The following is a 57671-nucleotide window of genomic DNA, read 5'->3' on the forward strand; positions in this document are numbered from 1 at the left end:
CAAAGTTTGCGACAGATCCATGACACTTCATCCGTGAACATAGTCTACGTTCTCGGCAATGCGGGAACCATCCACACAGGACCGTCGCTAAAACTACAATCGCTGCGATGCAGCGTTCTCTAAAGAAAGCCGACGTTGGTCACGAGCAATGTGCGGCTCCACTAGGTGGAAGTGAATGAGTGCTTTAATAGGGACATTCTTTCGACAGAAACACATTTGACGCGAAGAAAGTGGATTTTGACCTGACAAACACTGTTTTGTTTTCCGACACCCCTTCCCGTAGATGTGGTGATGCATTCAGCAGGAAGTGAGCCGACCAATGCATAACATCATTGCACGAAGAAACTTCGCCGCCGCAGTAGCCGAAGAGGCGGGCGCGCTTGCGCTAGAGTATTTTGCTGCCAGAGACACCTTGGTCATTGATCAAAAGGGCGCGCAGGACTGGGTCAGCGAGGCGGATCGCAACGTCGAAACCTTCATTCGTCAAAGGATTATGAACTCTTTTCCCGATGATGGGATTTATGGCGAAGAACACGCCGAAAAAGCTGGCTCCAGCGGTTTTGACTGGGTGATCGATCCGATTGATGGGACAACGAACTTCGTCAATGGCATTCCTGCCTGGACGATTGTCTTAGCGGGCGTTTCGGACAGTCAGACGCAGGTCGGTGTGATTTTCGAGCCAAACGTTGGTGAAACTTACGTGGCGGTCCGAGGCGAAGGTGCCACTTTGAATGGGCACGCCATGCAGGTTGCCTCAAGCGTGGAATTGGCAAGTGGAACCGTCTCAATTGGCTATTCGAACCGGGTCGAAGCATCAAAGGTCGTTCCGGTGATTGCGGCCCTTATCGAACGTGGCGCTCTCTATCATCGCAATGCAAGCGGTGCGCTTTCGCTGGCCTATGTCGCGGCGGGACGTCTTTTGGGGTACATTGAAGAGCACATGAACGCCTGGGATTGCCTCGCCGGTCAGTTGATGATTGCCGAAGCAGGTGGCGAGATCGAGGATCAAGACGCCGACGGGATGATCCGGGACGGTGGTCGCGTGATCGCTGGTACGCCAGCTGTGTTCGAGACGTTGAAAATGATCTGCGACGACGTTTGGAACGAATGACGTCTTTCAGGCAATCGGGCGCCACCCGAATTCAGGTTGAAGAGATTTAATATCCGCGCGCCAGAAGTGGCCCTGCCCAAGTTGATCAAACCGCCGGTCAATTTCCTTCCCTGCCAGATGGCACCAAAGCAGCGTTCCGACCGCGCCGTGGGTTACAATGGCCAGGTCTCTTCCGTCGTGGTTTTTGACGATTGACAGGACTGTTCGAACGATACGCAATTGCGCAGCATAGGCTGTTTCCCAGCCACGGAAACTGGAATTGGGTGCACCGAAGAAGGTGTCAGCGGCGGCCTCGAATATCGAGGGAAGAAGGAATCCGGTGGTGCTTCGGTCGTTCTCTCCCAGTCCAGGCTCGGATTTCACGACCAACCCCAAAGGCTTTGCAAGGATAGCCGCTGTCTCGGACGCTTTTCGCTCGGTGCTGGACCATATATCTGTCACGCACGACATGGTCTGACTTTGTGCGAATGTGTCGGCTCGGGCGCGGCCAATTTCACTCAAACCCCATTCGGTGATCGGTGTCTCTGGTTCGACGACGACCTCCGGGTGAGAGACGACTAAAAGCTTACCCACGTCACCCTTCCGGCAACAGAACGGGGCCACGTTCGGCAAAAGACATTTTGACTTCCGAGCCGATTTCCAGCGGTTCGTCCACGTCGTCCTGCACAGCAAATATCTGCCCGAAGGCACCGGCCAGAGTGTACTCCATCCGCACGCCAACATAGGTCGCCTTGGCAACTTTGGCCGGGATGCCCATGTCAGATCCAATCAATATCCGTGACGGGCGCACGGCCAGCGTTGCTGGTCCTGGCGCTAGACCACGTGAGGGGAGCGTGTGTTGAAAGCCCTCGATTTCGATCGTGGCTAAATCGCCTTCAACAGAAAGGATTGTGCAATCGATCAGGTTGGCCTCACCAATGAAGTCGGCCACGAACCGGTCAACCGGCGCATCATAGAGTTTACGCGGCGTGCCGATCTGAGCGATGGCAGCGTTGCGCATGACGACAATCTCGTCTGAAACGGCAAGGGCTTCTTCCTGATCGTGTGTCACATAGACGACGGTCAAACCGAGGTCTTGCTGAATGGCACGGATATCTTCGCGCACTTGGCGACGCAGTTTCGCGTCGAGGTTTGAGAGGGGTTCGTCAAAGAGCAAAACCTGTGGCTCCAAAACCAATGCACGAGCGACGGCAACGCGCTGTTGCTGCCCACCGGAAAGTTCGCTTGGCAAGCGGTTGTCGAAACCTTTCAGGCCAACCAAGTTTAACCCATGCAGCGCGCGCGTTCGGGACTCGCGCCTGTCGAAGCCGGAAAAGGTCAACCCATACATGACGTTCTCTAGCACGCTCATATGAGGAAAAAGCGCGTAGGATTGGAATACCATCGACACGTCACGGTCGGTAGCAGGTAATTTGGTCACGTCTCGGTCGCCGATCAGAATTCGGCCCGAAGTCGCCATTTCCAATCCTGCGATCATGCGTAACGTCGTCGTTTTACCGCAGCCTGAGGGCCCCAAAAGCGTCACCAGTTTGCCCGCTTGGACGTGCAGATCGATGCCATCAACAGCCACAACATCCTTGCCGAACACTTTCGAAACACCGTCGAAACGAACAGGCGCGGCCTTACTTGCTATAGTCGTTTCGGTCATGTCGTTTTCTCTGCTCCGAGTTGTGTACGTCGCCCGATCTGAACACGTCCTACGAGGATTTGTAACATCCCGACGGCTGCCAACATCACGAAGATCAGCGTTGTGGAGTACGCGATTGCAAGACCGTAATCGTTGTTCTCGACCCGACCGATAATATAGCTGGTGGCCATGTCATACTCGGCGGAAACAAGGAATATCACCGCCGAAATCGCCGTCATTGCCCGGACAAAACTATAGACCAACGCAGCAAGGATGGCCGGCCGCAAAAGCGGGAGGATCACACGCCTGAATGTCTGCCACGAGTTCGCACCAAGCGTTAGCGAGGACTCGTCGAGGGATTTGTCCAATTGCGACATCGACGCGATACCCGCGCGAACCCCAACCGGCATATTGCGGAAGATAAAGCTGACGACCAAGATAACGCCTGTGCCGGTGATCTCGATCGGGGGCACATTGAATGCCAGGATATAGCTAACGCCAATAACCGTGCCGGGAATAGCGAAAGATAGCATCGTTCCGAATTCAAACGCATTCTTGCCCGCGAAACTTTGCCGTGTCAGCAGATAGGCCGTGACCAAACCCACGGCGGCCGTCAGCGGCGCGGCTATTGCGGCAATAGTGATCGTGGTCCAGAAACTGTCCCATGCGGCTCCGGTCCAGCGAATGCCCTCTTCCTCGAAGCGGACCGAAAAGGCAGTGACGTAGTGCTTGAACGTCAGCGAGTTATCGACGCCCCACAGTTCGACCACACTTCCGTAGATGATCATGCCATAAACCACGGCAGTGAAAATCGCCCAGGCAATTGCGATGCCCAGAACCGGTATGGCAAGGCCGCGCGGCATCAAAGGGTGCACGCCCGCATCGCCTTTACCGGAAACGGTGGTATAGCTCTTTTTTCCCAACCACGCGCGCTGTGCATAGAACGCAGAAAGTGTGAAGAACAAGAGCACCATGGCCAGAACAGCAGCCCGGCCCTGATCATACTGCGCGCCGACGATGGCAAAAAATATCTCGGTCGACAGCACATCAAAATTCCCGCCCAGGACAAGTGGATTGCCAAAATCGGCCATGGATTCGATGAACCCCAGCAGAAAGGCATTGGCCAGGCCGGGGCGCATCAATGGCAGAGACACAGTTTTGAAGGTTTGCCAACGATTAGCCCGAAGGGTTTGGGCGGCCTCTTCCATCGAAGGCGACACCCCTTCGACTACCCCGATCAAGACCAGAAAGGCGATTGGCGTAAATGCCAGCGTCTGAGCGATCAGCACCCCGGGCATGCCGTATAGCCAGCGCGTCGGCTGCACGCCAAAGATCTCGGCAACAAATCTGGTGACCGACCCGGAAAGCCCAAACAGTAGGATCAGTGCCAGACCAATCACGAAAGGCGGTGTGATAATCGGCAAGACCGTCAGCGCGCGCATCCCGCGTTTAAAGCGGAATCCCGACCGTGTGACGACAAGCGCGAAACAAAGGCCAAGCACGGTCGTGATGAAACCCACAAGAATTGCAAGAAACAGAGAGTTCCACGCGGCACCGCATTTGGCACCGGCAAAACAACCCAAGCCCCAAAGTCGGTCATCAAAGAACTTCGAGGCAAAAACCGAAACTGAATAGGCACCATCTTCAGTAACGAAGGCGGCAAACAACATCTTCGCAATTGGAAAGAAGACGAAAACTGTAACAATGGTGATGACGCCACCAATTGCGCTGACGACGAAAACGTCGCCATTGATGGCGCCGCGCGCCGCAATACCCTGAGTTAAAAGGAACAGGAACGCTGTGGCGCAGATCATCGCGCCGTATCCCATGCCGAACTGGCGGATCTTCGGTTCTCCAAACAGCGCCTTCATCCAGTCGAAATTGAACCCGCGAATGCCAATTGAGAACCCTTGCGCAATCAGCCAGCCAAAACCCAAGGCACCAGCCAAAATCAGGATGCGCGCGTATTGCGGATCGGACTTCGGTTTGCCGAGTACCAACAAAGGCAACGCAAGCGGGACCAAAAGCGGCGTAAGCCAAAGCTTTTCACCTTGTCCGACCAGAAAAGCGGCGGGCGCATAATCTTCATCGAACGGATATCCATCGACCAGCCATACGAATGACCAAATGCCATCCTCTACCATGAACCATGGCAGCAGGCAGAAACCAATCCACCCGGCAACAATCCAGAAGATTAGAACCGGGTGGTTCGTTTTTGACTTGGTTTCAGTCACTTACTGAGGCAGCACAGAGACCTCTTCGTCCCACTTCTGCAAAAGACGCTTGCGTTCATCTGACGAGCCATACTTTTTGAAGTCATAGTCGATCAGCTTGATCTGGCTCATGTCAGGTGCGCTTTCAGAGGTTTCCGCATTTTTGTTGGACGGAACCTGGAAGGCGTTAACCTCAAGCGCAAGGTTCTGGGCCTCGGGGCTGAGCGCCCAGTCATAGAACTTTTTGGCCTCTTCTTCATTTCGAGCGCCGTCAATGATCGACATCGAGCCGATCTCATAGCCTGTGCCTTCGCATGGGGCCACGACCTTGACCGGAAAACCTGATACGGCCTGCTTGACCGCATCATGCATGAAGACGATACCGATGGTGTTCTCACCCCGGCCGGCGGCCTTGATTGGGGCTGAACCCGACTTGGTGTATTGGTTGATGTTCGAATGTAGGCCCTTCATGAACTCAAAGCCGTCGTCTTCGCCAAATATCTGAACCATCGAGGCAAGCGTCGTATAAGCGGTGCCCGAGGAATTCGGGTTCGCCATTTGCACGTGCCCTTTATATTCGGGCTTCAGCAAGTCTTTCCAACATGCGGGCTCAGGCAAGCTGTTCGCGGCCAGGAGGTCGGAGTTGTAGCCGTAGCCGAGTGCGCCTGAATAAATTCCGATGGTTTTGTTACCTGCACTTTCAGCCTGCGAGATCGCCCAGTCGTGAAGCTGGTCACGCATCGGCGACACGTATTCCATCGTCAAGCCTTCTTCGGCCGCTTGCAAATGGGGATCACCGGTACCGCCCCACCATACATCGCCTTTAGGGTTAGAACTTTCCGCGCGAATTTGTGCAAACGTCTCGCCCGACGACTTGCGGGTCATATTGACGTCTATGCCGGTGGCATCCTCGAAACTGCGCGCCATGAGTTGACACCAATCTTCCTGTGCCGAGCAGTAAAACGTCAGCTTCTCAGCTTGGGCCGCACTTACCGAAGCCGCAAATGCTATCAGCGATCCCGCCAGCGTTGTCGTCAGATTTTTCAATTTCTTTCCTCCCCTATGTGTCGTGCCGAAATTCCCAGCGCGATACTCGTCAATTCGTCGTTAGAGGCGGTCGCTCAAAGTCGCTAGTGGATCTAATTGCGTTGGCCAAATCAATATCCGACCAGCCTCCCAATGACAGAAACAATCTCAACACCGTACTGTTAGTTCTGCAAGGAAATTCCACGAGTACCATTTTTCTTGCGCCGCCAGCTTTTTAATCACCAAGCCAGTTTACAGCACCAAGTAAGAAGATCGGGAGTGTATTTTGATGCCGCATTGTTTAGATTGCCCTTTGCCGAAGCGACCTTTCTCTCCTATGTAGAGCAATCATCGTATTGCGAATTTAAGGTCTGGTTTTCGCCTGCAATCTGAGTTCCCGCGCGGCTGCTGCGAACTTCCGCTCTCCGCCCTTTCTGTAAAAATTTTCAATGTACTGCCACCTCTGTAGACCTGACATGGTGTCTCGCCACTGGACGAACTCCATAGTGCCCAATCTAGTAGTTCAACCAATAGACGGTCGAACGTCCACCTGCCTCAGAACGTTTCAAAACACCTGCAGCTTGCATTGAGTGTAGATCTCTGGTCGCAGTGGCCGTTGATGCACCGCTGATCTTGCGGAATGCCTTGGCACCAATGCCAAGATCGACACGTGACGGACCATGTTCAAACAGCTTACGCAGGACAAACTCCTGGCGTTCGTTGAGCTTTGTTGCAAATCGCAGAAAGAAGCGATTGCGCCGCAAGATGAATTTCGCTTCTTCCCGGGCAGAACCTGCCGCGTCTTCCAATGTTTGCAAAAACCAGATGACGAATTCGGTTGCGTCGATAGCCCCCCTGCCCTCTTTCCGGCCAGCCTGTAGCGCGTGATAATACGCTTTCTTGTCCCGCTCGACCTGACGTGAAAACGAAAAGGACAATGCTCTGCGTTGTGCAAATACAAATTCAATTAACGCTCTGCCAATTCGTCCATTCCCATCAGAGAATGGGTGGATCGATTCAAACCACAGATGCGCCAGCGCAGCTTTGATGGGCACCGGTGTACCCTGATTCTGCGCCAACCAAGTCAGAAAGACAGTCATTTCCTGATCAAGCCGCTCGGGTGGCGGCGCTTTATATAATACGTCATTGGTACCTGCGACCGCAGAGCGGACGATCTCGAGATCAAAGCGTCGCCATCGGCCCAGATCTTCCACTTCGATGCCAAAGAAAAGCAATCGGTGCCAGTCGAACAGTATGTCAGCACTGAGTGGTGCCGCCGTAGATCTCGCGGCCGCCATCAACTCTGCAACTGCATCGGATCGGCGCGCTATGGCGTGCCTGTCACGGTGTCTTAGCGACGCAACAATTGATGCCTGGATTTCTGTGGCATCTAAGGGCACGCCTTCGATGCCAAATGATGACATAACTTCCTGGGCGATCTGCGACAGATGAAACTCTGCCCTGTCATCATTCGGAAGGCCATCAATAAGGCCCGTCATTTCACCAACTATTTGAGAAGATGTTGCCAGGTAAGGCTCCACCCGCTCATGGTCATAACTGAAAATGGGCCAGTACTTGGATTGCCAAACTTGCGTCATGACGAATTTAATACACTTATTCCAATCATTTTTCTACCTGATTTGATCTGATTAAAAAGTTAAATCAAATCAAACGACGCTAGGGTATGTTCCGCGAGCCGTGGCCGGTCCACTTCAGGACCAAAAGGCCGCGGGGTTGAAAGTACTCAGGCCGCCCTGCGGATCTGCAGAAGGGATAGTGTTTGGCCAACGCTCGACGGTATCTCCGGTCCCCGAAAACGCGTTCCGTTGTGAATAAAACCTTGCATGCCCGTATGTTTGATATGGCCGCCCTTAACATACAGCTTGTGCCGCATGTATTCCTCGGGGCGGTCTTATTCTGCCGTTTCAAAGCGCAGGCTGCGTACGTCGGGGTCAACTCGGCTATAAGCAGCCAACAGACGCCCGGACCACTTCTGTGGGATGTGTTGCAAACTTTTGACTGTTGACGCTCATGAGTGCTTCGGATGAATGGCTATCGAAATTTTGAAGTCGAAAGTCCGTTGATGATCTCTTTCAAAGGCGCGCAATATCCGAAGGATGTTATCCTGTTCGCAGTGTTTTTCTATGTTCGGTACGGCGTGTCATATCGCGATCTAAAAGAGATCATGCATGAGCGAGGCGTTTCCGTCGATCACACCACGCTGAACCGCTGGGTGACACGGTATGCAGGCGTAATTGCTGAAACAGCGCGCCGTCGTAAGGGTCCGTGTGATCGCTCTTGGAGAATGGACGAAACGTATATCAAAGTGAAAGGCACATGGGTTTACCTTTACCAAGCGGTCGACAAACACGGCAAAACTCTCGATTTCATGCTTTCACAACGCCGAAATAAACCGGCCGCGACAAAATTCTTCGCCCGGATGTTGGAGATCAATGGTCTACCGAGAAAAATCTTCATCGACAAAAGTGGCGCCAATACAGCTGGTATCAAGACCAAAAACAGGATGCTCAAAGGTTTTGGTTGCCCGCTCCCGATAGAGATGGTGAGGCGGAAACACCTAAATAACATCGTGGAACAAGATCACAGGATTATCAAAAGACGAACCCGCCCGATGCTTGGCTTTAAGTCTTTTGAGTCTGCATCTGCAACTCTTTCAGGTATCGAAGTCGCGCACATGATCCGCGAAGGCCAATTCACGTCTGGAATCTGTCCACTTCTACAGTTCACAGAACTAGCGGCCTAAACCATCGGCACAAAAGCAGTATTCCGAACAACCACAAACTTTGCAACGGAACCCACACAATCTCGTTCCGACGAGTATAAGTTCATATAGGACTTTAAGGTGGTAAAGATTAAAGTCCTATAATGATCATTATAGCCCCCTTTTGCCCACTGCGTCGGTAACTTGGAAGTAGTGCGAATTTTCTTAATTTCGACTTGTCATTTGAAACCGATAGCACAACCTTTTTTCCCGGTTTTGCACGAAACTAACCTAGGTGGAACGCGATCTGCTCTATCAGTCGCTGAGCATCCTCCTCTGATACTCCCTGCAACCGGATCCGAATACGAACTTCATCTGGAGACAGTTCGGCCTGTACACTCCCTCCTCCAGCTAACTTAACCGGCGTTAATGGTTTTACTAGCTGCGGGCGTCCTCCACGGGCCTTCTTGGCCTTGGGCGAACGAGACAAACTCATTGCGTTTTCAAGAACGTCCCACTCGGTTTTCGGGTCAAAAACCTCTGCCTCTGCAAGTGCCTGACGAAGTTTGCTCTGGGCACCCCCTCTCAGCGCCGACGCGAGCTTCAATCCCGCTTTTTCCGAAAGTGCCACAGGATGCTGGAGCAAGTCACCAAGTCCTTCATGGACCATCGCAAAGCTGCGAACTTTTGATCTTTTGGCTTTGGAGGCCGCCGCAAACAAGACATCGACTGCGGCCTCAGTCGACTCGAATATCCCCTGCCCTACGGCCAAAACTGCGATACGTCCACGTTCGTATGGGCTTAGGTTAGAGCGTAGCTCGTTTTCCTCAACCATCGACACGTAAGCCCCCTGCCCCGAACCGGCGCCTCTTACGAAGGCCGGAATGCTAGAAAATCGATCATCAGTTTTGGACAAACGACGAAACGCGTCCAAGCGCCTGAAACCCGAGATAAGACCAAAACCATTGCCTTCGCGCGTCACTTCAATAGGTGTACGCAGCCCATTTGTTTTCAAAGACTCCAAGAGCTCCGCCATAGCCTCTTCGTCTTCGACCATCCGATCTCGACGAATGTATTCGGCATCTATCAGCTCGATCGGCAGCATTTCAGCCACCAAACCAGCATCCTTTGCGTCCCGCCACCTTGCAGCGTCGCTTTGATCTTTGGCTAATTCGACACGGTCTGTGACAGTTGCCATTCCGCTTAAGGACGCAGCCTCAGCTGCTACCTGGGCAATCGGGGGTGTAGATGTTGTTCCTTCAAACGAATTCAAAGAAGGTTTCGCCGCGAAACCCACCTCCAACTCTTCCAATTCCGCTGTGTTTGGAACAGCAAGTCTTCTACGTTTAGCCATTCGACTCTCCTCCCAATTGGGCATCACGCCACCAACAACCTATTAGAACTTCTTTGAATTCCGCGTATGTACGATCAAAAGTTTCACGCCCGCGGACATAGGTTTCGCGGTTAAAATCTCGGTAGTCAGCCTCGTAAATACCATTCACTTGTTCACCGGCCTGCCCTACCAAAGCAGTGAAATCCTGTCGGTAAGCGTTCATGAAGTCGCCAAAGTACGCTTGGATCACGTTCGCCATATCTGTCTGTTGGCTGGCATCAAATCGGGTAATGATTGCCCGAACGACATCCCATTCGAACTTCAACTCTGGCAATCCGGCTGCTCGTTGGGCGGTATTTTCCCCATCTTCAATACTTGCGAACGTCGTATAGAGCATGTCAAAGAACCGGCCGGTTGAATCGAACTCTAGGAACGAAGCTCCAAGCGGCACCAAAAGGATGTCAGCCGCAGCCAGTGCGTTGATAGTTAGGTACCCAAGAGCAGGAGGAGTATCAATGAAGACGACGTCGTAATCGTTGAGAATACCCTCATTCTCGAGAAAATTGGTGAGGCCATCCCACAATGGCCAACTTCTTAATCCCATACGCCACACCGGAATCTGAAACTCTGCCCAATACAAATTCAGTTGTGCACCAATAAGGTCAATATTGGGCCAATGGGTTTTCTGAATTACATCGGTTGGGGTTGTATTTAACGCCTCTTGCAGTGTTTCGTCCAAAGGGATTTCGGCCTGCCCGCCAACCTGTCTGACGCGGTTCTCTTCTTGAACAGCCCTTGCGTAATCTTTGGCTATTAGCGGAAATACTGTTTGCCATTCGTCCGCAACTGTTCCGCCAAGAATTGATGTCATCGATCCCTGGCTATCCAAATCGATTACAAGAACTTTGTACCCATCCAATGCCGCAGACATAGCGAGGTGAGCCGCAGTGGAAGTTTTGCCAACCCCGCCTTTGAAGTTTGCTACCGATACAACTTTCGCAGGCAGGCCCTCCGGGCGATATGGCAAGTATTCTTTGGTGCTGACACCTTCTGCCGCAAAGTGTTTTCGAAGGATTAGAACCTCTTCAAGAGTAAACCACTTTGACCCTGCTTCTCCTTCTCCTTGTGGAAGCTCTGTATTAGCTTTGAGAACACGTCTTAGGTGAGCAGGCGCTACAGGAATAAGGTATTTGGTGATTTCCCAGATAGAGAAACGACGTAAACGTTTTTCACCGTCGGGCGCATAGCCTCTCCGAGCTAAATCTTCGCGTCCTTTTGCACAGAAAGTGGCAGCTTTTGCGAATCGCGAAGTTCCAATAGGATCTGGCAACTTCGCTGCTGCTTTTTCCGGATCGAGATTAAGATAAGGGGGAAGGGGAGGTTGGTTAGTCTTATTCACTGTCGATACCTCAGGTAATGTACGCCTTGTCGGCGTATATGGTGCAATATAACGAACATTTGGGTGGGAGGCTATCCTTCCTTTTCGATTTTTCCGCAGAAGTTGGGGCGACCACTAGGTTTCGCAGCGAAACTCAAACAAACAATGAAAACGAACGCAACAAATCGTTTAGTTAATTTGTAATATTTAGAATCTTTGGGATAGAAAAAAGTTAAAAAAACAATAGCTTAACATACAATGGGTATCCGTTTACAGGGTTTAGAGGACCTTAATACGGGATCATAGGTACCCAAACACAGGTTCTATAGTGTCAAGTTACGGTAAATAGGGGGCCGATTCTCAGGACGGAGCTTTTCAGGGTGGAAAAGGCTCTAATACGTGGTTCAGCGCATGGGAGTATCCTTGTTCTTTGCTTCGAGGGAATCCCATTTTTGGTGTTTCTGTGGATAACCTCAGGACCGCTCCCAATAGGTACCCATCCACGGGATTGAGCTAATCCTGTATTTGGGCACCCAAATAAGATTGCAACTCAGGTACCTATCATGCAAACAATAAGGAAATGAGCAGCCAGGCAGAATCATGCCGGATACACAAGTTGACATGGACAATCTCTCAGGCGCGTTACGCCGTGAGACAGTGAAGAAGAACGTTGCCGCGATTCACATCAGTGGCAAGCTGTCGTTGTTGCAACGTAAGTTGTCGAACGTTTTATTGTTGAATGCCTATGATGCTTTAACGTCCGCACCTACCCATACAATTGATGCCAGAACATTGGCGATGATGGTTGGGTATAACTCAAACGACTTTGACACTCTGCGTGCAAGCTTGCGGGCTCTGGCCGAAACGGTCGCGGAATGGGATATGCTAGACGAACAGGGGCGCCAAGAATGGGGTGTCTCATCTTTGTTGAGTTTTGCCAAACTGAAGAATGGTATCTGTGAATACGCATATTCACCGGCGTTGGCACAAAAACTCTATGATCCAAAGATTTACGCGCTAATAAATGTCCAGATTCAGAGAAATTTTAGTTCAGGGCACGGTTTAGCGCTTTATGAAAATTGCTATCGATTTGTCCGGACAGGGTCGACGGGTTGGTGGGCGCTGGATGTCTTCAGGAAACTCATGGGGGTCGACGGGAGCGATTACTACGGCAGCTTCAAGCACCTAAATGCCAAGATCATTAAACCAGCTGTCGCCGAAGTTAACAAAAGCTCTGATATTCTCATTGAGCCCGAATTCCAAAAGAAAGGACGAACAGTTACAGATATCCGGTTCCTGATAAAGGGTAACCCGCAGAAAGCGATGTTTGAGATTGATGATGAAGATGGCGTTCGCAACCTCACAATCTACAAGACGCTACGCCAGCAAGGCGTGTCCGACAGGTTGGCACGTCAATGGATTTCTGAGCATGGTGAAGACTATGTTCGGGAAAAGCTCGAATATGCCAGGGGCAAGGATGGCATAAAATCGACTCTTGGTTTTCTGTCCGCTGCCTTGCGGGACAATTATCAAGCGCCAGAAAAGAAGACGTCGGCGGCGCCAGACCCATCAGTGGGTGAAGCAGCAAAACGCAGAACTGCAGAACAAGAGCAGCAGGACAAGGAATACGAAGCACGGACTGCCGAGCGAACCGAACGTGCGCGGCGGTTGGCAATTGTTGAGGACCTGGTTTCGCGGCGAAACCCAACGCAACGCGATGCCGACAAGCGGCTCTTTCTTTCGGACCTTGATAATGATCTTGACCGAGAACATTTCAGAGCTCATGGGTGGCGATCAGGGTTGAACGCCACAAAGATATTTGAGTTCTGGGAGGAGCTTGAACCAGAGGCATTCGCGTGAGCGTTGTTTCAATAACGCGTATCCAAGGCTACTGCTTTTTGAGCGCAGATTTTAAAGCGTCACCAAATGCGCTGTGGTGCGCGTTTTCTCCAGATTTTGCGTATTGCGCCTGTTTCCCTTTTGAGCGGTGGGAGCGTTTATCTGCACCCTTTGCGTCCTGTTCTTGACTCGCCGAGTCTCCGCTATCCTTTCGCATGGTCAGAGCAATACGTTTGCGTTGCACGTCAATCTCGACCACGGTGACTTTGACCACCTGGCCCGTTTTTACCACCTCATGCGGGTCTTTGACAAATCTGTCCGCAAGTTGACTGACATGGACCAAACCGTCCTGATGCACGCCCACGTCGACAAAGGCGCCAAACGCGGCCACGTTGGTGACTGTCCCTTCCAGCACCATTCCTGGTTTCAAATCGGTAATCTCTTCGACCCCATCAGTAAACGAAGCGGTCACGAAACTGGGGCGTGGATCACGACCGGGTTTTTCCAGCTCTGAGAAAATGTCTTGCACTGTCGGAAGGCCAAAATCTTCATCCACGAACTGTTCTACGCGCAGCCCTTTCAAGGCACCGTCATGCCCCATGATTTGGCGAATATCACGGCCACAGGCAGATACGACCCGTTTCGCAATTTTGTATGCTTCTGGATGCACCGAGGACGCGTCCAAGGGTTCCACGCCATCCCGTATCCGCAAAAAACCTGCGCACTGTTCGTAGGCGCGCGGCCCAAGACGCGCGACGCCCAGCAACTCCTTGCGGGATTGGAATGCACCGTTCAGATCACGATGCATGACAATGGCCTCTGCAAGGCCGGGCCCAAGACCAGAAACGTGTGAGAGTAGGGGGGCAGAGGCTGTATTTAGATCCACACCCACAGCATTCACAACGTCTTCGATCACGGAAGCCAGCGACTGGGACAGGCGATGTTGATCAACGTCGTGCTGGTATTGACCGACGCCTATGGATTTTGGTTCGATCTTTACTAGCTCTGCCAGCGGATCCTGCAAGCGACGGGCAATCGAAACAGCGCCACGCAGCGATACGTCCAGGTCCGGAAATTCACGTGCGGCCAATTCTGATGCCGAATAAACCGAAGCTCCGGCTTCTGAAACGACAACCTTCGTTGGGACTTTGACGCCCTTCGGCAGCGGCCTTAACGTGTCAGCAACCATCTTTTCGGTCTCGCGGCTCGCTGTGCCGTTGCCAATAGCGATGAGGTCAATCTTGTGGGCTGAGATCAAGCGCAGGATCGCCGCCTGCGATCCGCGCAAATCATTCTTGGGTTGGAATGGGTACAAGGTTTCCGTCGCAACCACCTTTCCTGTTGCATCAACGACTGCGGCTTTGACGCCGGTTCGGATTCCGGGATCTAATCCCAACGTGGCCCTCGCGCCGGCGGGTGCGGAAAATAGTAAGTCTTTGAGATTGCGTGAAAAAACGTGAATTGCTTCGACTTGCGCACGGCTGCGTAAATCGGCCATCAACTCGACCATCATCGAAAGGGACAGTTTTACCCGCCACGTCCAGCCGGCAACCTTTCGCAGCCATTTATCACCGGGTGCATCGCTGCGTGTCTGCAGATGAGCAGCCACCATGGCTTCGGCTCGCGCGGCGCCAGCCTCGGGCTCGGGGGCGATGTCCAGCGTGACGATCCCCTCTTTCGACGCTCGTAACATTGCAAGGGCGCGGTGCGATGGGGTCTTGGCCCAAAGCTCCGAATGATCGAAGTAGTCGCTGAACTTGGCGCCTTCTTGCTGTTTGCCCTCGATCACTTTCGAGGTCAGCAAGGCCTCGCGTTGCATGAAATTTCGCAATTCACCCAGAAGGGTGGCGTTTTCAGTCAACCGTTCAGTGATTATGTCCCGAGCGCCATTCAATGCGTCTTTTGTCGTGGGAACCGGCTCGCCAATGTAACCCTGTGCCAGCCCTTCGGGATCGGTGGAACGGTTCGCTAGGATTGCATCGGCGAGCGGTTCCAGCCCGTTTTCACGCGCAATCATCGCCTTAGTGCGGCGCTTGGGCTTGTAGGGCAGGTAGATGTCTTCCAGTTGGGCTTTGGTGTCTGCCTGTGCGATGGATTTCGCCAACTCGTCGGTCAACTTGTCCTGATCCTTGATTGAACTCAGGATGGTTGCGCGCCGCGCCTCTAGTTCGCGCAGATAGGTCAAACGGTCCGCCAAGGTTCGAAGTTGCGTGTCATCCAATCCGCCTGTCACCTCTTTACGGTAACGCGCCACGAATGGAACCGTGGCCCCTTCGTCCAGCAATTTTACCGCTGCACCGACCTGTTCGGGGCGGGCGTTGATTTCGGTGGCGATGGTGCGGGCGATGCGGTCCAAGGGGGCCTCCTGAATTCAATTGGGAGGAACTTCTTAGCCAGCCGCACCGCTAAGGGAAAGAGAAGATCGCGGGCCTTACACTTGTTCGGCCAAAACCAGCAAATCTTCGTGCAGGGTTTTCGCGATCTCAACGTATCCACGGGCAGTGTTGCGCGCGCGCGCAGCGAAACGTCTTTGCGATGGCAAGCGTGCACCCTGATCGACGATATCGGCAAATAAACGTTCGGCGCGATCATCATTTGCTGCGGCACGACCACCGCTGAACTGGGCGGGGTCAAAAGCCAGAATGATCTCGCCGTGATATGGCGCGCCGCCTTGGCCCTCGGCAAACTCCATGCTTTCCAGGCTGGTCAGGTCGTCGATCAACGGACCGGCCAACAGCTCGATCATGATTGACAGTGCCGACCCCTTGTAGCTGCCGAAGGTCAGCATCGCCCCCTCCATCGCAGTTTGCGGATCGGTGGTCGGATTGCCGTCCTTGTCTATCGCCACACCTTCGGGCAGGGGCTTACCCGCCCTGTGATAAAGCTCAATCTCACCACGGGCAAAGGCGCTGGTGGCAAAATCAAACGTGAAGGGGTCCTTGCCCTGACGCGGCCAGCTGAAAGCCAGCGGGTTTGTACCTAGACTGCCCCGAGTCCCCCCAGCCGGTGCGACCCAGCTGTGGCTGGGCACCATCGCCATCGCGGCCAGACCTTCTGAAGACAGACTTTCCACTTCGGGCCAAAGGGCCGAGAAGTGAAAACAGCGATTGATTGCCATTGCAGCGATGCCGTGGGTGCGGGTCTTTTTGATCAGCACAGGCAATGCTTCGCGAAAAGCGAGCAAAGACATGCCTCCGCGCGCATCGACACGAACAATGGCATTATCCGAAGGCTCAACAACCGGAGCCACATGCCCGTCAATCTTGCCCGCCTTCATGGTGTCATTGCACATGAACAGGCGGAACAACCCGTGAGATTGGCAATCGTCGACCTGGCAGGTCGTCAATACATCGGCAATGGCTGCCGCGTGTTCCGGGCCAAACCCCGACTTGGTCAAGATGGACAGGCTGAGGTTCCGGATCTCGTCTAGTGTCAGTTTGACCGTGTCGCTCATGCCGCGCGTCTCCCTTGTCTGAGGTCAGACAAGGGATAGCGTGGCGGTGCGTGTAAAGGGAACCCGCCTTATTAGATTGGCTCAGGTTTAGCCCTGTGCTTCGGCTTGCAAATAGGCGATCACATTCAGGATATCGGCTTCCTTTTTCAGGCCACGAAACTGCATCTTGTTGCCCGGAACTGTGTCTTTGGGATCCGCAAGAAAGGCGGTCAGGGTTTCGGGTGTCCAGATGATACCGGACTCCTGCAAAGGGGCCGAGAACTTAAATCCGTCAGCCTGACCGGCCGTAGCGCCGATAATGCGGTGAAGCGATGGACCGACTGTGTGTCGGTTTTCGTCCAACTTGTGGCATGCGCTGCATTTGCGGAACACCTTCTTACCTGCTTTGATGTCACCTTCGATAGCAACGGCTGCAGTTACGCCTGTGGCGGTGGGTTCAACTTCGGCTTTATTTTCGTCCAGATTAAATATCAGGCGCGCTGTGATGGGTACGGTCCGGGTGATGCCGGGCAGGTCGGCCAATTCCATCAACTTTTCCACACCAGCATCGACGCCTGCATCTTCTGTACTGATGAACACCATGTCATTTGTTGAAACCAAGACTGATGTTTCAGACAGGCGCGCCACAAACATCTCGGCATCAAACGCTACATCTGTGCCTGCCAGCGAAAGCATCGCTTCGACATCGACAATCGTGGTTTCCCCAACGCTCAGGGCCGTTACATCTGCCATGTCGAATTGCGCCGTCAGCGATGCGCTGCCAGCTTTGCGGAACACGTATTCAACCATTCGTTCGTTGCGAATGTCGATATTGGTTTCCACCGACGAAAGGTCAATTTCAATATCGGCCTTGCCGTCCGGGCCGACTTGGCCAGAGAGACTAGTGAAGGAATTAACTTCGCCCACGGTATCTTTTTTGATCGAACCATAGGCCAGATGCGAACCTTCGGGGGCTAACGTCCAAGTTTGGGGCAAAACAGGGGTTGCAACAATCGCCGACGCGATTGTGACTGCCTTCAACAGAAGTTTCATTTCTTTCCTCCTCGGGTTATGTCAGTCCTGACCCCGCGGGCCCGGTCCGTGGAAGGCAAACACACACAGGTCGCGATTTATTCGATGAGTCCCGAAATTAACTCCGAACAGGCCGTGCGCGGCGCTATCCAGACGCATTCCAAGCGGGTCTGGCGGTTTGGTCTTGCACTATCGGGTGCGTCGGACGTTGCAGATGATCTTTTGCAATCGACGTGTCTGCGTGCGTTGGAGCGTCATCATCAGGTTACGTCGTTTGATCGGTTGGACAGTTGGCTGATGACGATCTGCCGCTCGATCTGGCTGAACGAGGTGCGCGCACGCTCTGTGCGCAAGGCGCAGGCGCTGTCCGTGACGCCCGAGGCCGAATTGGTTGCGACCGGACCGGATTCAGAAACGAATATTTTCGCCGCTGAGGTGTTTACACAAGTAATGGAGTTGCCAGAAGCGCAGCGGGAGACAGTCATGCTTGTGTTTGTTGAAGGATATAGCTACCGCGAAGCCGCCGCGTTGCTGGAGGTGCCGATAGGCACTATCATGAGCCGGTTGTCCAACGCCCGGCTGAAACTGAAAAACGTGATGCAGCATGATGCGGCAGACACCGTTCGACGGAGTGGCAAATGAAGTTTTCCGGCGAGACGCTGAGGGCGTATCTGGAAGGCAATGCGGATGCGGCCGAGGCCGCCGCAATCGAAGCGGCGATCGAAACCGATCTTGCGCTGGAACAACGCCTGATGACACTGGACCCGCTGGCACCTGTGGTTCAATCAGTGTTCCAAAACATTCCTGCGGACGCGCCGCAGATTGAATTGCCGCAACCAATGCCGGTCAGAACGGTCCGCACCTCGGGCGGCCCCTGGCGCTTGATGGCAGTTGCGGCGTCAGTGGCCGTCGTGGCCGTGTCCGCAACTTTCTGGGCGACACGCCCCGAGCCGATGGGATGGGCCGAACAGGCGGCAATCTACCAGTCACTTTATTCGCCGGACACGATTGCATCGTTGGACAATTCTCCGGTTGCGCTTGATGCGCAATTTGCGCGGGCTGAGGCACAGCTGGGCCGGTCGCTTAACCGGGATGCGCTTGAGACGCTGCCCGGATTGGAATTGAAACGTGCTCAGGTTCTGTCTTTTAAGGGGAAACCTCTGATCCAGGTGGTCTTTGCGGATGATCAGGGTCAGCCGCTGGCGTTTTGTGTGATCCGCCAGGGTGAAGGTGCGCCGGCAAAAGATGTCAAACTTTCGGCGATAAGTGGTGTTGCCACTGCGACATGGGCGCAGGATGGATATGGCTATATGCTGATCGGCAGCAGCGAGCAGACCGATCTTGACCAGCAACTGGACATTCTGACCACAACATTCGCCGGTTGACCGGGGGCAGGGCGAAATACGTCTTGTGAACCGCACGAAATGTCCGAAATATAGCGGGCATGACGACGAAACCTGTGATGCCGGACCCAGATGACGACGACGAAGTGGTCGGTCCTCCCAGCATTTATGACACAGACCCGACTGAGGATGATGATCTTTGGTTCCTCCCCCCGGATGAGGACCTGGCGCAGGATTTATTTCTGCCGCCCGGTCCGGTGGTCGATCGCCGCCTGCTGTTTGATCCATGGGACTGGCGCGCGGCGCAGGCCGAGCTGTCTTATGAACTGGCCGAACTGGCGGCCACGTTCGGGGCGTTGGACGAGCGTTTGCGCGCAGGTCCGACGGGTTGGGGACACCGGTTGGCGCTGATGGATGTGTCTGATCTGGGCTGGTGGACAGGGGATCGGATCGGTGTCGACCGACTTGCGTTGTGGGTCGGATTACGGATTGGCGCAACCGGCGATGATGTCCAGGCGATGTTCCGTGCGGCCTGGGCCGTGCGCCGTCTGACGTCGGGGGCCGGACCAGCAGAGGGCGGCTGGCCAAACGGTTTGACGGCGTTTCTGGATCGCATGGCACAGGGCATCGAAGATACGCCGGAATCCGTCGCGGATCTGGTCGAGGTCATGCAGAACGCGGAAGGCTTGCATCCCGTCACGCAGGCCGCAATCGGGTTTCATGCCTGGCGCGCCCTGTCAGAAGGCGCTGGTCAGGACACAGAGGCCGCAGTCATTGCAGCCCGCCATGCTGCGTCGATGGGGCGGGGGGGGGCAATCTTCATGCCGCTGGCGCTGTCTGGTCCGGGGGCGTTGCGCGGGGTTGGCGAGCCGCAGGAAAAACTCTCGGCCTGGATCAGGGGGGCAGGGCAGTCGATATTGGCGGCTTTGTTGCACCTGGATCGGGTCAGCGCCTGGGATCAGCGCGCCCGCGAGGCGACAAGTGACCTGAGCGGCCGCACGCCACCGCGCCTGATCGACGCGCTGACCGCATGGCCCATGGTGTCGGCACCGCTTGCCGAAGACCTGACGCAAGCGTCGCGCGCTGCGGTGCAACGCAATATCGACCGTTTTATGGGCCGCGGTTTGATCCGAGAAGTAACAGGGCAGGGACGTTACCGGGTCTGGACTGCTGCACTGTAATCGTTGAACGGATTGCGAAATGCCCGGGCGGCAATACGTGAAACCCAAATCTTGTTGGTGTACTCATTTGCCGTGTGTCCACTGCGCGTCATAAAAGCGGCGGACGTTGTTGCAGGCGTGGCTTGGTCATCAGTCTTTTCATCCGCAACAGCTACTCCGACGAAGACCAAGTGCACCGAAAAAAATTTCGCCGGGGAACAGGCTGCATCGGCGGTTCTTTGTGTACAATGACAGCGTCCGCCTCAAGAAGGTGTCAAAGATCGCCAAATATTTGATTTGGAATGGTGTTTTGAGGGATATTTCATCCCTCGGAGGGTAATTTCAACCGTGTTTCTGAGGGTAGAGCGTAGAGGATTTAGAGACCTCTATTTATGCTTTGCAGCCATGTAGAGAGCGGCAGCGCATGTGCTTTGCGTATACTTGGCATCAGGGACCTTAAGCTCGATATGAAGCAAACTCCGATACACGACGCGGCGGGTCTATCCCATCGTTCCCCGATAAAAGACACGTCGGAGGAAAACACGTTCGACCTTGGAGGTTTGGCCGGAAAATTGTGGCGCGAAAAATGGATCATTGCCCTGTGTACCACAGCTGCAATTCTATTCGGGATGTATTACGCGTTTGTGGCCTCTGTTCCATTGTATCGGTCCACCGCCGTCGTCATTTTGGAAATCGAATAGGCCAGTGTAGTTGATCTGCAAAGCGTGGTGGGCGGTCTGGCCGGAGACACGGTTGAGGTCAATTCAGAGCTCCAAGTTCTTCAGTCGCGCGGGCTGATGGGCAAGGTCGTAGACAAGCTGGACCTGGTCTCGGACCCCGAGTTCAATATCGCGCTTCAACCTGTATCCGCTCTGGGCGGCGTCAAGCAGTTTATCAAATCCTTGCTCGGGGTTGGGAGCGAACGCGAACAGGTGCCCGAGGATATAGCCGAGCAGCAAACTCGGGACGGTGTGATTTCGGCCTTGCTCCGGAAGGCATCGGTGAGCAACGTGCGGCAAAGTTTGGTCATTACCGTCACGGTTGAGACCGAAGAGCCGCGCAAATCAGCCTTGATTGCCGACACTATTGTCTAGCTTTACGTGCTGAACCAAATCGAAGTGAAGTTCGAAGCCACCGAACAGGCTACCGCGTGGCTGACCATGCGCGTGGCTGAGTTGCAAGTAGAGTTGGAAACTGCCGAAGCGCAGTTCAACGATTTCAATGCAACAACGGCGTTGATCTCGCCCGAGGCGCTTCAACTACAGGAAGTTCAGCTTAAGGATCTGCGCGAACGCCGCGTGTCTGCTGAAGCAACTCGCGACTCTGCCCTGGCGCGATACGAAGCACTAGAAGCTGCTGATAGCCGCGCGGCCCAGGTCGAAGCCAGTCAGGACCCGCAGCTAAAACGGGTTTTTTCGCAGATCAACGCATCAAGCACGGGTGAAGCCGCCTTTGATACCGCCTTTGAGCGCCTGCTCGTGCGTTCTGAACTTGAGGCGAGGCGCGCGACCCAGCAAGTTCAGGCTTTGACGCAATCAACCCAAGAGCTGGGCGAGCGTATCGCGCTGCAGAACGCGGACTTGATCATGCAGCAGCAACTGGGGCGCGAAGCAGAAGCGGTCCGGTTGCTGTACGAATATTTTCTGGCACGTCTGAAAGAGACAGCGGCGCAGGAAGGAATTCAGAAAGCGGACAGTCGGCAACTGTCACGCGCCGTAGTCCCCAGCGATCCGTCGGAACCGAAAAAGTATTTGATTCTCGCTCTGTCTGCTATCATGGGCGTTGTGGTGGGTGCAGCTATCGTTGTGCTGAACGAGACAAGGAACAAAGGTTATCGCACTGCGAACGAGTTGGAGCGCAGGACCGGGTACAGTGTTTTGGGTCAAATACCGATTTTTCCCGTTCGCGGCCGGCGCAAGGTTCTGGAATATGTTGTCAACAAGCCCTCTTCCGCCGGAGCTGAGGCAGTGCGTAACTTGCGCACTTCGCTGATGTTGTCCAATGTGGACCGCCCACCGCAGATTGTAGTGATGACATCTTCGTTGCCGGAAGAAGGCAAGACGACAAATTCGATGGCATTGGCGCAAAATTTTGTCGGCATCGGCAAGAAGGTGCTGCTGGTTGAAGGTGACATCCGCCGCCTGACGATGACGGCGCAGTTGCAGGGGGTGCCGAAGAAGGGGATCGTTTCGGTTCTGGCTGGCGATACAAAAGCGCAAGAGGCGATCTTTTATGACTCCCTATTGGGTTGCGATGTTTTGGCTGGCGAGAAGACTGCGGCGAATGCGGCGGATCTAATTGCTTCGGATCGGTTCCGGCTCTTTCTGGAAGAGATGCGCAAGATATACGATATCATTTTGATCGACACGCCGCCGACGCTGTTGGTGTCTGACGCTCGCCTGATTGCGCGCAATGCGGATGCAGTGTTGTTGACGGTCAAGTGGAACGCCACCTCCGAGCAGGATGTCACCGAGGCCATGCGACTGTTCCACACTGACAACCAGCGCCTGACCGGTCTTGTTTTGGGTCAGATCAACGCTCGCAATGCCAAACACTACGGCTATTCATACGGCAGCTATGCCAACAAATACTACAGCAACTAAAGGCGAACATCGGAGCAATAAGGCTGCATGTCGGTGGGGCGCCCTGTTTGTTCCGTTTCGGTTGGAGTATTTTGTCCAGCACAATGCCATGTTGATCGATCGCGCGTTCTACAGATGGAAATGCGCCCGGCAAGATTGGGATGAACCAGCATCAACGCAATCACTTCGACTTGTAAAAAGCAGCAAAGCGATTCTTGGACATCGCTAACCACCGCCACTCTGTGGAACTTCAATTGATCTGACCAAAAATGCGGAATTTGGATCCCAACCCAAGCGCCGAGCCATTTCCCGCTGAGTCAGCGTTTGCAACTATTTAGGCGCCAATAGGTAAAAACTTTCGCTATAATTGAAAGAATCGAAACATTATGTTATGAACGATTTGCGGCGATCAGTGCTGTTTTGCCTTTAATTCCTTAGTGCCGCGCGAATTAATCTACATCCAATTGGTGCTTGCATGGACGTTTATGACGTTACACTGCGCCAAGACATCGATCCACCTTTTGGTGCCTTTAGCCTGCCGCATTGGGCGCAGGGCCAAGAAGTGCGCGCTCGGGACATTTCGAAGGACCGAAACTGGGCGCGGTTGTCGTTTGGCGTTCGAATTGGAAGACCGCTTCCGGCGGCACATCGTTGTGTCCCGGATGACCCGGCTTCGGATGCGATTGATGCGACAAAGGAAGAACGCGCTGCTTCCCTTCACCGGCAAATTAGGATCGGTGGGTCGGACCCAAACGCGGTTGCGGATGCCATAAAAACGCTCTCGTCAAAGGGCTTGATTACTGAAATACGCCCGGTTCGGGCGCAGGTCTTCCAGCGTTCCCCGTCAAAGGACCCAGCTGCGGCGGTAACCGGAAAACCTGGCAGTTGGGCGCTTGAGGCCATTGATGCCGATGTCGCACTGGGAAAGATGCCCGGTGATCCAGATATCCGTGTCGCCGTGCTCGACAGTGGTATTTCACGCGACCATAAGGAGTTTCGCGGCAAGGTCAGCGGTGGCTACGACTTTGTCACGCTTGGGGCAGAGGACTGGTCGCATCCCGGAATGGGTACCCTGATTGGCGATATCCGGCATCGCGATTCAAACTGGGATGACGATGGTGGCCATGGCAGCCATGTGGCAGGCACCATTGGCGCACTGGGCCTTGATATGCCGGTGGGAGCCGCCGGGCTATGTTCGCTTATGGCTTACCGCGTGTTGGGCACCGCGATTGAGAATGGCTCGAAAGTTGGGGTCGGAACGCCCGGCGATATAGATGCAGCTGTGAAGGAAGCGACTGACAGGGGGGCACATGTCATTAACCTGTCGCTTGGGTTGGGTGCCTCATCCGGGTTGGCCCCGCATGCCCGGGTGATTCGATACGCGCGGATGCGCAATGTCGTGACAGTCGCGGCGTCTGGCAATCACGGTACCAACAGCCCGGTGTATCCCGGTGCGGTTCCTGGGGTGATCACGGTTGGTGCAATCGATCCGTTTGGGCGCGTGACGGCTTTTTCCGGCTGGGGTCCGCATCTGGATATCACGGCACCGGGCTCGTCGATCTACTCTGCCGATCTGGACAACGGATACCGGTTCCGTGACGGAACTTCACACGCCGCGCCTTTCGTCAGCGCCACGGCCGCCCTAATTATTTCTCTCGGGCGTGCTCGGCACGTCACCTTTAAGGAAAGCACAATCCGGAGGTTGATCCGTGACAACGCACGGACCGAGGGTCGCCCCACCGATCCGCGGCGGGGGGCAGGTGTCCTCAACATGGCACGGGCACTCGAGGCAGCCGGGAACCTGATTGATAACCATCGACGGGACCGTGAGGCCCCCGAACCGCCCTGGCCGTTCGGCTTTGGGCCAAGTGAAATTGCCGCAAGCAACATGCGCTCTTAACTGGGTGAAAGGATTTACATATGGCCTACAGACCTTCCCATATCAGAAAGCAAATGGCGGCAAACCAACGGAAAAAAGAAGTCGACAAAGTCGAGGCCACCATCCTGTCTGACGTAGCGCAGATCAAGAAAGATCTTGATGACAATGAATACGGTACGCCGGTCCGCGTCCGCGTCCTGATCATGGACGACGTCGCGGACGGCGCGCTGCGGCGCAAGGTGATGACAGCCGCGCGCGAGGGGGTCAGATTTGAAAACGCGCAAGGATTTCTGATCGAAGAACCAAATATCGTGGCAAGCATTGCGTTTGAATTGATGGAGGGTAAGACCTACGCGGAATTGATGAAGGAACCTGACGCCGCCATGGCCAAACGCGCGGCCGGCATCTTCAAACGGGACCGCGATTATTATTTCAAGGACATTATCGCTGATACGCTCGAAGCGCGAGGTATTCGCGCCGAGGCCAAAACGATTGATCAGGTGTTTAACACACTCGAGGCGTCCGGCGTCGGTCCGGGCGATGCCGGTTTCAAAGGCGAGGTACTGGATGCGCTTGGGCGCGAGAACGACTATGTCCCATCTGATCTGACCAAGCCTGTTACACCAGGAGAAGTGAAGAAAATGGTCGCCAAGGTTGTCTCTCTGAAAGCAGGTCGGGCCGAAGAGATCGCAGATGAGCTAATCGCTGCGGGGATCAACAACCCGCTGGTGATCCAGAGCCGCGCAATTCAGGCGGCGTTGCCGTCAACCACTTATCACAGGTTCTTGACGATCACGAAGAACGCGATTTCGGCAAATGGCGGGGCATCCTTTCTGGCAAGCTACGGGTTCGATGAACTTGCCGGTGCAGCCGTGTATTCGGTACTGGCCTCAGAGGCCAAACCAGCTGAGGTCGATCGTGAAACACTGCGGGCGGGTGTTGAAGAGTTCTTTCGTCAACATCAGGCTGATCTGTACAAGGATCAGATCGCAGTGGTCTTTGCTGCACGCTACATCGAGGCTGATACCAACCGGATCAACGCCGCGTACATGTTACTGACCGAGCGGAATGTGCCGCTCAACGATCCGGATTTCGCAGAAAAGCTAGTTGAAAGTCTACCTGAGCTGCGAATGTACGAAAGCTATGAACCTCTGTTCTCAACCCTTCGCGACGACGGGTTGTCCGCGCCGGTCGAAGATTTTGGCGGGCCTTTGCCTCCGGGACTGAAGCGCTCGGCGATTTCGTTGCTGAGCGACCTGAACGTTGACCCGAACGCACCCGATAATGACTGGGCGCGGGCGGCATTGTCCATTGCCGGGGCTGGGGGTGGCTTTGGCGGTGGCGGCATCTCTTTCGGGGGGTTGATCGGCGGGCTGGCTTCGCCGCCCGGATTGCCGCCAGTCCGTATGCGAAGGTTCGAGGATGAATTCACAGCCGGGATCGACGCCGATCGAATCCGCACCATGGCCAAAGCCTACTACATCTATCAGTTCGACCGCCTTGGTATAATCGACATGGTCGAGGAACTGGTCGCGCGGCAACACAGCTTTACCTACGACCTTGGCAATTCACCCGCAAATGCGTTGCTGTCGCATTACCGGCAGGTCTATCGCATCGTTTATCCGGCAGCCGAAGACCGGCGGCGCACCTTCTCGATGGTCTTCGAGGAAGGTTCACGCGGAGAAGCTGCCCGTAACCTGCTGGGCGCCATCGGCGAGGCGGGTATCGATCTGCAACGTGTCAACAACGCCGGTGCCTACTTCAGCGAGGACAGCAATCGCGGGTATTCCTACGCTAAGTTCCGCTTTATGCGGGCTGGTTTGAATCTGCAGCGCTTCCTGTCCGATGTAGGCGGCTATCACATGCCCGACCTTGTGGAGCGGTGCTGGCACCAGATGCATTTCTGCTTCTCGATCCTCGAGCGGCCCGAAGTGCAGCAGTATTGGGGCGGCCGTTTCAATTCGGGTCTTTGGGCTGTCGTTGAAGGCCTTCTCAACGAAGCCATCGGTGATGACCGCGAGGATCGCCGGATGGTTTATGGCACTCAGCTGACCGACCGCGGCCGCACTCTGGCGGTGTACGGGTTCGATCTGTTTGCCTGGCTGGCGGATAACGCGTCCACATTGCAGACCGCGCCCGACGCGGAAATCGAACGTGGCCTTGAAATCCTGCAGAACTGGCTGGCGGCCTTCCGACGACCGGACACTGTAGGCGATTGGATCGACGACGATGATTTCTATGACGGACGCGAAGAAGCTCCGATGGATGTCGGAGACGAATATGCCGCCGAGGCCGAAGAATCGGCCTTGCAAGACGCTGACATGCTTTAAGCGCGAAAGGACATAGTCATGATGACCGAGGCTCGAACGGGCGACGCCAATCAAGCGGTTGTGGATCGTGTGCGTGCGGACCTGAAGCGCTACTTGTCAGAGAACACGACCTTCCTGTCCATGTCGCGCGACAAACAGGTCGAGATGTATCGCGAGATGCTCAGCAGCGGTGTGGCGCTGGCCCAGAAAAAGGTGAAGGGGCAGGGCGGACCCGCGCGGGCTTTTGCGGCAGGCGATGATCTGGACCCAACCGGCATCAGAGATGTCCCCGGTTTAGCCGCTGAATTTATGGGGGAAATTGACTTTGTCGGCTTCGTTTCGGATTTGATCACCGGGACCTACGATTCAATCGTGGATTCCACGATCAAGCAGTCGCAAAGCATGGTCGACATGTTCAAACAACTCAGCAAACCGCTAGGCGCGATTGCACGCGACGATATTTCGTCTCTGGATGCGCAGGCGGAAATGGCAACCTCGGATCCCCTGCGGTTCACGATGGGGCCGGAGGGGGACCTGACGGATTCCAATTCGGGCATGGCGGTCGATACATCCAACGATGAAATTCAGAAGCTGATGTTCGAGGCCCGCTTGAAACTGGCCAAGGAACGCCGCTTGCAGCTGCGCGAGGTGATGTTGCAGATCAACAACCGTCTTGTCGTCACCGAAGGCGTCATCCGGGCTGGTCTGGTCTTTAACGTTCGCTCGACCGAAGTGGGGCAAGCCAAAGAAAAATCAACTGACATCCAGCAGAAAGGCGGCCAGGGCGGCGGCAGCTTCTTCGGCTTGTTTGGGGGCGGCGGTTCCAAGAAATCGACCAAGATCACTGTCTCTTCGCGGGAACTGGTCACCAATACCGAACTGAACGCGCAGATTACGGGTTTTGTTGAGGTCAAGTTCAAGAGCGATTACTTCAAGCTCGACAATTTCGCGGACCTTTTCGGTGACGAAAGCACCAAGGCTTTGATCGCCGAGAAACAGGGTGCGCAGCAGGACGCAGCGGGCCAACCGGCCTGAGGGAGCGTGAGACATGGACATGCAGAAAACCGGCAACAAGGCAGGCGCACCGCGTCCGTTTGTTCCACATCACAGCGCCGGGGACGACCCGTTTGCCGATCTGGCGAAGGCGCTACCAGCCAGGCCCGTCGTATCGGGTCAATCATCGGCAATCGCCCAGAAGATCAGTGCCTTTGCGGCTGAAACCGGCAATGGGGTCTGGCCCAACCTGCCACGCGCCGACGTTGCCGCCCGCCTTGCTGTACTTCAGGGCAAGCCGAGCAATATTCGCCAATACCGGCTGAACGTTTGTGGCCCGGCTGCGGTCATGCACTTGTTTGCGACCCGCAATTTCGAGGGTTTTGTTGACCTTGTGACTGGCCTTTACAACACTGGGTCCGGAGCCTTTGGCAGCCTGAAGGTAAAATCCGATGGTTTGGAAGCGCTGGAGCCGCTAAAATTCAAGGCCGATCCGTTTCCGCCCAGCCTGTTGCTGGATTGGATGGTGCTGGCCAGCCTGCGCCGAACCAGCAACGACGATTTCGATGGCACGCCGGAAGAGGCATGGGACGCGATCTCGTGGCCCTCGGATATGGTCGCCTGGTTGAAATCCGGCATCGGCTTCAGTTCGGTGGATGATCAGACCACGACGACATTTATTCTCAATGAAAGCGTTGATCATCTCAAGAAACTCAAGGTTACGGCGGACGATCAGCCGGTCCTGTTCATCAATGTCAGCCTGCTGCTGGAAAAAGAAGGCAAGAAGGGCAAGCAATCCGCGAAAAAGCTGTCCCAGTCTTATGTTCCGTCGCAGGGGATTCTGGGCAAAATCGGAGCCAAGGGCGCGAGCCTTGTGGCCGATCACTGGGTGCCCTTGCTGGCGCCCGTTACCGACGACACCAAACCCGTCAAAGTCTGGAGTTGGGGTGCGAACAAAGAGTTTCCACCCGCAAGCGATCCGATCTGGAAAGAGGCATATTTTGGCGCGGTGGTTGCGAAAGCATGACACAACGCCCGCATATCGCGCTTCGGCTGAAACGTGGGGCTTCGTCCCGCTTTGACCAGGATGCCGATATCGAAAGCGGGCTTGAACGACGCTGGGGCGTGGACGTCAGCGTGGACAGCAGATTGGAGGGCGAGATGTCACGATATGGGGGCGATTTTGAGGCGATGCTCGCGGATCTTGGCCCAACGTCAGCCAGCAGGGCAGGCGCCTTGAGCACCCGCACCGGAGGACAGCGCGTCGTGCGCCGCAAACGAAAGCCGCAACCCGAATTGGCCGGCGGAATGGCTTTGATGGTTGCCCGAATGCACGAGGTCTGCAAACGCGATCCCCGGATTCCGGGGGCACCGTCCACACGGACCCTGACCCGAGTTCTGTCCCATTGTCTGGATCAGGCGCAGGGACGTTCGGGCGCGTCACTGGCAGCCGAGCTTAACGGTCGGATCAAAGGCGGCGGCACGCCAACCGGAGGTGCGAGCGCGCTAGAAGCGTCGATCAACCGCGCAGCGGCGGCCATGGCACAGCCGGGATCGGCCGCGCGCGCGCAGGCATTTCCGCTTCTTGCGGCCCTGTTGCCAATGGTCAAAGGTCTTTTGCCGACGCTCATTCCGATGCTTGCACCTATGCTGGGCAATCTACTGGGCGGGCTGGCCGGCGGCAAAAGCGTCGCCAGCACCGCATCGGCGCGGCAATTGGGCCGAACCGGCGGCATTGATGTCAGTTATGGCCTGGCAGCGGACGGGACTTATAGCTCGGAACTTGCGCTGGATTCGATCGTGAAGGTCATCATGGATCTGATACCGCAACTGGCGCCTGTCTTTGCCAAGATGATCTCAGACGCTGCGCCTGGGGTCACAGGTCAAATCGTAAAAGGGCTTGTGCCCAAGCAGCAGCCCCAGCCACAGGTAATTTTACAGCCCGTTCCGGTGGCCGCTCCGGCGCCTAGCGCGGCTGCTGCTCCGGCAGCACCGGTTGCAGGGCCTGCCCCGGGTGGTGCGCCGTTGCTGGCGCAGGGTATGGATGCTTCTGCGCTTGCCGGTTTGCTGGGTGGTGCGGGTGGTAAGATCGACCCCGCGATGATCACCGGGTTGCTCAAGAATATTAAGCCCGAGCATATTACCGGCCTGATACAGGGGGTTGCCGGAAACGCAGGTGGCATCAACCAGCTGATGGGCGGGCCAGGTCATGAACTGGTCAAGTCCGTGGTCGAACGGCTGCCCATCGAGAAAATGTTCGACGGCAAAGCCTGGATACCGCAGATTAATCACGATCAGTTCGTATCGACCCTGCCGTGGGAACGGGTGCTGTCGCTGAGCGACGCCGAAGGGATGGTTGGTCAGCTGTTTGTTCCGGGCCGCAAGATGATCAAGGCGGATCGGCGCATCAAACTGGCATTGCCCAAGCAAACCATGACAGATCTGGGTGACGGCAAACTGAGCTGGATGTTTGCGACAGATCGCCCGGCGAAAATACCTGTCTCAGTCACAGCAGGCCCCGAGCGTCTGGACAGCCCGTTTCTGGACATTCGCGTATCCTGCGACGGCACCCCGAAAACCGGTCTGAAACGATGTGTCTTCCGACTTGCGCCGTTGGAGGCAGGGGCCAGTGCGTCTTCGATGATTGAAATCGAACCAGAAGTTCTGACCGCGGCTTCCCGGCATTCGGGTAAGATCTGTGTCTCCGTGCGGCTGGTGCAGAAGAACGGAAAAGGCGCCGAGGCCAGTTTTGTTGGCAATGAAATCCGCCTGTGCGCCCATACAAGCGCGCCACACCGGCTGTTTCTGATTGGGGCAGCACCTGCGCGGATGTCTGACACGTTTGATGACATACCAGCGCTGAAAAGACACATACCGATGGACGCACGCGCCAACGCCACTCATGTCAGCTATGGCACGCGCTTTGTGGCAGCGGGCGCGGTTGCTGGTCTGGCCCGTCATTCACCACTCACAGGAGCGCCGGGCGGTGCAGGAGATCACTTGTCAGGCGCACTGGAGATAACGCCTTCGGGGTTTGCCGATCTTGCGCGCCGCCTGTCGCCCGATACGGTCACGGCGGATGTCTTGGCTGCAATCGATGCGGCGATGTCCATGGACCCGGCATTGCGGATGCAGCTTGGCGCTGATGCGGTTGAACGTTTGCCGGCGGGCAACCAACCGCTGATGGTCGAAACAGTGCTGCAGGCAGCACCGGCCTATCTGGTTTCCTTCGATGACGTCGATGAAAACGGCAACCCGGCGCGTCGGATAGTACGAAAGATCGATGTGCCGATTCCAGCCGGGATCAGGATCAATGACTAAACTGCCGCGCCTGTCGGACACGCTTGCAGCCATGCTGGAAGATGCGGACCCCGGCGCGCCGGGGCTCCGCTTGGAAGAAGTGCGGCTGCGGTTGCCGATGGAGCTTTCGGCGCGACGCGACGCAGGGACGCTTCAGTTGAACAGTGCGCCGACGGATCAACATTATCGCACCAGCTTCATGCCAGTGCTTCATCAGTTCAGGGTCAATATCCGCTATTCGGATGCGACCCCACAAGAGGAGGATCCCGGCGATTGAATGGCGACCGCTCATCCTGGGACCTTCGGGAATTCGTCGAAAGCCTCGCCGACGAACTGGAGAGGGTGCATCAGGTCGCGCGCGTGAAGGCGATGCAGCGCAAGCGGCTTTATACGGTCGAGGATATGGGGCTGTCGCTCAATGTATTTGCCGAATACGACGGCGATCGCGTCCGGTTTCGCACCGCCAAACCGGGGGAAGAGGGCGCCTCGAAGATGGATCTCAAACTGGGGTCGATCACCGACAAGATTGTGGCCGAGACGACCACCGACGAGGCGCTTGCTCCCAGAACCCCGATCGAAGGAGTCGAGAAGGCCGCCATCAAACCGGACGAAGCGAAGCGGCTGAAACGGTATGGCGTGGATTCGAAGGAGGACGTGAACCGGCTGGCACGCAGAGGTGTTCGGGTAGACGGTGTGGATTTTGTGGATCTTGCGCGCCGGATGGAACAGGCGAGCGCACCGCGCCGTCGTCCTCGGCCCGAACGTGTGGTTCGGTTTCGCAAGGGTCTTGGCCTCAGCCTTGCGGTGTTTGGCGCCGATCTGGACGAGGTCGATCTGGAAAGCGTCAGGCTGGACGGGCGTTTGGCCCGGGCAAAGTCCACTGGACGCATGATGACTGTGGAAAATGTGCCCGACGGGGTGCGCGAGTTGGAATTCAGGACGCTCGGGCACGAGCGGCTGCGGCTGAAACTGACCTGAATGGGAGGGACCTGAGATGACACGTTACACAAACGGATTGTTTGGCAGAACTCATGGGCCGGACCCGTTGGAGGCTTTCGACTCGCTTTACAAGAGAGAGAAAACCGACCGTCTCATGGGGCGCTATGGGACCCGGCGTCCTGCTTTGAAAATGCCCGAACCTCGGGCGGAAAACGCTGCTCTGGCTGCAGAGCAAGGCGCGCCTGCTCCTACGGCACGCGTCTTTCTGAAGGAACGCGTGATCAAAAGCTGGGATAGTGATCTACCAGTCCCCGAACCGTTGAAAGAGGTGCCGCCGGAACCGCCTCAACAGGCAGAGCCATCAGCAGAGGTTCCTGAGGCAGCAATACCCGCCGAACCCGTTGCTCCCGAAGCAGCGCCGCCCGCTGATGAAGAAGTTCCACTCGTCGAAGCAGGTAGCTTCTCGGTTCAGGACGTTGGTACGATGCCCGAAGATGCCGATCTTACGGACGATGTCGATCACATCGTCGAACCGCGGCGCCCGGCCAGCGAGGACGCAATGCGTGACGCGGCGGTCGATGACTTTCTGTCCATGATCGACAAGTACTACAAACCCGCGCCGCCGCCCAAACAGGACGACGTGATCGAAGGTGAGGTTGTCGATCCGGTCGACGTGGTAGCGGACGTCGTCGAAATGAGTGACAAGGAAACGAAAAAAGAAATTCTGCCCGACGTCACGCCGATCTCATTGCCAGCCGTCGTATCGGACGTGGCGATTCAAGAGGGCATTTCGCGCAGCACCGACACAATTGCCGCCATAGGTCTTGGGCTTGCGGTCTTCCAGGAATTCAAGGCCGAATTCACCAAGGGCGATGTCTCGGTCTCAGCCACTCCGTCGCGATACATCCACCCCAATACGCAGCCGGACAGCAAGTTCCAAGAAGTCGTGACCGATTTCATCTTCCACGCTTATCACCCGCGTGTCGGAATTTCCGATCAGAAGTTCAAGATCCGGATTCGAACCGAAATCGACGGCCACGATATCCGCCACGCAAAGATAAGCCTTGTCGCGTCCGAGTCCGATGACCTGATTGCGTCTTCGTTCAGCGTGAATTTCACAGCCACGGCGCACAGTCTTCCAAAAGAAGCCATGTGCAAAATCAGATATGATTTCTCGGGTAACTGGGATCCGAAAGGCACGGGGGACTACGACTTTAACGGTATGATCGACTTGTGGGCTGACGGCTCGGTTCATATCGAGCAGATGGTGTCCGAATTCGACAGTCCGACATTCAGCAGCAAGAAAATCAAGGCCGTCCGCATCGTGTCGCTAAAGCAGGTGTCGGTCAAGAAACTGCCGGGCAAGATCCGGTCTACGCGCAATCACACAATTCTCTTTGAAAAGCCAAAGCAATCGACCCTGTCGGACGATCAGGCGCGCGCCCTGAAGACATTTGTCGACGGAATACCAAAGGGCGATATCTCGCTGGTGCGGGCAGGACGGGTGCCAATTGTTGTCGATGGCTTTGCGTCAACCAAGGGATCGGTTTCTGACAACCAGCAACTTGCCCGCGAACGGCGGGATACCGTGGTCAGCTTCCTGAATGATCATATCGGATCGGGAGCTGTCTTCACCGGCAAATCACACGGCGAGCTCGATGTGAATGGACCTGACGACGAGGAATCCGCCGAACATCGCAAGGTGACGGTGCGCATATTCACGTTCAAGGATGAATGAGTTTTGGCGCAATATTCGGAACGCGCCAAGTCGTATTGGCGATCACTATTACCGGGACTGTTGCATTAATCGTCGCCTTTAGGGATTTTTGTATTTTTGAGGTTTCTCATGCCGCGTAGATCGGTATTCAAACACCACCGCTTCCCGCGCGACATCATTCTCTGCGCGGTTCGTTGGTACCTGCGGTATCCGCTTTCATACCAAGATGTTGTCGATTTGCCCTCCGAGCGCGGCGCCGAAGTTGATCGCTCGACCGTGTTCTGCTGGGTCCAGAAGTTTAGCCCGGAACTGACCAAACGAACAGAGAAGCACTTACGCCGCGCCAGTGTAGACTGGCATGTGGACGAGGCCTACGCTTATCGACGTGTCATCCGCAAAATCAACCACCGATACGATCCGCATTTCGACGGCATCAGGCATATTGATCGACAGTGGCGGAACAATTTGGTCGAAAGTGACCATGCAGCGATGCCAATGGCGACGACATCCCGGATCTAATTACGGCGAGCGGCGGGCAGGCCATGTCTATAACGGTAATGGGGACGGAACATTCCAACCGTTTGAGTGTGGGTTTGTAAACTATGGCTTCTGCCTGATTGAGTTCGCAGACATCAAGGGTGATGGCAGTTTGGACCTGCTGACCACGCTGCGATTCAGGGTCAGGGTGCATTTCTCCAAGCCCTCGGCAACAGGCAAGTTTGTTTTGGGGCTAGGCGAATTCTCAACTCTCGAGCGCCTTGATAAAGGCACCTGGCAGCGGCACTACAAAGATGGCAACATCGTTCTTTTTGACGCAAGTGGACAGCAAACGGCGACCTAAGACCCGCAGGGCAACCGCAAAGAATACGCCTATGATGCCGATGGGCGTCTGGCGACCATCACCGGCCAGGTCGGCGGCGTCACGAGCTTCACCAATGAGGTACAGGGGCGTTTGGTGTCGACAACCAACCAGAATGGCAATGTCACCAGTTACAGCCATGACGGTATGGGGAATTTCGAAGGGCCACCTTGCCTGATGGTTCCAGCGTTGCAAACCAGGTGGATTCGTCTCTGGGCTTGATAGATGGATTGGGAGGCGCTGCAACCAGTCCTCTGGTCTTTGTTAAGCCCGAAGATCGGGTCACGACGGTCACCGACCGCAACGGACAGACCACCGAGTTAATTGTCAACCAGTTCGGCTCTGTCATTCAGACAACCAATCCTCTGGGCCGCGTCACAAAGATCGAGCGGGATGATCAGAATCTCGCCGTCCGGGTCGAGCAGTCCAACGATGCGGCGCCCTGCGGCGTGCGCGTGGACACGATCACCTATGACAGTGTCGGCACAATGTCGAGACGATGACGGAACCCGTCGGTAGCCCGGCAGAGCGCACCACCACCTACTCTTACGAGCCTACCGACAACAAGGTCGCGACCATGACCGACGGGGGCGGGTTCACAATGTCTATACCTATGACGGGTTCGGGGAAGTGGCCGGTATGACCAACGCCGAAGGCGGTTTGCGGGCTTACACCTATACCCCTGAGGGCAAGCTTGCGACCCGAACGGATGAGAACGGCAACATAATATCTTTCACTAATAATACCGACCAGAACCTCGCCTCCACCACCTATGCGGACGGCTCAGTCACGCAGATGACCTATGATGTCACAGGTAACACCACCGTCATTGCAGAAGCTGTAGGCAACCCCCACCGAGCGGCAGGTACGCCGCAGCTATGATGGGTTCAACCCTGTGCTGTCGGTCGAAGTCACCGGTGCGGGCGGCTCTAATATCGGTGGCATAACCCAGTACACCTATCTGCCCGTTGGTAACTTAGAACCCGTGACCGACCAGACAGGTCTTTTCACCAGCATGACCTATGACGCGCGCAAACGCGTGGCCACCACCACCACAGATGGCACCGTCGGGCCGCAGCCGCAGGTCACCCTGACCTACAGCTACGACCTCCTCGACCGCCGCACGGGGATGGAGGAAAGCCTTGGCGGGGGCACATCTTATGTCTGGGATGCCCCGGGGATCGGCTGACCGATCTGACCTCGTCCTGGGGCAGCACCTACAATTTCGGCTATGACGATGAAGGCCGCCGCACCGCGTTGACCTCCACCAGCGGCCGGGCGACCACCTATGGCTATACCAGGCCTGCTCTCGGCACTGACCCGTGCGCAGTCCGGGGTGACGCTGACCGATCTGGAGTACACTTACGACCCCGTCGGCCAGCTGACGGCGACCCTCAACCGCCTCGATCCGGCGCAGTCGAAACACATCTCCTTTGACGACCTCAATCGTCTGGTGTTGGTCCGCCAGGGCATTCTGCCCATCGACGGCGGCGTGCCGGTGCCAATCGAGGATTACCAGTATGATCGGGAGGGCAACCGCACCGCGTCCACCGGCTCCTATGGGTACAAGAGTAATGCACATAACCATCTGCTCGAGGATGACGCACAGTACAGGCGGTAAAGCGCAAGTCGCCGAGTGTATTGCTGCAATTCGAAGATTTTGCACAGCAACATGCGGCACCCCTGCTTGCGCGGTATCGCGATCGGCTCCGTACATTCAATGATGATATTCAGGGCACGGCGGCGGTAGCGGCGGGCACTTTGCTGGCTGCCTCAAATGTCACCGGCATTCCGTTAAAGGACGCTACCATCGCGTTTCTTGGAGCGGGATCAGCGGGAGTGGGTATCGCTGAGCATCTGGTTCAACTCATGGTCCGCCAAGGATTACCCGAGACCGAGGCACGCGCGCGCATCTACATGGTGGACCGGAACGGTTTGTTAACCAATGCGATGACAGACCTCCTGCCCTTCCAAACGCAAAATGTTCAACCTCTCACCAAAGTGGGGAGCTGGTCCGATGGCAAAATTTTACTGCTGGATGTGATTAACCAGGCCAAACCCAACATTTTAATTGGTGTCAGCGGTCAGGCAGGCTTGTTCTCTGAAGGGATCATTCGGGCGAAGGCGGCCCACACAGATCATCCTGTCGTATTGCCGCTGTCGAACCCGACATCGCGAATTGAGGCCGTACCTGCGGATATTATCCGCTGGTCAGATGGTCATGCATTGGTCGCCACCGGAAGCCCGTTTGATCCCGTCGTCTGCAACGGTAAGACGCATCATGTCGCGCAGTGCATCAACTCCTACATTTTCCCAGGTAAGGGATTAGGTGTGCTGGCGGCAGGCGCGCGCCGCGTCACTGACGGAATGTTCATGGCCGCCGCCGAAGCGTTGGCCACGTTGTTACCTGCGGAGCCTGATCGCACAGCCAGCCTGCTGCCCAACGTGGGGGACATTCGCGGGGTCAGTAAAGCTATCGCATTTGCCGTTGGTCAACAGGCGCAGTTGGATGGGGTTGTGCCCGAATCCACGGGGGATGATTTGAAGGTGGCGATAAATGCGAAGTTCTGGACCCCGCACTATGATGAGATTGCCTGAAGCAGGTCCGGGTTGGAGTGACCGGAAGGCTTCTCATTGCGCATTCAAAACTCACTGAATCCATTCAGGAAATGAGAACTGGCATCTGAGCATGGTTCTGATTACGACGGCTACGCCGCCTCTCGCCTGAGCGGCTTTTGAATCGCAGCACAAAGGGCACCCATCAGCAGGACCGCAGAGGCCACGACAAGGCTATCTCCAATTTCTCCGGTTAAGTCGCCGATGATACCAGCCCCGATAGGTCCCAATGTCTGTGAAATGGCGAAAACAACTGTGAAAAAGCTTATGGTTGCACCCCAATCCTGCTGATCCACGTTCTGACGGACAAAGCTGGTGACTGCAGTGGGTGGCATAAAGACCGACAGTCCGAACACCAGTGCCGACAAAATCAATCCATATCCGGATGGAACCAAGATTGGCAGGGCTGATCCAAATGCGACCCCGGTAAGGATCAGCGCCAACGGCGTTCCGGATGAAAAGCGCGCCAAGACCCCGCGCCAAACAAAAGGAGACGCCATAATACTGACCCCAAGAACCATCCATGTTGCGGTGGTCAACAGAACACTGGAATGCTGCTCTTTCATCCAGACCGAGATGAAAGTGACGTATACAATGTAACCCAATCCGAACAGCGCATACCCACCGAGTTGGCCAAGCATTCTGCGCACCGGTGGGATGGAAGGCAGTGCGGCGTCGTGCTCGGTTTCGTTCAGTTGTGTGGAAGCCCAAACCGAAAATGGGCAGATGACCAGGGCCGCCAACCCGACCCCGATCCACGCCCAGTCCCAATATTGTGGCCCGAATACGTCCAACATACTCGGAAGGGTTGCGCCACATAGTGCGATACCAAATCCACCGCCACCGCCAAAGTATAGGGCGATGGCCAACGCATTCTTTCGGGCGCTGCTCTGGAACAGCGATGCTGCCAGTACCCCGCCTGACACAAAGGAAAGAGCACCAAACAATCCCACCAATGTACGACAGGCAGTTTGAAACACGAGGCTCTCATCAAACCCGGTCGCCAAAAGGCACAGTGCGGTCGCCACAGTTCCGCTTGCAAACAACCGCGACGGAGAAAAATGCCGGATCAGTAAAAGCGTTAGAATCGAACCCACTATGTAGCCAATCGAATTGGCAGTATTGAGCCAACCGGATTGAGTGAGGCTCCAGCCAAGGCTACTTTTCATTGATGGCAGGATTAGTCCGTATGCAAAGCGACCAAAAGCGTTGGATATGCTGACGCCAAGCGCAAGGCCCAGCAAAATGAGCCACGGGTTGGTAGGTTTTGCGGCTGCCATGAACATCCTTCCAGGTTGAACCACACCGTGCCTCAAGGCACCTGACTGTGCAATCCCAACTGTTCGGGCGCGGATATTTTCGGTATGGCTTGCGCGGTTTAAGACGGCGTATTTACAACAAGTTGCGGTTCGACTTCCAATGCCACTTTCTGCGCTGAAGGGTTGATTTGAGCGCCTCAACGTCCACGCGAGCCGGGATCCGGCCGATGCGACATAACATACGGCGACAGCTTTGAGATCTTAGCGGACGTAAGCAGGTTGGCTGAATGAATGAGATCCTCAGTTCCGATGCCCGTCGTCGCCGTTTTTTACCTCAGGGCAGCATTTCGCATTAGTGACCTGATCGTCTACGTTGTCACAGCACCTGCGCAGCACCGCTTTCTTTCGCTGCCATCCGCTTCAACGCCATCCGGTCCAATTTGCCTCCCATGGTCAACGGTAACGCATTAACTACCCGAACCACATCCGGCGCCTTGTATCCGATCTGTTTCCGCGCGAAGTCGATGATATCTCCGGGGCGCACCGGTTTCGCCCCTTCGACCAAGCTCACAAATCCCCAAACATCTTCACCGTGCATCTCGTCTCGCACCCCTACCGCCACTGCCGCTGCAACGGCGGCGTGCGCTGTCAGTACATCTTCCACCTCTGCCGGACTGATGTTCGAGCCGTCATGCACGATGATCTGTTTTCGCCGCCCCCGGAACCAGAAATAGCCATCCTCATCTCGTCGCATCAAATCGCCTGTATCGAGCCAGCCATCCCGAAACGCCGCCGCTGTCGCACCTGGGTCCTCCCAATACCCCGTCATCATAGTCGGGCTCTTTACCCAGTGCCGGCCGTCCACTCCTATGGGCACCTCTACCCCGGCCTCATCACGAAGCGCCGAGACATAGCCTGGATTGTTCAATCCAATGGAACCGACTTTCTCAACTCCTCCATGGGTGTTCGAATGTGACGTCCCCATTTCCGTCATCCCATAAAACGCCCCGATGGGCACACCTGCCAACGCACCAAACGCGTCGACCAGTGTCTGCGAGGGTTTGTCGCCACCTGCCATCATCGTTCTTAGTGAACCAAAGTCTTCGCGCACTGCACCGTGCCCCGTTACCAATGCAGCCAATGGCGCGGGCAATATTTGCGCCACTGTTGGCTTTGTCTGTCGCAGGAGCCCCAGGAGTTCGTCGGGCGAAAACTGCCGCACTACGTTCGTTCTGGCACCGGCCCAAAGCCCTGCAAACGTCAGCCGCAACCCGGCGGTATGGGAAATCCACGACGCCGGAAGCACCACATCCCCGGGTCCTAGTTCCAACCCCTGAGCATTGCTTGCCACCATTGACCCCATGCTGGCATGGCTATGTGTCACGCCCTTCGGCTTGCCTGTGGTCCCGGAAGTAAAAAATATAAACGCCGGGGCGTCAGCCTCAATCGTCGGCAGTGCCCCCGCAGCCTCACCGTCCATCAGGTCCTCCAAGGCGAGCGCCCCGTCCACTTCGCCTGCATAGGATATCAACCCCAAAGGCAGTCGCCCTATGCCTGGCACCGCGGCCACATCCTTGGCGCGTTCGCCATGCACCAACAGCGCCGCCGGCGCCGCCAATCGCAGCGCATGGTCTATATCCGCAGCCGTGTAGCGATAGTTGAGCGGCATCGCTACCAAACCGGCCCGCATACAGGCCAGATAATGGATCACCAACACGGCCCGGTTTGGCATAATCGAAGCTATTCGGTCCCCCGGATTAAGCCCCAGGCTCAGGTATCGAATTGCCAGCCGCGTACAGGCGGTATCCAGCTCCTGCCAGGTCAAAGCCCCGTCCAACGCGTAAAGCGCAACCGCCTTGGGATCCGCCGACAATCCCCGGCTAAAAAGGTTCGTTAAATCCGCATGAGCGGCCAGCGGCGACCCGGTTACCGACATGCTTTTCTCCCCAATTCAACCGGCGTCCGAGGTTGCCTCCAACTTTCCTCAGTGAAAAGGCAACGAGCGGAATCCAACCACTCAATCGGCTGGTCGGTGGATCGAGCATACTGCATTGCTATCCACTTCCAATAGGGAGCGGCAGGAACGTCTACAGAATGCGAATTTGCCCAATACGTGGTTCGAGTTGTTACCAAAGCCCCCTCAGGCTGAGAATCTTTTCTGTTGATTTGATCGCGCAATGTCATTCGATAGGGTGGCTGCCCAGGCCGATGGTAGAGTCTTGGCGCAGGCAGTAACCACTAGTTCAAAACAGATTTTGGCTTCCAACACCTCTGTGACAGAGCCAATCGCAACTCTCTTGGTTTTGCGAATCCGGCTTTCGTGAATAGGATGTGCCCAGTTCTTTTTTGAAAAATTGTATTGGAGTAATGGCATGGCAACAGAGCGCTGGACCGTCGGATCATATCTTGCAAAAAGGTTGCAAGAAGCTGGAATTGCGGATTATTTTGTGGTTCCCGGCGATTACAATTTGGTGTTGCTGGATGAGTTGCTTGGCAATCGGAATCTGCGGATGATCAGTTGCTGTAACGAACTCAACGCAGGTTACGCAGCAGACGGATATGCCCGCGCAACAGGGGGGCCGTCCGCAGCTGTCGTCACTTATTCGGTTGGAGGGTTGAGCCTTTTGAATGCCGTCGCAGGCGCCTATGCCGAAGATCTTCCATTGATCGCGATTTCCGGTGGGCCAAACACAAATTCAGAAGCCGAGTGGGAATACCTGCACCACACGCTTGGCAAGGTTGATTACGATTACCAGCATGAGATGTTCGCCCGCGTCACCGCAGAGGCTGTCACGATTCATCATCCGTCCCTTGCCCCTGTGGCAATCGACAGGGCGATAGACACCGCAATGCTTCGACGCAAACCGGTCTATATCGAAATCGCCTCGAACATTGCAAATGCGCCTACGTCCGCGCCTGTATCGCGCAGTTTCGCCAGGCAGTCCAGCAGTGATCCGAACACATTAGCGACTGCGGTCGCACAAGTTTCTGACTTCCTGAACGCGGCAGAGCGGCCAGTACTTGTCGCGGGAAGCAAAGTGCGCGCGGGTCAGGCCGAACGCCCCTTGCGTAGTCTTGCCGTGGCCTGCGAATACGCCCAGGCATCAATGCCCAACGCCAAGAGTTTTCTGTCTGAAACAAACGAAAGTTTCATGGGGATTTATTGGGGGCCGGTCAGCACGCCGGGCTGCGGGGAAATTGTCGATGCTGCGGACGGGCTGCTGTTTGTCGGCCCTGTTTTCACGGATTACACCACGACGGGTCATCAACTTGGTTTTGATCCCGGCAAGGCGGTTATGGTGCATCCAACGTCCATACAGTTGGGTGACACACATTTCAGCAATGTCCGCATGGATGAATTTCTGGATGCGCTAACTGACAAACTTACGCCGAACAGCGGTGCTGTTACGGCCTTTGAACGTGTCAGAACCGAACAAATCCCGCCCACGCCCGGTGAAGCCGAAACCCCGGTGACGGTTCGCCAACTATTCGCCCGTGTGCAGAAGATGTTGGATGAGGATACCACGTTACTCGTGGAGACGGGTGATTCATGGTTCAACGGTATTGAGACGAACTTGCCCGACGGTACGCGTTTCGAGATACAGATGCAGTATGGATCCATTGGCTGGTCTGTCGGTGCGTCGCTGGGATACGCGCTAGGCAATAAGAAACGCCGGTTGATTTCATGCATTGGCGACGGTTCCTTCCAACTGACTGCCCAAGAGATTTCAACCATGATCCGGTATAACGCCAAGCCGATTATTTTCCTCATCAACAACGGCGGCTACACGATCGAAGTTGAAATCCACGATGGCCCTTATAACACCATAAAGAATTGGGATTATGCTGGTTTGATTGACGTGTTTAGCGCCGGTGAGGGTAACGCCTGGGGATGCAAGGTGAAATCAGAAGGCGAGTTGGACAAGGCCGTTAAAACAGCTCTGGATCATGACGGTCTTTGCCTGATCGAAGTTCTGATCGATCGGGATGACTGCAACGTCAACCTGTTGCGGTGGGGCAATCAGGTCGCGCGAAACAACGGTCGGCCCAATCGATGCAGATAGTGTAGGATCTGTTGCACACTGTTGGCCATTGACGCTCCCGCCAACAACGGGTGAATGCCTTTCAGTTTTATCAAGTTGAAAGTCAGTTCATGATTTCTTTCAAAGGTGTGCAATATCCTAGGGAAGTGATCCAATTTGCGGTGCTTTTCTATGTCAGATACGGCGTGTCATACCGGGATTTGGAAGAGATTGCGGGTGAAAGAGGTGTATCGGTCGATCAAACACGCTGAACCGCTGGGTGACACGGTATTCTGGCGCGATCGCGGAAGTGGCGTGTCGTCGCAAGGGGCCATGCGACCGTTCTTGAAGAATGGGTGAAACTTTTACCCGACTTAAACGGACGTAGGTCATCTCTATCTAGTTGTCGACAAACACGGCAAAACGCTTGATTTCATGCTTACGCAGCGCCGAAATAAGCCAGCGGCTACGAAGTTCTTTGCTCGGATGATTGAGATCAACAGTCTTCCCAGAAAGATTGTAATCGATAAGAGTGGTGCCAATACAGTTGGGATCAAAGCTATCAAAAAGATGCTGAAAGGCTTCGGTTGCCCGGTCCCGATCGAGATTGTGAGGCGGAAAAACCTAAATAATATCGCGGAACAAGATCACGGGTTCATCAAAAGACGAACCCGCCCGATGCTCGGCTTCATGCCCTTTGTCTCTGTGTCTGCAACTCTTTCAGGTTCCGAAGTCGCTCACATGATCCGCAGATGTCAATTCACTTCCAGGATCTGCCCTTTCAGACAATTCGCCGGACGGGCCGCCTGAACCATCGGCACAAAAGTGACTTTCCAAACAGACACAAACTTTGCAACAGAACCGTTTCAGATAGGTGGTTTTGAGCCCATTCCCAGTTGAGTAGAGTTTTGTCGGTGCATTTGTCAATTAAGGTGTAAACCGGACATAGGTCGTACTGGTGACTTAAGGCAGGTTAGCGGGTCAAAATTGATAGGGTGAATGGCTACTGCTCCAAGCACCGCCGCTATGTGCCAAAATTCAGGAGTCTAAATCTGTTTTTTAGAAGAGCCTCCCCACACAAGTTACCACGATTAGCCTGGATCTGGCCAAGAACGTTTTTCCGATTTTTTGAATTGCCAAGAGCGACAGCACTGTCGTTAGCTCGCGCAACAGGAAAGGAACAACTTTAGCAAGGCCCGGGAGATGATGGCTCAAAAGTCAGCCGCCAAGACCAGGACACCCCGTCGATTGGCTCGGGCAGCATAGTCCGCAAAGCTGTTAGGGACCCGGTTTGCGGAACTCTTCAGGGTCAGCGGTCAAAACTGCGCAAACAGGCCGGACACATGACTGCTTTTGACAAGCGCACAAGTCAGATCAAAATGGACTCGCCTTGCAGGAGTCATCCACACCAAATTCTCGCGGCAAGATCTGACATTCAATGTGAAGTCTTAGACAACATCGATCGCGTAGTTCGGAAGATTGATTGCTGCCGGAATCGGCACAAAGATCGGCGCTGAACACCACCCAATATAACCCTGTTGAAAGCCTTTCGCCCTATTGGCTTCAGCGATCAACGTCCTCTTATTCACTGGTTCACACCTTGCTTTAGCAAGAACTGGTTCTTAAAATTCTTCAGCCCCGGCATGACGTCGGCGTTACCGATATCGTCGCTTGCGTGGATTTCCTGTTCAAGAAATTCCTTTAATGCGTTGCCATCGTCGCTGACCAGTTCAATGATTAGATCGTAGCGCCCTGCGACCCATAGAATGAAGACGACCCGAGGGTTCTTTTCAAGACGTTCGGCCACCTGGCGTGGGGTCACGCCAACAGCCACATTCAACCCTATCATCGCATCGGTGGTGTATTCCGTAGCCACCGGATCCGACATCGCGACGATCCGCAACATGTTGTTGTCCCGCAGACCGCTAACCCTGTTGCGGATGGTTCCTTCGGACACATTCAACTGCTGCGCAATCTCAGAAAAGGCCATCCGGCCATCTTGCTGCAATAGCCGGATGATCTGTTGGTTCAAGTCATCCTTTGGAGATCTGATGCTCTGTGCGGTGGCGCGCACGTTTGATTGCTTTTTGACTGCCATATACCCGATGCTCGATTGCTGCATTCGTAGCTGAGACTAGGTGAGGACACCGAAATCCGCAATTCTTCCCTAAGAATTCTGTGGCAGGAAGTGCAGAAAACGACATCCTTCGCCCTCGACACCGCAGTTTCCAAGGACCGTGACGCGGGCCTATCGCCAAATTTTCTGCAAAATCCCGCTGGAATTGCGGCCCTCGCAATCCACACGATCACGTTATTCGAAATTCGCACCGCCGTGCCGCTTTTTGACCAGATTTTTTCTGATTCTTACCCGAGACTTCAAAATAGTCGCGAAAAACGAAGGAAAGTAAGGCTCGGGATGCGATATTCGTAGTCGCAAATTCAAAACCCGGCGCAGCGGGATAGAGCCTGCAAGCAGGGCGACCGCGGGAAACGGTAAAAACCATGCGCCTGTCGTTGGACCGACGGGTACAGGTGGCAGTGTCGAAGGGAGGACAAATGACAATTGCCGAGGAAAGAGCGCAGGCCGTTGGCGGGCTTCAGCACGGGCTGACTGCCGGGGCGTATCGCAGCGAAGAGTTCTGGCAGCGGGAATGCCAGACTGTCCTGGCCAAAAATTGGGTATTCATCGGGTTTGCGCATCAGATGGCTAACCCCGGCGATGCTCATCCGGTCACATGCGCAAACCTGCCACTGCTGGCGGTGCGCGGTCATGATGGCGACATCCAGGTGTTTCACAACGTTTGTCTGCATCGCTGCATGACATTGGTCGACAAGCCCAAGAACGTCGGCAAGCTGATCCGCTGCCCGTATCATGCCTGGGCTTACGATCTGGATGGACGCCTGCGAGCGGCACCGCATTTTGCCGGAACCGGAAAGCAGGAGTTCGACGGGTTTGACATCAAAAAGCACCGGCTGAAGCCCGTGCGCACCCATGTCTGGCATGATTGGATTTTCGTCAATCTTGATGGGAATGCGCCGGATTTCGAAGACTATGCCGCGCCTTTGATCAACCGACTGGAGGGGATGGATTTCACCAGAGTGGAACCAATTGGCCTGCTCGACTTTGGTGAGATTGGCACCAACTGGAAGCTGATCATGGAGAACTTTATCGAGCCCTACCACGTCCAGTTTGTCCATGCCTCAACCACCGATCAGCCGTTGGAAAACCACTATACCCTCATCGATGGCAACTGCATCGGCAGCGCCGTGGATCTGAACGAAGAATTGGGCACATCCGGCAGTCTGGGTGTCAGCTCTCGCTACCTGACGCTGTACCCCAATTTCATTCTGGGCCGCTATTTCCCGGATCAGCTGGGTGTCTATCTGAACGTGCCCATCGGTGCCGGAAAAATGCGCCAGTACCGAGCACTTTACACAACAGAAGGCCAGGAACTGAGCGCCCAGGAAATAGAAGCCCTCAGAAACCTATGGTGGGATGTCCACAAGGAAGATCACGAGATGGTTGAGCGCATGTTTGAGGGCCGCAAATCCCCGGTCGCCGAGGATGGGGGGCTGTTGTCACCTGCCTGGGAGGACAGCGTCCGCGCCTTTCAGGATCTGATCGAGCGCGACGTGGCTGGTGCTTAAGCAAGAAGGAACAATATCGATGAACACGTCCACATCCAAAGGGTTTCGTCTGGCCCATACGATGATGCGGGTCACAGACATGGAGAAGTCACTGGACTTCTATTGCGGAATTCTGGGTATGGAAGTGCAGCGGCGCACGGATTACCCCGAAGGCAAATTCACCAACACGTTTATCGGCTATGGGCCTGAGGCCGAATTCCCCACGCTGGAGCTGACCGCCAATTGGGATCAGGGCACGCCCTATGACAAAGGCAACGGCTGGGGTCACATCTGCATCGAAACGCCAGACGTTTATGCCGCGTGCGAACAGCTGGCAGCGGCGGGGGTAAACATCACCCGCCCACCGGGGCCAATGAAAAACGGCACAAGGGTCATCGCCTTTTGCGAAGACCCTGACGGTTACAAGGTCGAGTTAAACGAATCCATACTGAAACACCTGGCACAGGAAGGCTGACCAAATGGGTGACACACCTCAACTTTTCAAATTCGATCTGGTTCAAAATCGTTACGACTCGATGGTCGACAGCGACACCTACATCAAACCGATGGTGACCAGTGAATTCAGTAAGTCCATGTGCGGCGGTATCAACGTCCTGAACAACATCAAGGTGCCGTGGGATCTGACCTGCGACGAGATCATTTATTGCCTTGAGGGTACGTTCCGACTGGTTTGCGATGGCAAAAGCTATGTTTGTAATCGCGGTGACGTGCTGTTTGTCCCGAAGGACAACCACATTTCCTACGAGTCGGACGGCAAATGCGTGATCTTCTATGCCGCCTACCCTCACAACTGGAAACAGCTTGCCGGAATCACGGAGGTTCCGGGCATCGACCCTGACGATTTTGTCCCCGGCTGAACGCCTTTTTTCGCTGAGCGACAGAACAACCGAAACAAGCACCAACACTGAGGGGTCACCCTCGGTGAACCAAATCTGATTGCCATTCGATGGGAGGACGCCGAATGCCCAAGGATAATGCCAGCACCCGCATCTACTACGAGACATTCCAAGAAGCTGTCGAACGTAACCGCCCGCGTATCGCAGAGGTACGGCAACGTCTGGAAGAGGCCGGAGTCAAATATGTGATGGCCGCTTGGATTGACCTGCACGGTATTCCAAAAACCAAACCCGTACCGATGAGTGATTTGGAACCGCTATGCCTTGGGAAAGGCCCGCAATTCGCGGTGCATTCGATTTCGTACGTGCCCGAGCTAAGCCCCGCCGACAGCGATCAGGTAGTGGTTCCGGATCTCGATGCCGTCTACGTCTGTCCATGGGACACATCGATGGCGATCATCTTCTCGGATCTCTACTGGGAAGACGCTCCTTACAACGTTTGTCCGCGTCAGGCCTTGAAACGCGCCATGCACGAGGCCGCGCTGGAAGGGTACACCGGTTACGCCGGGGTAGAACCCGAGTTTATCGTGATGAAATATGACGACACCGGGCAACCGGTTAAGGCATTTGACGATGACCCTGCAGATGGGCTTCGTCCGCGTCGTCAGGCATTTGGCTATGACGTTGAGTATTCCATCGACTCGATGCCATTCCTAAAAACCCTGATCGACATCATCGAAGGTCTGGGCTGGAACCTGCATGACGTGGTGGCAGAGGGTGCGTACTCCCAGTTTGAGCTTGATTTCCACTACACCAACCTGCTGGAGATGTCCGACCGGTTGGCTTTTCTGCGCATCACGTTGAAAGAGGTGGCCAAGCAGCATGGGCTGTTTGTGACCTTCATGCCAAAGCCAACTGTGGGGGACTGGCGGTCCGGGGCGCATATCAACCTGTCGATGCAGCATGAAAGTCGCCCTGGCGAAAACGTTTTTGAGACACCCGATGGCAACTGGAGCGACGAAAGCCGCTGGGCCGTTGGCGGGCTGATGCAGCACGCCGAAGCAATCACGGCGATCACCTGTCCGACGGTGAATTCCTACAACGGTCTGGTGCCACGCGTTGGCGGTTTTGAAGGCGGCACCGTCACCTGGGCCCCGACCAATATCACATATGGCTTCAACAATCGCTCGGCCCAGTTCCGCCTGCCACAGAGCCGCCATTGCATCGAAAACCGTGCCTGCGACATGACCATGAACGTCTATCTGGCAATGGCGATGCATCTGAGCTGTAGTGTGAAGGGGATCAAAGAAAAGACCGACCCGGGCGAACCAACAGATTTTGATCTCTATTCAAAGACCGAAGCTGAACTTGCCGAACTCGGAATCCGCCGATTGCCGCGAACGCTGTTTAACGCGATTGAGGCTTTGCGCGGCGATGCCATGGCGGAACATGTAATGGGCCCGGTGATGCGTAATTCTTATCTCGATTACAAGAACGACGAGTGGGAGCGGTATCACCAATCGGTCACCGATTGGGAAGTGCAGGAATATCTGCGGCTCTACTAAGCCAGGAAAGGAACAGGTGGTGCCGGATTTTGAGATTTACGAGCTTGGCGACTTTCCGCTTTTGTCGGGCGAAGTATTGAAGGATGCCAAGCTTGCCTATCAGACCTACGGCACAATGTCGGCCGCCCGTGACAATGTCGTCGTCCTGCCCACGTTTTACACAGGCACTAATTCCCGTAACGAGGGGTTCTTTGGCCCGGGTCGCGCGATTGATCCATGCCGCCATTTTATCGTCAGCCCGAACCTGTTCGGCAATGGTCGTTCGTCGTCGCCATCGAATGCGCCTGCGCTGCAGGACGGCCCGCGTTTTCCCTTGGTGCAGATGTGGGACAACATCACGGCCCAGCATCGGTTGATCCATGATCACCTGGGAATCGAGAAAATCGTCCTTGTCGCTGGCTGGTCAATGGCGGGCTGCCAATCCTACCAGTGGGCGGCGCAATACCCGGACATGGTGCAGGCGATCCTGCCTTTCTGCGCCTCGGCCAAAACCTCACCGCATAATTTTGTCTTCCTCGAAGGGGTCAAAGCCGCCCTTTGTGCGGATCAGAATTGGAACGGCGGTGATTATGACAGCCCACCCGAGGCCGGGCTTAGCGCCTTTGGCCGGGTTTATGCAGGCTGGGCCTTCTCTCAGACCTTCTATCGCGAGGGGCTATATCGGCAGCTGGGATTTCAATCCATTGAAGAACTGATGCAAGATTGGGAGCAGGACCATGTGCAGGGCTGGGATGCCAACAACTTACTGGCAAAGCTTGCCACTTGGCAGGCAGGCGACATCTCTGCCGGGCCGCTTTACAATGAAGATTTTGAACTGGCGCTAGGTGCCATCAAGGCTCGTGCCATTCTGATGCCCTGTACTCAGGATCTATATTTCCCTCCCGAGGACAATGAAATTGAGGCCCACCACATACCTCGCGCCATCTTCCGCCCTTACAATTCCCCTTGGGGCCATTGCGCTGCCAACCCAGGCAATGACAAAGGTTTCGCTGCGCAGCTGGATGCCAATATTCGGGAACTTTTAGAAAGGTAACACTTGCTGAATAACTTCGGGATCTTCCGCATTCACTGATTTTCAATACTTTCATTCATGTGAGGGGCGGCAATACGGCAACTGGCACGCAAACATGGTCGTTTTGGTATAGATCCGCTTTTATTTTATCGTTCAACTTTGCAAAGTACGCTTCGCTGCGAACAGCAGACGCCGATACCATTCGCAGCATTCGAGACGGCATTGTCAGGTAGTTTTGGTTTGACTGAGCGTTGCCATGCCGGGATGTCTAGGCGGCCATTTGGCAGGTGTATTCAACCCAAAGAATGAAGGTATCCGCTCGTAAGTGGCGATAAGAACAGGCTGAAAGACGGTTGCGTTTGGGGCGGAACAGGGCGGAGGTTTGATCGTGGACCGACAAGGACCGTTGCGCCTGAAAGGGTGACTTGAGCCGGCCCATTTTTTCTCTCGCCACCGTAGGAGCCCAGTTTGTCCGTGAAGATCACGTACGGTTGCCCTCGGTTCTTGAACAGTTTCTTGAAAGAGCGCATCGCGGCTGACTTGTTGCGACGCGGCTGGACAAAGATATCAAGTACATCGCAGTTACCTTCAACCGCACGCCAAAGCCAATGTATTCGACCTCTGAAAGGCACTAAGGCCTCGTTGAGGTGCCATTTGTCCGCCGGGTATGGCCGGTCCCGTCGAACCTTCGCGGCGAATTGGATACCAAAACGCGCTATCCAGCCCCGGTCCGTTTCGGAGGAGACAGTGATGCCCCGCGCAGCCGATGACCGAATGCGGGAAACAGAAACCCTTGAAGCGGGCTAGATCAGATAGGTTCAACATGGTGTCGCGCTGCAACGGCAATCCCGTTTCAACAACCTGACAACACCCGCTGAACTCATCCAACACGCGACTTGTCGAACTTTCCCGAAACGCTGCCCAAATCAATGCCCTCATGCACCCAATCAGCAGATATCATGCCCGCAAAAAACCCGGGACCTAAATATCTTAACTTGATCGGATGTGGCTACTACTATTTCTTCGTGCTGTTAACTGCGCTCCAGTCTTCCGGTGGAGGCTTATCTAACAGGCTTTGCGCGCGGGCCATCATTACGACTGAGACGGGATCTCCGTTTCGTGTTCGGTCCGCAACCTCAAATGCGGCAACAGCCTTTTCAAACTGCCCTGCGCGATAGTGCGCAAGGCCTTGTTCATAGGTCTCTATCCAGGCAAATGCCCCGTCACACCCATCTGCCATCGCTATCAGTTCGTAGACCACCAGTTCTTCAACGCGTCCAAATACGGTAAGCGTGTCCAGTTCGCGCACCACGATTGTGCCGGCCGCCTGTTGTCTCGTTTCCGGCCCAATGAGGATCAGCGTGCCATAATCTTTGTTGGCTCCTTCCAACCGGCTGGCAACATTCACAACATCGCCAATCGCGGTGTAGTTCAACCGCTGTTCTGATCCGATATTTCCGACCAAAGCCTCGCCGCTGTTCAGCCCGATCCTGACACGCAAGGGAGTGCCGTCATCATCTTCAATTCCGGACGCGTCCACTGCAGCGACAAGGTCCAATGCTGCGCGGCAGGCGTTTTCAGCGTGGTTCGCATCCTTGCGTGGCGCCCCCCAAAACGCCATCACCGCATCACCCATGAATTTGTCGATCGTCCCACCATTGTGAGCGATAGCCGTGGAGGCCGCGCTGAAAAAGGGCTCCATCAGTTGGGCAATCTTGGGGCCAAGTTTCTCGGACAGCCCTGTGAAACCTGTGACGTCGCAGAACAAGACGGAGATCTGCTTCATCTCTCCGCCGGGCTGTATCTTGATACCCTCAGCAAGCAGCATGCGCACGAGATCTGTGGGTACGTATTTTCGGAATGCCGACAAACCAGCTGCCATGCTAGCAGTGGCCGCAGAAAGATTGGAAAGCTCAGACAGTTTGGACGGTCTGCGCTCAATCTGTTCGACGTCAAAGCGCTCAATCTTACCAAGATCTTCGGCGATGCGTGCCAACGGATTTGCCACGACTTTGCGGATCAGCCAGATCGCTAGTCCGGTGGCGACAACCACCACAATGATCAAAACGTAAATCAGATTGATCAGCGTCTCGTCGATGCCCGAAAGAAAGGCCGATTCAGGTATGACTGTGGCAACGCGCCAGCCGTAAAACCCCAGGGGCGTCAGCGCCACCGCATAAGGCACGCCGTCAATGACGACACGTTTCGTCAATGTGCCAGAGGCATTTGCTTGTGGGTCGGCCAACAGCCTTTCGCCCGTGATCATGGCGACTTCATAAAGCTTGCCCTCGCCCATGCGCGCCGGAGTAACCTCATCCGCTTCGGCATCGGGTACTGCAATGACTTTTCCATCGGCGTTCAATATGAATGCAGCGCCGAATTCGCCGGGTGCAAGCGTTGCAAGAAACCGTGACAAACGATCCGTTTCGATCGCAACGGCCAGAACGCCTTGCCGCGTTCTATTGACGTCTATCGGACCGGCATAGGCGTAAACGGTTCTGTCACTATCCGGAAGGTCGCGCGCTTCGATCCACCCAGAAGAGTTGAGGCCCATGAAGTTCTTAAACCAGGCATGTTCGCGCGGATCATAGGATGTTTCGGTAAAGGTCCGCTCTTCGAATTGAATGTCACCGGGAATGAAGATGTAGCGGTCTTTCCGCAGCATTCGGTCGCGGATTCCCTCATCGATTTCAATCATCTCAAGCCCACCGTCACCCAGGCGATGTGACGCGAAAAAATTCCCGTCAGGCCAGCCGAAAATCATCCATGAGATATTCGGCTGTGCCTGCAATTGTGACAGAAAAACAAACTCCCGCTTGTCGGCCTGTCGCGTCGCGATGACGTTCTGAACAAAGATCGTACGAACGGCCGCCCAGGCGGCTTCGGCCGACCTGAGTGTCACGCCCACCTCGATACGGACAGTGTTTGCGATCTGGCCGTTTATTTCTGCCGCAAGCATGCGGCTATTGTCGCGCGCTGTCGTCCACCACAGGGAATGGACGATAAACGTCGACACTCCGATAGACACAGCCACCAGAATTGACACCGCAATGCCTACACTAAATCGCAATTAAATCTCCGTCGAAAAGCTACTTGTTTCAGTATTGAGTTGAGACTGCTAAGAGAGCAAAGTTTTCTTAGACACAGACCCGAAATATCACGCAACTGTTAGGTAGGAGCAAAAGACTGTGTTGAAGCGCCTGAACACTGATTGCCATATCTGACGTCGGCAATTTTGCCAAACGCTGCCTACGGGTGAAGGTTCGGCCCGTCATTTTTGCCGTTCGTTGCAAGCACGAAACCGGGGTGGTCAAATTCACACTACGCGTAAAAACCAGACATTCAACTTGCTATGTTAAAAGTCTGGTTACAGGTTTCTACTATCTGCCCGTTGCATTCGACACTGCACAACTGACATGTCTACAAATGATAGTTTATCGACGAGGTGTTCGGAGTAGCCGGACTCGTCTTGCAATGTCGGCAATGAGTACCAGTATGCGCCCAGCGGTGGAATTGATTTTTGCGCAACTAAAAGCGGAACCCAATCGCGGGCAGCCGTCAATCACGCAGAACTGTCTGCGCTAAAATTAACTTTCTGCCTATAGCACAGATATCGTTGCTGGACGCTTACTACGTGAAACAAAGTGGTGAAATACAATCGTAACCCGCCAAAATAGTTTGCGTGTTGATTTTCAATGGTGGATTTCTATGTGCAGCCTTAGGAAGAACGTCGCTTGATGATATCCAGAGTTGCGGTGGAAAGCTCTTTACTGCCTACAAAAAGTTATCGTGTCGCGACACACTATTTGAGGCATTCATGGGTATTTCTTTCCGGTCATGGACCAGTTTTTCCAAGCTGTCATCGGCGGGAAAAAACAGTCTATCTCACGAAGTACTGAACGGAGGCGTTTATGACGGGGCAGTCAACATCCATCTGGAAGGGCCAGACGTTCAAAGGCCTGGTTCCCTGGGCAATCGTCTTTCTCGCTCTTTTTGCAACTGAGAGACGCCTGGCGTTGGTGAATATCCTTTGACGAAAATTCACGCTTCTGTATGGTTCTCGAGCATCGCGATTACCTCTATCTCAATCACCATTTCTTCGTAGACCAGATTGGGCACCGGGATGCCTGTCGTGGCTGGGCCGGGTGCGGTGTAGGAATTGGATCTGATCAGAAGGTTATCATGTAGCGCTTCGGCCGAGGCGCTGCCTTGATAGAAGGTGGTGACCTTGACCACGTCGTCCAGAGTGGCGCCGAACTCATCCAACACGCGAGCCACGTTTTCCATTGCGATACGGGTTTGGGCGATCATGTCGCCAGGTTCCAGCACCTTTGCCTGCTTGTCCAGTGCCACCTGACCGCCAACATGAATGAACTGGCCGGAGCCGACTCCGTGTTTGTATGGCAGTGCAGTGGTCCAATTCCAATGCCCGTCAGGCCAGACATGACGGATGCGGCGCGCTCCGGGGGCACAGGCGGTGGCAGCGATGCGTGTGGTCAACCCGTCATGGGGAAAGAACGGTACAGGAATGCCGGTGGACGTCGGACCGGGATCAGGGAAATAGTCGGCACGGATGCGGGCCGAAACTTCCCAATCTGCTGCGGTACCGTCGCCAAGGTAGAACGTGTTGACCTTGACCACATCCTGCATCCCCGCTCCTGCCTCCTGAAGTGCGCGAGAGAGACGATCCATCATCAATTTGGTCTGCGCCACGATATCGCCGGGATGGGTGACCGATCCGTCGGCGGAGCGCGCGGTCATGTCACCCGTAAAGATCATGTCGCTGCATTTAACCACATGCGAGAATGCCCTAGGCAGGGGCGACTGGGCGTCGAGATGGTAATTCTGGCGGGGCAGAGCGCTGCCATCAGGAGCGCGCATGGCGACGCCTTCAATTTCGCACAGCATGTCAGGGTAGCAGAGTTCAGGCAGGTTGATCAGATTGACCACCGGTTTAACCTCATGTCCGATGATGTCGGCCAGTAGGTTCAGCATCCGGACCTCATCACCCGCGTCACCGACGTAATAGACAACCAGCCGCACCAGATCGGTGAATCCCACGCCAAGGTCGGTCAGAATATCCTCCATATAGGCCATCGAATTGCGCACTTGAGCATCCAGATCGCCGATGTTGCGTACGGTTCCCTGGGAATCCAAATCCACCTGCCCGCCAGTAAAGACCATGTCGCCCGCACGCACGGCATGGTGGTGAGTAAGCTTTATCGGCCAATCCCAGTGCCCCTCGGGAAAGCTGTATCGCCTGGTCATGGAGCGCCTCCTGGCTGATCGATGCCTGTAAGAGCGCAAGTAATCATGGGGCCGAAGATCTGGCCAGTGGTTTCTGAAACGCGCATGTGACGAAAGCATGAACGTGCGGTTTGAGTCCTCGAGCGGCCGTTGATCACACTTTAACCTTTCGCTCACGCATCAGGTCGCGAACCGCAGGTTACGGCAAAGTTTTGAACTAGATTTGTGCACAACCATCCGATCATTTCTTGTACGGCTAATGTGTATACCGAGAGGCTGACAGTAGTGGGGTCCAAAAAAAGCGCTAAAAAAAGCACTGTTAAGGATCAAAAGATGGGTGACCTGTCAGCCATTTTCTCGTTTCTCCATGAGTTGCATTTGCTAGCCCAATTGGAGTTTGAGTATTTTCCGCAACAATCTTGAGTTGACTTAAATCTTTCGAGGTACCTAAATCTTACGAAGTAAGTTTTAGGTTCCGGGTAAGGTGTTGTATGCGGTTTTTTTCAAATAGGTTATTATCTGTTATCGCGGTTCTATCAGCATCTTTGGCGAATGGTCCGTTGTTGGCACTAGAGATACAAGAACAGCAGGCTATTTCTGGCTGGGATGTGATAAAGGCGCAAACCAATAAGGACGGTTTATCCTGCCAAGCCGTTCGATGTGACAAACCAAATTGCAACCGGCGGTCAAATGCTTCTTTGTTTTTCTGGGGTTCGCAGAAACGGAACGCAATTACCCCCCAAGTCGGATTGGGTGAAGGTTTGCCGAAGGGGTTTACTGCCGAGCTTGAAGTGTCGGGGCAGACATTTGATTTCGTTCAGGACAAGCCCCCTGGACCTCACCGGCTCGTCCCAAAAAATGAAAGCGATGACGCAAAGATCGTTCAGGCAATCAGTAAGGCGGCCGCGCAAAACGCGAAGGAGACAGTCTCGGTGAAATCGGAATTGGGAACTTTCCAAATCCCAATCAAAGCCACGCCCAAGGTTTTGCGCTTCTTTAGGTCGCGCTGTGGAATCCAATAATGCACACTGGTGTATTTTGGTTGTACAACTGCCCGTGAAAATTGAGCCCTTGCCTGATCTTTTGGAAGAAAACTGGCTTGGCTGGTCGCCTGTTTGGCTGCTCAGCAAACCACATTCTATTTGGATCCGTCATATCTTCAGATCGAGGCGGGGCTTCCAAAACGGCCGGAAGAGTTCAATCTTCGGACATCGGTTCATCACAACTTTGAGGCCGGCATCCTCGGCGAGCTGTGCTGCTTTGTCGTCGTAGACGCCGATCTGTCCCCAAAGAACTTTGGCTCCGATCGCGATAGCCTTCTCGGCAAAACCAAAGAGTTCTTCTTTGGGGCGGAAGACATCCACCATATCAACGGATTTGTCGATTTCTTCCAGTGAATGATAGACCTTCAGGCCCCTGATTTCCTTGACGTTCGGGTTAGGGTTCACCGGCAGAATGTCGTAGCCAATTTCGCTGAGCTGTCGCAGAACGCCGTAGCTGAATTTCGTTTTGTCGGCGCTTGCACCAACCATTGCAATGGTTTTGACCGACTTCAAGATCTCGGCGAGATACTTGGGGTCGTAATCATACATACGGTCGATATCTGCTTCGGGCATCGGTTAACCTTCCTTCGGCGTCGCAATGTCTGCCTTGAGTTCGTGGGGTTTGAGCGGGTCGAGAAACGGATTGCGGTAGAGCTTGTCATGGCTCTCAACCCCGATCTCCAACGTAATGTCGGACGTCGCGCGTGCCACGCAGAGGATTACGTAGCCGTGCGCGAGCTGCCTATTGTTCAGGGCGACCTGTCGACGCTGATCCACCGTGCCTGTCTTCAGTTTCGCGGCGCAGGTAATGCAGCCGCCGTATTTACAGCCAAAGGGCAGATCAACACCCTGTTCGCGTAACGTATCCAGAAGTGGGCGTCGTGCGTCCACTTCATATGTCGCGCCATCCCTATTAGCGATTGTCACAGTGTACGTTGTCATAGCCAAATGTCGCTTGTGCAATCACCGCCTGGGTAGCGGCTCTCGTGGCAGCGCGAGGGGCCATTTGGCTCTTTCCCAAAGTCCACGATAAAGTCTTCGTTGATCTTCAAGCCGCCATTTTCCGGATCGCAATCAATCATGACCATCACACCGCCCTTTTCGCGGATCTCGGGATAGAACTGGTTGTCCCAAGTCGAGAACAACGAGGTGGTGACATAGAGTCTGCGTCCGTCGAGAGAGAGTTGGAACATCTGTGGACCGCCAGCGACCTCAATCCCATTAACGGTTGGCGCCTTGCCCAAAAGCCCCCCCATGTATACTTGGCCGGTCAGTTTGGGATTATGCGGGTCGGTGATGTCGTATTGGCGCATGTCGCCATGTAGCCAATTGTTGAGATAGAGGTATTTGTCGTCCATCGAGATCAGAATCGCCGACATTACTCCTGGCAGCGGGATCGGCCATTCCGGGTGCATCTCATTCTCAACGTCTATAATCTTTTCCCACTTCCACGTGTCGTCGCTGTCCTTCCACCAGTGAATGACGTTGGTCGACAGCGCGGCCCCGCAGAAACCGTGCGTGCTGTCGGGGTTGTGGTGGAACTTGACCTCCAACGGCAACAGCCCGTCTTCACCTAGATAAAAGGTTTCAACAGGTTCGCGTTTTTCGAAATCCCAGAAATGCAACTC

At 55.0% G+C, this 57671-nt stretch carries 51 protein-coding genes and 2 pseudogenes (1 of these 53 running past the window's edge); 34 read left to right on the top strand and 19 right to left on the bottom strand.

The features are described from left to right. Positions 1 to 319 precede the first annotated feature (319 nt). Complete coding sequence (locus DS906_RS02305; protein WP_113788648.1) at positions 320 to 1111, top strand: inositol monophosphatase family protein; 792 nt, start codon at positions 320 to 322, stop codon at positions 1109 to 1111. Between the two features lie 6 nt (positions 1112 to 1117). Here DS906_RS02305 and DS906_RS02310 read toward each other — a convergent pair whose 3' ends face one another. The 5 genes from DS906_RS02310 to DS906_RS02330 form a co-directional block, all read right to left on the bottom strand. Then, positions 1118 to 1684: a histidine phosphatase family protein gene (locus tag DS906_RS02310; protein ID WP_113788649.1), complete on the bottom strand. Its 567-nt coding sequence runs from the start codon at positions 1682 to 1684 to the stop codon at positions 1118 to 1120. A 1-nt stretch (position 1685) separates the two neighbouring features. Further along, positions 1686 to 2759 carry an ABC transporter ATP-binding protein gene (locus tag DS906_RS02315; RefSeq protein WP_113788650.1) on the bottom strand — a complete coding sequence of 358 codons (1074 nt, stop codon included), beginning with the start codon at positions 2757 to 2759 and terminating at the stop codon, positions 1686 to 1688. Next, positions 2756 to 4972 carry an iron ABC transporter permease gene (locus DS906_RS02320; RefSeq protein WP_113788651.1) on the bottom strand — a complete coding sequence of 739 codons (2217 nt, stop codon included), beginning with the start codon at positions 4970 to 4972 and terminating at the stop codon, positions 2756 to 2758. Before DS906_RS02320 ends, DS906_RS02315 begins: the two co-directional genes overlap by 4 nt. Further along, on the bottom strand, positions 4973 to 5998 hold the full coding sequence (locus DS906_RS02325; RefSeq protein ID WP_113788652.1) for an ABC transporter substrate-binding protein: 1026 nt from the start codon (positions 5996 to 5998) through the stop codon (positions 4973 to 4975). Positions 5999 to 6492: 494 nt separating this feature from the next. Beyond that, positions 6493 to 7575, bottom strand: coding sequence for a Fic family protein (locus DS906_RS02330; RefSeq protein WP_113788653.1), 1083 nt, complete (start codon positions 7573 to 7575; stop codon positions 6493 to 6495). A 482-nt stretch (positions 7576 to 8057) separates the two neighbouring features. On the opposite strand from DS906_RS02330, the gene DS906_RS02335 reads away from it, so the two are divergent. After that, the gene (locus DS906_RS02335) at positions 8058 to 8741 is read left to right on the top strand and encodes an IS6 family transposase (RefSeq protein WP_113788701.1); all 684 of its coding nucleotides are present in this window, start codon (positions 8058 to 8060) and stop codon (positions 8739 to 8741) included. Between the two features lie 244 nt (positions 8742 to 8985). Here DS906_RS02335 and DS906_RS02340 read toward each other — a convergent pair whose 3' ends face one another. Further along, positions 8986 to 10053 carry a ParB/RepB/Spo0J family partition protein gene (locus DS906_RS02340; RefSeq protein ID WP_113788654.1) on the bottom strand — a complete coding sequence of 356 codons (1068 nt, stop codon included), beginning with the start codon at positions 10051 to 10053 and terminating at the stop codon, positions 8986 to 8988. After that, on the bottom strand, positions 10046 to 11431 hold the full coding sequence (locus DS906_RS02345) for an AAA family ATPase (RefSeq protein ID WP_113788655.1): 1386 nt from the start codon (positions 11429 to 11431) through the stop codon (positions 10046 to 10048). The genes DS906_RS02340 and DS906_RS02345 overlap by 8 nt, the downstream gene beginning before the upstream one ends. Positions 11432 to 12010: 579 nt before the next feature. On the opposite strand from DS906_RS02345, the gene DS906_RS02350 reads away from it, so the two are divergent. Next, positions 12011 to 13270 carry a replication initiation protein gene (locus DS906_RS02350; RefSeq protein ID WP_113788656.1) on the top strand — a complete coding sequence of 420 codons (1260 nt, stop codon included), beginning with the start codon at positions 12011 to 12013 and terminating at the stop codon, positions 13268 to 13270. Between the two features lie 28 nt (positions 13271 to 13298). Here DS906_RS02350 and DS906_RS02355 read toward each other — a convergent pair whose 3' ends face one another. The 3 genes from DS906_RS02355 to DS906_RS02365 all read right to left on the bottom strand — a co-directional run bounded on the left by DS906_RS02355 (position 13299) and on the right by DS906_RS02365 (position 17735). Then, a complete protein-coding gene (locus tag DS906_RS02355; protein WP_113788657.1) occupies positions 13299 to 15605 on the bottom strand; it encodes a Tex family protein in 2307 nt (768 codons plus the stop codon). Positions 15606 to 15680: 75 nt separating this feature from the next. Further along, positions 15681 to 16703: an Ldh family oxidoreductase gene (locus DS906_RS02360; RefSeq protein ID WP_113788658.1), complete on the bottom strand. Its 1023-nt coding sequence runs from the start codon at positions 16701 to 16703 to the stop codon at positions 15681 to 15683. A gap of 87 nt (positions 16704 to 16790) precedes the next feature. Next, positions 16791 to 17735, bottom strand: a complete 945-nt coding sequence (locus DS906_RS02365; protein ID WP_113788659.1) for a cytochrome c family protein — start codon at positions 17733 to 17735, stop codon at positions 16791 to 16793. An 84-nt stretch (positions 17736 to 17819) separates the two neighbouring features. Between DS906_RS02365 and DS906_RS02370 the strand changes: the two genes are divergently transcribed. From DS906_RS02370 to maeA, 23 genes and pseudogenes are all read left to right on the top strand, one after another. Next, positions 17820 to 18356 (top strand): RNA polymerase sigma factor, encoded by a 537-nt coding sequence (locus DS906_RS02370; RefSeq protein WP_113788702.1) that lies wholly within the window; start codon positions 17820 to 17822, stop codon positions 18354 to 18356. Further along, positions 18353 to 19099, top strand: coding sequence for a hypothetical protein (locus DS906_RS02375; RefSeq protein ID WP_113788660.1), 747 nt, complete (start codon positions 18353 to 18355; stop codon positions 19097 to 19099). Before DS906_RS02370 ends, DS906_RS02375 begins: the two co-directional genes overlap by 4 nt. Before the next feature lie 59 nt (positions 19100 to 19158). Beyond that, a complete protein-coding gene (locus DS906_RS02380; RefSeq protein ID WP_113788661.1) occupies positions 19159 to 20238 on the top strand; it encodes a helix-turn-helix domain-containing protein in 1080 nt (359 codons plus the stop codon). A 446-nt stretch (positions 20239 to 20684) separates the two neighbouring features. Then, positions 20685 to 20918 carry a Wzz/FepE/Etk N-terminal domain-containing protein gene (locus tag DS906_RS22410; protein WP_233494654.1) on the top strand — a complete coding sequence of 78 codons (234 nt, stop codon included), beginning with the start codon at positions 20685 to 20687 and terminating at the stop codon, positions 20916 to 20918. A 27-nt stretch (positions 20919 to 20945) separates the two neighbouring features. Continuing rightward, entirely contained in the window at positions 20946 to 21311 is a 366-nt protein-coding gene (locus tag DS906_RS22415; RefSeq protein ID WP_233494655.1) for a hypothetical protein, read from the top strand. Positions 21312 to 21317: 6 nt separating this feature from the next. After that, entirely contained in the window at positions 21318 to 22820 is a 1503-nt protein-coding gene (locus DS906_RS02385) for a polysaccharide biosynthesis tyrosine autokinase (RefSeq protein ID WP_233494656.1), read from the top strand. A 454-nt stretch (positions 22821 to 23274) separates the two neighbouring features. Beyond that, a complete protein-coding gene (locus tag DS906_RS02390; protein WP_113788662.1) occupies positions 23275 to 24699 on the top strand; it encodes a S8 family serine peptidase in 1425 nt (474 codons plus the stop codon). Between the two features lie 53 nt (positions 24700 to 24752). Then, positions 24753 to 27008, top strand: coding sequence for a hypothetical protein (locus DS906_RS02395; protein WP_113788663.1), 2256 nt, complete (start codon positions 24753 to 24755; stop codon positions 27006 to 27008). A gap of 21 nt (positions 27009 to 27029) precedes the next feature. Then, positions 27030 to 28022 carry a hypothetical protein gene (locus DS906_RS02400; RefSeq protein WP_147235146.1) on the top strand — a complete coding sequence of 331 codons (993 nt, stop codon included), beginning with the start codon at positions 27030 to 27032 and terminating at the stop codon, positions 28020 to 28022. Positions 28023 to 28035: 13 nt separating this feature from the next. Continuing rightward, entirely contained in the window at positions 28036 to 29007 is a 972-nt protein-coding gene (locus tag DS906_RS02405; protein ID WP_113788665.1) for a hypothetical protein, read from the top strand. Then, positions 29004 to 31301 (top strand): hypothetical protein, encoded by a 2298-nt coding sequence (locus tag DS906_RS02410; protein WP_113788666.1) that lies wholly within the window; start codon positions 29004 to 29006, stop codon positions 31299 to 31301. Before DS906_RS02405 ends, DS906_RS02410 begins: the two co-directional genes overlap by 4 nt. Then, positions 31294 to 31557, top strand: a complete 264-nt coding sequence (locus DS906_RS02415) for a hypothetical protein (protein WP_113788667.1) — start codon at positions 31294 to 31296, stop codon at positions 31555 to 31557. The genes DS906_RS02410 and DS906_RS02415 overlap by 8 nt, the downstream gene beginning before the upstream one ends. Beyond that, positions 31554 to 32258 (top strand): hypothetical protein, encoded by a 705-nt coding sequence (locus DS906_RS02420; RefSeq protein WP_113788668.1) that lies wholly within the window; start codon positions 31554 to 31556, stop codon positions 32256 to 32258. The genes DS906_RS02415 and DS906_RS02420 overlap by 4 nt, the downstream gene beginning before the upstream one ends. A gap of 16 nt (positions 32259 to 32274) precedes the next feature. Beyond that, positions 32275 to 33957 carry an OmpA family protein gene (locus DS906_RS02425; RefSeq protein WP_113788669.1) on the top strand — a complete coding sequence of 561 codons (1683 nt, stop codon included), beginning with the start codon at positions 32275 to 32277 and terminating at the stop codon, positions 33955 to 33957. A gap of 108 nt (positions 33958 to 34065) precedes the next feature. After that, positions 34066 to 34455: a hypothetical protein gene (locus DS906_RS22685; RefSeq protein ID WP_369933965.1), complete on the top strand. Its 390-nt coding sequence runs from the start codon at positions 34066 to 34068 to the stop codon at positions 34453 to 34455. A gap of 130 nt (positions 34456 to 34585) precedes the next feature. Further along, on the top strand, positions 34586 to 34777 hold the full coding sequence (locus tag DS906_RS22690) for a hypothetical protein (RefSeq protein ID WP_158541270.1): 192 nt from the start codon (positions 34586 to 34588) through the stop codon (positions 34775 to 34777). 114 nt (positions 34778 to 34891) lie between these two features. Next, complete coding sequence (locus DS906_RS22695) at positions 34892 to 35017, top strand: hypothetical protein (protein ID WP_158541271.1); 126 nt, start codon at positions 34892 to 34894, stop codon at positions 35015 to 35017. Next, entirely contained in the window at positions 34996 to 35298 is a 303-nt protein-coding gene (locus DS906_RS02440) for a hypothetical protein (RefSeq protein ID WP_158541272.1), read from the top strand. Before DS906_RS22695 ends, DS906_RS02440 begins: the two co-directional genes overlap by 22 nt. 121 nt (positions 35299 to 35419) lie before the next feature. Then, positions 35420 to 35518: pseudogene (locus DS906_RS22700) on the top strand (hypothetical protein); the annotation flags it as partial. Between the two features lie 3 nt (positions 35519 to 35521). After that, positions 35522 to 35677 carry a hypothetical protein gene (locus tag DS906_RS22705; protein ID WP_369933979.1) on the top strand — a complete coding sequence of 52 codons (156 nt, stop codon included), beginning with the start codon at positions 35522 to 35524 and terminating at the stop codon, positions 35675 to 35677. 13 nt (positions 35678 to 35690) lie between these two features. Then, on the top strand, positions 35691 to 35984 hold the full coding sequence (locus tag DS906_RS02450; RefSeq protein WP_113788672.1) for a hypothetical protein: 294 nt from the start codon (positions 35691 to 35693) through the stop codon (positions 35982 to 35984). Between the two features lie 99 nt (positions 35985 to 36083). Next, a complete protein-coding gene (locus DS906_RS02455; RefSeq protein WP_113788673.1) occupies positions 36084 to 36416 on the top strand; it encodes a hypothetical protein in 333 nt (110 codons plus the stop codon). Positions 36417 to 36436: 20 nt separating this feature from the next. After that, positions 36437 to 37393, top strand: a complete 957-nt coding sequence (maeA, locus tag DS906_RS02460) for an oxaloacetate-decarboxylating malate dehydrogenase (protein WP_113788674.1) — start codon at positions 36437 to 36439, stop codon at positions 37391 to 37393. A gap of 110 nt (positions 37394 to 37503) precedes the next feature. Here maeA and DS906_RS02465 read toward each other — a convergent pair whose 3' ends face one another. After that, on the bottom strand, positions 37504 to 38691 hold the full coding sequence (locus DS906_RS02465) for a YbfB/YjiJ family MFS transporter (protein ID WP_233494658.1): 1188 nt from the start codon (positions 38689 to 38691) through the stop codon (positions 37504 to 37506). A gap of 355 nt (positions 38692 to 39046) precedes the next feature. Continuing rightward, positions 39047 to 40606: a class I adenylate-forming enzyme family protein gene (locus DS906_RS02470; protein ID WP_113788676.1), complete on the bottom strand. Its 1560-nt coding sequence runs from the start codon at positions 40604 to 40606 to the stop codon at positions 39047 to 39049. Positions 40607 to 41042: 436 nt separating this feature from the next. Between DS906_RS02470 and DS906_RS02475 the strand changes: the two genes are divergently transcribed. Together DS906_RS02475 and DS906_RS02480 are read left to right on the top strand one after the other, a co-directional pair. Beyond that, a complete protein-coding gene (locus DS906_RS02475; RefSeq protein ID WP_113788677.1) occupies positions 41043 to 42734 on the top strand; it encodes a thiamine pyrophosphate-binding protein in 1692 nt (563 codons plus the stop codon). 89 nt (positions 42735 to 42823) lie between these two features. Further along, a pseudogene (locus DS906_RS02480) lies at positions 42824 to 43502 on the top strand (IS6 family transposase). 775 nt (positions 43503 to 44277) lie between these two features. Here DS906_RS02480 and DS906_RS02490 read toward each other — a convergent pair. Beyond that, complete coding sequence (locus DS906_RS02490) at positions 44278 to 44814, bottom strand: Lrp/AsnC family transcriptional regulator (RefSeq protein ID WP_233494659.1); 537 nt, start codon at positions 44812 to 44814, stop codon at positions 44278 to 44280. A 434-nt stretch (positions 44815 to 45248) separates the two neighbouring features. On the opposite strand from DS906_RS02490, the gene DS906_RS02495 reads away from it, so the two are divergent. From DS906_RS02495 to DS906_RS02515, 5 genes are all read left to right on the top strand, one after another. Then, positions 45249 to 46340 (top strand): aromatic ring-hydroxylating dioxygenase subunit alpha, encoded by a 1092-nt coding sequence (locus tag DS906_RS02495; RefSeq protein ID WP_113788678.1) that lies wholly within the window; start codon positions 45249 to 45251, stop codon positions 46338 to 46340. A gap of 19 nt (positions 46341 to 46359) precedes the next feature. Continuing rightward, positions 46360 to 46794 carry a lactoylglutathione lyase gene (gene gloA / locus DS906_RS02500; RefSeq protein WP_113788679.1) on the top strand — a complete coding sequence of 145 codons (435 nt, stop codon included), beginning with the start codon at positions 46360 to 46362 and terminating at the stop codon, positions 46792 to 46794. A 4-nt stretch (positions 46795 to 46798) separates the two neighbouring features. After that, positions 46799 to 47197: an AraC family ligand binding domain-containing protein gene (locus DS906_RS02505; protein WP_113788680.1), complete on the top strand. Its 399-nt coding sequence runs from the start codon at positions 46799 to 46801 to the stop codon at positions 47195 to 47197. A 104-nt stretch (positions 47198 to 47301) separates the two neighbouring features. Further along, positions 47302 to 48741: a glutamine synthetase family protein gene (locus tag DS906_RS02510; RefSeq protein ID WP_113788681.1), complete on the top strand. Its 1440-nt coding sequence runs from the start codon at positions 47302 to 47304 to the stop codon at positions 48739 to 48741. 19 nt (positions 48742 to 48760) lie between these two features. Beyond that, positions 48761 to 49774, top strand: a complete 1014-nt coding sequence (locus DS906_RS02515; protein ID WP_113788705.1) for an alpha/beta fold hydrolase — start codon at positions 48761 to 48763, stop codon at positions 49772 to 49774. A 272-nt stretch (positions 49775 to 50046) separates the two neighbouring features. On the opposite strand, the gene DS906_RS22710 is transcribed toward DS906_RS02515, so the two are convergent. From DS906_RS22710 to DS906_RS02530, 3 genes are all read right to left on the bottom strand, one after another. Then, positions 50047 to 50385: a DDE-type integrase/transposase/recombinase gene (locus DS906_RS22710; protein WP_369933971.1), complete on the bottom strand. Its 339-nt coding sequence runs from the start codon at positions 50383 to 50385 to the stop codon at positions 50047 to 50049. 383 nt (positions 50386 to 50768) lie between these two features. Continuing rightward, a complete protein-coding gene (locus tag DS906_RS02525) occupies positions 50769 to 52823 on the bottom strand; it encodes an adenylate/guanylate cyclase domain-containing protein (RefSeq protein WP_233494660.1) in 2055 nt (684 codons plus the stop codon). A gap of 971 nt (positions 52824 to 53794) precedes the next feature. Beyond that, positions 53795 to 55021 (bottom strand): RidA family protein, encoded by a 1227-nt coding sequence (locus DS906_RS02530; RefSeq protein ID WP_158541274.1) that lies wholly within the window; start codon positions 55019 to 55021, stop codon positions 53795 to 53797. 470 nt (positions 55022 to 55491) lie between these two features. Between DS906_RS02530 and DS906_RS02535 the strand changes: the two genes are divergently transcribed. Then, positions 55492 to 56022, top strand: coding sequence for a hypothetical protein (locus DS906_RS02535; protein ID WP_147235147.1), 531 nt, complete (start codon positions 55492 to 55494; stop codon positions 56020 to 56022). Between the two features lie 129 nt (positions 56023 to 56151). Here DS906_RS02535 and DS906_RS02540 read toward each other — a convergent pair whose 3' ends face one another. The 3 genes in view from DS906_RS02540 to DS906_RS02550 are tightly spaced (at most 3 nt apart) and all read right to left on the bottom strand, a layout consistent with a single transcriptional unit that may run on beyond the window. Continuing rightward, a complete protein-coding gene (locus tag DS906_RS02540) occupies positions 56152 to 56616 on the bottom strand; it encodes a CoA-binding protein (protein WP_113788684.1) in 465 nt (154 codons plus the stop codon). A gap of 3 nt (positions 56617 to 56619) precedes the next feature. Then, entirely contained in the window at positions 56620 to 56985 is a 366-nt protein-coding gene (locus DS906_RS02545; protein WP_113788685.1) for a 2Fe-2S iron-sulfur cluster-binding protein, read from the bottom strand. Continuing rightward, on the bottom strand, positions 56982 to 57671 hold the 3' portion of the coding sequence (locus DS906_RS02550; protein ID WP_113788686.1) for a selenium-binding family protein. Its footprint extends 666 nt past the window's final position; 690 of the gene's 1356 nt are visible here — the last part of the coding sequence; its start codon lies beyond the right edge, outside the window; it ends in the stop codon at positions 56982 to 56984. Before DS906_RS02550 ends, DS906_RS02545 begins: the two co-directional genes overlap by 4 nt.

The sequence above is a fragment of the Ruegeria sp. A3M17 genome (assembly GCF_003318255.1).
Classification (GTDB): domain Bacteria; phylum Pseudomonadota; class Alphaproteobacteria; order Rhodobacterales; family Rhodobacteraceae; genus Ruegeria.

Excerpts from the sequence above, each read along its gene's own strand:
- DS906_RS02350 (WP_113788656.1), top strand. The coding sequence starts at position 12,011 with ATGCCGGATACACAAGTTGACATGGACAATCTCTCAGGCGCGTTACGC.
- DS906_RS02315 (WP_113788650.1), bottom strand. The coding sequence starts at position 2,759 with ATGACCGAAACGACTATAGCAAGTAAGGCCGCGCCTGTTCGTTTCGAC.
- DS906_RS02375 (WP_113788660.1), top strand. The coding sequence starts at position 18,353 with ATGAAGTTTTCCGGCGAGACGCTGAGGGCGTATCTGGAAGGCAATGCG.
- DS906_RS02505 (WP_113788680.1), top strand. The coding sequence starts at position 46,799 with ATGGGTGACACACCTCAACTTTTCAAATTCGATCTGGTTCAAAATCGT.
- DS906_RS02535 (WP_147235147.1), top strand. The coding sequence starts at position 55,492 with ATGCGGTTTTTTTCAAATAGGTTATTATCTGTTATCGCGGTTCTATCA.
- DS906_RS02400 (WP_147235146.1), top strand. The coding sequence starts at position 27,030 with ATGACCGAGGCTCGAACGGGCGACGCCAATCAAGCGGTTGTGGATCGT.
- DS906_RS02415 (WP_113788667.1), top strand. The coding sequence starts at position 31,294 with ATGACTAAACTGCCGCGCCTGTCGGACACGCTTGCAGCCATGCTGGAA.
- DS906_RS02530 (WP_158541274.1), bottom strand. The coding sequence starts at position 55,021 with ATGACCAGGCGATACAGCTTTCCCGAGGGGCACTGGGATTGGCCGATA.
- DS906_RS02490 (WP_233494659.1), bottom strand. The coding sequence starts at position 44,814 with ATGCAGCAATCGAGCATCGGGTATATGGCAGTCAAAAAGCAATCAAAC.
- DS906_RS02545 (WP_113788685.1), bottom strand. The coding sequence starts at position 56,985 with ATGACAACGTACACTGTGACAATCGCTAATAGGGATGGCGCGACATAT.
- gloA (WP_113788679.1), top strand. The coding sequence starts at position 46,360 with ATGAACACGTCCACATCCAAAGGGTTTCGTCTGGCCCATACGATGATG.
- DS906_RS02365 (WP_113788659.1), bottom strand. The coding sequence starts at position 17,735 with ATGAAACTTCTGTTGAAGGCAGTCACAATCGCGTCGGCGATTGTTGCA.
- DS906_RS22685 (WP_369933965.1), top strand. The coding sequence starts at position 34,066 with ATGCCGCGTAGATCGGTATTCAAACACCACCGCTTCCCGCGCGACATC.
- DS906_RS02395 (WP_113788663.1), top strand. The coding sequence starts at position 24,753 with ATGGCGGCAAACCAACGGAAAAAAGAAGTCGACAAAGTCGAGGCCACC.
- DS906_RS02405 (WP_113788665.1), top strand. The coding sequence starts at position 28,036 with ATGGACATGCAGAAAACCGGCAACAAGGCAGGCGCACCGCGTCCGTTT.
- DS906_RS02475 (WP_113788677.1), top strand. The coding sequence starts at position 41,043 with ATGGCAACAGAGCGCTGGACCGTCGGATCATATCTTGCAAAAAGGTTG.
- DS906_RS02380 (WP_113788661.1), top strand. The coding sequence starts at position 19,159 with ATGACGACGAAACCTGTGATGCCGGACCCAGATGACGACGACGAAGTG.
- DS906_RS02370 (WP_113788702.1), top strand. The coding sequence starts at position 17,820 with ATGAGTCCCGAAATTAACTCCGAACAGGCCGTGCGCGGCGCTATCCAG.
- DS906_RS02465 (WP_233494658.1), bottom strand. The coding sequence starts at position 38,691 with ATGGCAGCCGCAAAACCTACCAACCCGTGGCTCATTTTGCTGGGCCTT.
- DS906_RS02410 (WP_113788666.1), top strand. The coding sequence starts at position 29,004 with ATGACACAACGCCCGCATATCGCGCTTCGGCTGAAACGTGGGGCTTCG.
- DS906_RS02305 (WP_113788648.1), top strand. The coding sequence starts at position 320 with ATGCATAACATCATTGCACGAAGAAACTTCGCCGCCGCAGTAGCCGAA.
- DS906_RS22410 (WP_233494654.1), top strand. The coding sequence starts at position 20,685 with ATGAAGCAAACTCCGATACACGACGCGGCGGGTCTATCCCATCGTTCC.
- DS906_RS02495 (WP_113788678.1), top strand. The coding sequence starts at position 45,249 with ATGACAATTGCCGAGGAAAGAGCGCAGGCCGTTGGCGGGCTTCAGCAC.
- DS906_RS02510 (WP_113788681.1), top strand. The coding sequence starts at position 47,302 with ATGCCCAAGGATAATGCCAGCACCCGCATCTACTACGAGACATTCCAA.
- DS906_RS02340 (WP_113788654.1), bottom strand. The coding sequence starts at position 10,053 with ATGGCTAAACGTAGAAGACTTGCTGTTCCAAACACAGCGGAATTGGAA.
- DS906_RS02470 (WP_113788676.1), bottom strand. The coding sequence starts at position 40,606 with ATGTCGGTAACCGGGTCGCCGCTGGCCGCTCATGCGGATTTAACGAAC.
- DS906_RS02360 (WP_113788658.1), bottom strand. The coding sequence starts at position 16,703 with ATGAGCGACACGGTCAAACTGACACTAGACGAGATCCGGAACCTCAGC.
- DS906_RS02425 (WP_113788669.1), top strand. The coding sequence starts at position 32,275 with ATGACACGTTACACAAACGGATTGTTTGGCAGAACTCATGGGCCGGAC.
- DS906_RS02540 (WP_113788684.1), bottom strand. The coding sequence starts at position 56,616 with ATGCCCGAAGCAGATATCGACCGTATGTATGATTACGACCCCAAGTAT.
- DS906_RS02330 (WP_113788653.1), bottom strand. The coding sequence starts at position 7,575 with ATGACGCAAGTTTGGCAATCCAAGTACTGGCCCATTTTCAGTTATGAC.
- DS906_RS02390 (WP_113788662.1), top strand. The coding sequence starts at position 23,275 with ATGGACGTTTATGACGTTACACTGCGCCAAGACATCGATCCACCTTTT.
- DS906_RS02455 (WP_113788673.1), top strand. The coding sequence starts at position 36,084 with ATGGCTATACCAGGCCTGCTCTCGGCACTGACCCGTGCGCAGTCCGGG.